The organism is Enterobacter sp. PI-10 (assembly GCF_027947695.1).
GTDB lineage: Bacteria > Pseudomonadota > Gammaproteobacteria > Enterobacterales > Enterobacteriaceae > Enterobacter > Enterobacter vonholyi.
Genome location: NZ_JAJNOG010000002.1, coordinates 224,715 through 281,372 on the forward strand (window position 1 = coordinate 224,715; position 56,658 = coordinate 281,372).

At 55.8% G+C, this 56,658-nt stretch carries 57 protein-coding genes (2 of these 57 running past the window's edge); 21 read left to right on the forward strand and 36 right to left on the reverse strand.

All coding sequences use genetic code 11. The annotated features are described in order from the left end of the window. Positions 1–583, forward strand: the final stretch of a protein-coding gene (locus LRM19_RS05600) for a bifunctional diguanylate cyclase/phosphodiesterase (RefSeq protein WP_271367770.1). The gene continues 1,580 nt to the left of window position 1, outside the view; 583 of the gene's 2,163 nt are visible here — the last part of the coding sequence; the start codon falls outside the window, past its left edge; it ends in the stop codon at positions 581–583. 1 nt (position 584) lies between these two features. Here the strand turns inward: LRM19_RS05600 and LRM19_RS05605 are convergent, their stop codons facing one another. The 8 genes from LRM19_RS05605 to puuD form a co-directional block, all read right to left on the reverse strand. Further along, the gene (locus LRM19_RS05605; protein WP_127730589.1) at positions 585–1,406 is read right to left on the reverse strand and encodes a trypsin-like serine peptidase; all 822 of its coding nucleotides are present in this window, start codon (positions 1,404–1,406) and stop codon (positions 585–587) included. 278 nt (positions 1,407–1,684) lie between these two features. Beyond that, positions 1,685–2,059 carry an acid resistance repetitive basic protein Asr gene (gene asr, locus LRM19_RS05610; RefSeq protein ID WP_032668244.1) on the reverse strand — a complete coding sequence of 125 codons (375 nt, stop codon included), beginning with the start codon at positions 2,057–2,059 and terminating at the stop codon, positions 1,685–1,687. Positions 2,060–2,289: 230 nt separating this feature from the next. Then, the gene (locus LRM19_RS05615; RefSeq protein WP_127730591.1) at positions 2,290–3,777 is read right to left on the reverse strand and encodes a carboxypeptidase M32; all 1,488 of its coding nucleotides are present in this window, start codon (positions 3,775–3,777) and stop codon (positions 2,290–2,292) included. A gap of 151 nt (positions 3,778–3,928) precedes the next feature. Beyond that, entirely contained in the window at positions 3,929–5,200 is a 1,272-nt protein-coding gene (gene puuE / locus LRM19_RS05620) for a 4-aminobutyrate transaminase (protein ID WP_271367771.1), read from the reverse strand. A 25-nt stretch (positions 5,201–5,225) separates the two neighbouring features. Then, positions 5,226–6,506, reverse strand: a complete 1,281-nt coding sequence (locus LRM19_RS05625; RefSeq protein ID WP_271367772.1) for an NAD(P)/FAD-dependent oxidoreductase — start codon at positions 6,504–6,506, stop codon at positions 5,226–5,228. After that, positions 6,503–7,996 carry an aldehyde dehydrogenase PuuC gene (puuC, locus tag LRM19_RS05630; RefSeq protein ID WP_271367773.1) on the reverse strand — a complete coding sequence of 498 codons (1,494 nt, stop codon included), beginning with the start codon at positions 7,994–7,996 and terminating at the stop codon, positions 6,503–6,505. The genes LRM19_RS05625 and puuC overlap by 4 nt, the downstream gene beginning before the upstream one ends. 157 nt (positions 7,997–8,153) lie before the next feature. Further along, the gene (puuR, locus tag LRM19_RS05635; protein ID WP_111965724.1) at positions 8,154–8,711 is read right to left on the reverse strand and encodes an HTH-type transcriptional regulator PuuR; all 558 of its coding nucleotides are present in this window, start codon (positions 8,709–8,711) and stop codon (positions 8,154–8,156) included. A gap of 25 nt (positions 8,712–8,736) precedes the next feature. Next, entirely contained in the window at positions 8,737–9,501 is a 765-nt protein-coding gene (puuD, locus tag LRM19_RS05640; protein WP_115876060.1) for a gamma-glutamyl-gamma-aminobutyrate hydrolase, read from the reverse strand. 214 nt (positions 9,502–9,715) lie between these two features. On the opposite strand from puuD, the gene LRM19_RS05645 reads away from it, so the two are divergent. The 3 genes from LRM19_RS05645 to LRM19_RS05650 all read left to right on the forward strand — a co-directional run bounded on the left by LRM19_RS05645 (position 9,716) and on the right by LRM19_RS05650 (position 12,882). Continuing rightward, the gene (locus tag LRM19_RS05645; RefSeq protein ID WP_008502452.1) at positions 9,716–11,134 is read left to right on the forward strand and encodes a glutamine synthetase family protein; all 1,419 of its coding nucleotides are present in this window, start codon (positions 9,716–9,718) and stop codon (positions 11,132–11,134) included. A 181-nt stretch (positions 11,135–11,315) separates the two neighbouring features. Then, the gene (locus tag LRM19_RS21185; RefSeq protein WP_418251760.1) at positions 11,316–11,501 is read left to right on the forward strand and encodes a YmjE family protein; all 186 of its coding nucleotides are present in this window, start codon (positions 11,316–11,318) and stop codon (positions 11,499–11,501) included. Beyond that, on the forward strand, positions 11,491–12,882 hold the full coding sequence (locus tag LRM19_RS05650; RefSeq protein WP_045284883.1) for an APC family permease: 1,392 nt from the start codon (positions 11,491–11,493) through the stop codon (positions 12,880–12,882). Before LRM19_RS21185 ends, LRM19_RS05650 begins: the two co-directional genes overlap by 11 nt. A 75-nt stretch (positions 12,883–12,957) precedes the next feature. Here LRM19_RS05650 and LRM19_RS05655 read toward each other — a convergent pair whose 3' ends face one another. Then, a complete protein-coding gene (locus LRM19_RS05655; protein WP_111965727.1) occupies positions 12,958–14,211 on the reverse strand; it encodes an MFS transporter in 1,254 nt (417 codons plus the stop codon). A gap of 121 nt (positions 14,212–14,332) precedes the next feature. Between LRM19_RS05655 and LRM19_RS05660 the strand changes: the two genes are divergently transcribed. The 3 genes from LRM19_RS05660 (at position 14,333) to bioD (ending at position 17,406) form a co-directional block, all read left to right on the forward strand. After that, positions 14,333–15,265 (forward strand): LysR family transcriptional regulator, encoded by a 933-nt coding sequence (locus LRM19_RS05660; protein ID WP_127730601.1) that lies wholly within the window; start codon positions 14,333–14,335, stop codon positions 15,263–15,265. Positions 15,266–15,359: 94 nt separating this feature from the next. After that, a complete protein-coding gene (mlc, locus tag LRM19_RS05665) occupies positions 15,360–16,580 on the forward strand; it encodes a sugar metabolism global transcriptional regulator Mlc (RefSeq protein ID WP_111965729.1) in 1,221 nt (406 codons plus the stop codon). Between the two features lie 130 nt (positions 16,581–16,710). Next, positions 16,711–17,406: a dethiobiotin synthase gene (bioD, locus tag LRM19_RS05670; protein WP_115874916.1), complete on the forward strand. Its 696-nt coding sequence runs from the start codon at positions 16,711–16,713 to the stop codon at positions 17,404–17,406. Here bioD and clcB read toward each other — a convergent pair. The 6 genes from clcB to LRM19_RS05700 form a co-directional block, all read right to left on the reverse strand. Continuing rightward, the gene (clcB, locus tag LRM19_RS05675; protein WP_271367774.1) at positions 17,341–18,651 is read right to left on the reverse strand and encodes a voltage-gated ClC-type chloride channel ClcB; all 1,311 of its coding nucleotides are present in this window, start codon (positions 18,649–18,651) and stop codon (positions 17,341–17,343) included. The two genes, bioD and clcB, sit on opposite strands and share 66 nt — an antisense overlap. 102 nt (positions 18,652–18,753) lie before the next feature. Beyond that, the gene (gene osmV / locus LRM19_RS05680) at positions 18,754–19,902 is read right to left on the reverse strand and encodes an osmoprotectant ABC transporter ATP-binding protein OsmV (protein ID WP_115874918.1); all 1,149 of its coding nucleotides are present in this window, start codon (positions 19,900–19,902) and stop codon (positions 18,754–18,756) included. After that, the gene (gene osmW / locus LRM19_RS05685) at positions 19,902–20,549 is read right to left on the reverse strand and encodes an osmoprotectant ABC transporter permease OsmW (RefSeq protein ID WP_014169860.1); all 648 of its coding nucleotides are present in this window, start codon (positions 20,547–20,549) and stop codon (positions 19,902–19,904) included. Before osmW ends, osmV begins: the two co-directional genes overlap by 1 nt. A gap of 8 nt (positions 20,550–20,557) precedes the next feature. After that, on the reverse strand, positions 20,558–21,457 hold the full coding sequence (gene osmX / locus LRM19_RS05690; RefSeq protein ID WP_442876244.1) for an osmoprotectant ABC transporter substrate-binding protein OsmX: 900 nt from the start codon (positions 21,455–21,457) through the stop codon (positions 20,558–20,560). An 18-nt stretch (positions 21,458–21,475) separates the two neighbouring features. After that, a complete protein-coding gene (gene osmY, locus LRM19_RS05695; protein WP_271367775.1) occupies positions 21,476–22,186 on the reverse strand; it encodes an osmoprotectant ABC transporter permease OsmY in 711 nt (236 codons plus the stop codon). A 276-nt stretch (positions 22,187–22,462) separates the two neighbouring features. Further along, positions 22,463–23,410: an NAD-dependent epimerase/dehydratase family protein gene (locus LRM19_RS05700; RefSeq protein WP_271367776.1), complete on the reverse strand. Its 948-nt coding sequence runs from the start codon at positions 23,408–23,410 to the stop codon at positions 22,463–22,465. Positions 23,411–23,501: 91 nt separating this feature from the next. On the opposite strand from LRM19_RS05700, the gene LRM19_RS05705 reads away from it, so the two are divergent. Beyond that, entirely contained in the window at positions 23,502–23,951 is a 450-nt protein-coding gene (locus LRM19_RS05705) for a MerR family transcriptional regulator (protein ID WP_045910390.1), read from the forward strand. Here the strand turns inward: LRM19_RS05705 and LRM19_RS05710 are convergent. The 3 genes from LRM19_RS05710 to LRM19_RS05720 all read right to left on the reverse strand — a co-directional run bounded on the left by LRM19_RS05710 (position 23,901) and on the right by LRM19_RS05720 (position 26,118). After that, positions 23,901–24,638: a YoaK family protein gene (locus tag LRM19_RS05710; protein WP_048222910.1), complete on the reverse strand. Its 738-nt coding sequence runs from the start codon at positions 24,636–24,638 to the stop codon at positions 23,901–23,903. The genes LRM19_RS05705 and LRM19_RS05710 overlap by 51 nt on opposite strands. A gap of 158 nt (positions 24,639–24,796) precedes the next feature. Continuing rightward, entirely contained in the window at positions 24,797–25,420 is a 624-nt protein-coding gene (locus LRM19_RS05715; protein ID WP_045910392.1) for a glutathione S-transferase family protein, read from the reverse strand. Between the two features lie 143 nt (positions 25,421–25,563). Further along, a complete protein-coding gene (locus LRM19_RS05720; protein WP_271367777.1) occupies positions 25,564–26,118 on the reverse strand; it encodes a VOC family protein in 555 nt (184 codons plus the stop codon). 9 nt (positions 26,119–26,127) lie between these two features. On the opposite strand from LRM19_RS05720, the gene LRM19_RS05725 reads away from it, so the two are divergent. After that, entirely contained in the window at positions 26,128–26,688 is a 561-nt protein-coding gene (locus LRM19_RS05725; RefSeq protein ID WP_136194774.1) for a TetR/AcrR family transcriptional regulator, read from the forward strand. 54 nt (positions 26,689–26,742) lie between these two features. On the opposite strand, the gene asd is transcribed toward LRM19_RS05725, so the two are convergent. The 3 genes from asd to LRM19_RS05740 form a co-directional block, all read right to left on the reverse strand. Further along, on the reverse strand, positions 26,743–27,861 hold the full coding sequence (gene asd / locus LRM19_RS05730; protein ID WP_127730623.1) for an aspartate-semialdehyde dehydrogenase: 1,119 nt from the start codon (positions 27,859–27,861) through the stop codon (positions 26,743–26,745). A 305-nt stretch (positions 27,862–28,166) separates the two neighbouring features. Beyond that, positions 28,167–28,484: a YebG family protein gene (locus tag LRM19_RS05735; protein ID WP_059365166.1), complete on the reverse strand. Its 318-nt coding sequence runs from the start codon at positions 28,482–28,484 to the stop codon at positions 28,167–28,169. Between the two features lie 70 nt (positions 28,485–28,554). Continuing rightward, positions 28,555–28,908 (reverse strand): helix-turn-helix domain-containing protein, encoded by a 354-nt coding sequence (locus tag LRM19_RS05740; protein ID WP_115874926.1) that lies wholly within the window; start codon positions 28,906–28,908, stop codon positions 28,555–28,557. A 337-nt stretch (positions 28,909–29,245) separates the two neighbouring features. Here LRM19_RS05740 and LRM19_RS05745 point away from each other — a divergent pair, with 337 nt between their 5' ends. Beyond that, a complete protein-coding gene (locus LRM19_RS05745) occupies positions 29,246–30,421 on the forward strand; it encodes an efflux RND transporter periplasmic adaptor subunit (protein WP_271367778.1) in 1,176 nt (391 codons plus the stop codon). Positions 30,422–30,445: 24 nt separating this feature from the next. After that, positions 30,446–33,601 carry a multidrug efflux RND transporter permease subunit OqxB gene (oqxB, locus tag LRM19_RS05750; protein ID WP_111965742.1) on the forward strand — a complete coding sequence of 1,052 codons (3,156 nt, stop codon included), beginning with the start codon at positions 30,446–30,448 and terminating at the stop codon, positions 33,599–33,601. Between the two features lie 68 nt (positions 33,602–33,669). Here the strand turns inward: oqxB and LRM19_RS05755 are convergent, their stop codons facing one another. The 3 genes from LRM19_RS05755 to LRM19_RS05765 all read right to left on the reverse strand — a co-directional run bounded on the left by LRM19_RS05755 (position 33,670) and on the right by LRM19_RS05765 (position 36,352). Beyond that, the gene (locus LRM19_RS05755) at positions 33,670–34,149 is read right to left on the reverse strand and encodes an RrF2 family transcriptional regulator (RefSeq protein ID WP_029739386.1); all 480 of its coding nucleotides are present in this window, start codon (positions 34,147–34,149) and stop codon (positions 33,670–33,672) included. Between the two features lie 137 nt (positions 34,150–34,286). Further along, positions 34,287–35,675 (reverse strand): sensor histidine kinase, encoded by a 1,389-nt coding sequence (locus LRM19_RS05760; protein WP_271367779.1) that lies wholly within the window; start codon positions 35,673–35,675, stop codon positions 34,287–34,289. Next, complete coding sequence (locus tag LRM19_RS05765; RefSeq protein ID WP_111965744.1) at positions 35,675–36,352, reverse strand: response regulator; 678 nt, start codon at positions 36,350–36,352, stop codon at positions 35,675–35,677. Before LRM19_RS05765 ends, LRM19_RS05760 begins: the two co-directional genes overlap by 1 nt. Positions 36,353–36,555: 203 nt before the next feature. Here LRM19_RS05765 and LRM19_RS05770 point away from each other — a divergent pair, with 203 nt between their 5' ends. Then, a complete protein-coding gene (locus tag LRM19_RS05770) occupies positions 36,556–37,392 on the forward strand; it encodes a MipA/OmpV family protein (RefSeq protein ID WP_271367780.1) in 837 nt (278 codons plus the stop codon). Positions 37,393–37,499: 107 nt separating this feature from the next. Here the strand turns inward: LRM19_RS05770 and LRM19_RS05775 are convergent, their stop codons facing one another. Further along, positions 37,500–38,048: a hypothetical protein gene (locus tag LRM19_RS05775; protein WP_271367781.1), complete on the reverse strand. Its 549-nt coding sequence runs from the start codon at positions 38,046–38,048 to the stop codon at positions 37,500–37,502. Between the two features lie 257 nt (positions 38,049–38,305). On the opposite strand from LRM19_RS05775, the gene LRM19_RS05780 reads away from it, so the two are divergent. Together LRM19_RS05780 and LRM19_RS05785 are read left to right on the forward strand one after the other, a co-directional pair. After that, positions 38,306–38,731 carry a VOC family protein gene (locus tag LRM19_RS05780; RefSeq protein WP_271367782.1) on the forward strand — a complete coding sequence of 142 codons (426 nt, stop codon included), beginning with the start codon at positions 38,306–38,308 and terminating at the stop codon, positions 38,729–38,731. Positions 38,732–39,210: 479 nt separating this feature from the next. Continuing rightward, positions 39,211–40,947 carry a SulP family inorganic anion transporter gene (locus LRM19_RS05785; protein ID WP_271367783.1) on the forward strand — a complete coding sequence of 579 codons (1,737 nt, stop codon included), beginning with the start codon at positions 39,211–39,213 and terminating at the stop codon, positions 40,945–40,947. A 126-nt stretch (positions 40,948–41,073) separates the two neighbouring features. Here the strand turns inward: LRM19_RS05785 and LRM19_RS05790 are convergent, their stop codons facing one another. The 6 genes from LRM19_RS05790 to LRM19_RS05815 all read right to left on the reverse strand — a co-directional run bounded on the left by LRM19_RS05790 (position 41,074) and on the right by LRM19_RS05815 (position 46,743). Beyond that, positions 41,074–41,298: a hypothetical protein gene (locus LRM19_RS05790; protein ID WP_111965748.1), complete on the reverse strand. Its 225-nt coding sequence runs from the start codon at positions 41,296–41,298 to the stop codon at positions 41,074–41,076. A 252-nt stretch (positions 41,299–41,550) separates the two neighbouring features. Continuing rightward, positions 41,551–42,120 carry a hypothetical protein gene (locus LRM19_RS05795; RefSeq protein WP_249577030.1) on the reverse strand — a complete coding sequence of 190 codons (570 nt, stop codon included), beginning with the start codon at positions 42,118–42,120 and terminating at the stop codon, positions 41,551–41,553. 155 nt (positions 42,121–42,275) lie between these two features. Beyond that, on the reverse strand, positions 42,276–42,890 hold the full coding sequence (gene dmsD / locus LRM19_RS05800) for a Tat proofreading chaperone DmsD (protein ID WP_271367784.1): 615 nt from the start codon (positions 42,888–42,890) through the stop codon (positions 42,276–42,278). 93 nt (positions 42,891–42,983) lie between these two features. Further along, positions 42,984–45,422, reverse strand: a complete 2,439-nt coding sequence (ynfE, locus tag LRM19_RS05805; protein ID WP_271367785.1) for a selenate/tellurate reductase subunit YnfE — start codon at positions 45,420–45,422, stop codon at positions 42,984–42,986. 131 nt (positions 45,423–45,553) lie between these two features. Further along, positions 45,554–45,823, reverse strand: a complete 270-nt coding sequence (locus LRM19_RS05810) for a DUF1161 domain-containing protein (protein WP_021241220.1) — start codon at positions 45,821–45,823, stop codon at positions 45,554–45,556. 131 nt (positions 45,824–45,954) lie between these two features. Continuing rightward, positions 45,955–46,743 carry a hypothetical protein gene (locus LRM19_RS05815; RefSeq protein ID WP_249577034.1) on the reverse strand — a complete coding sequence of 263 codons (789 nt, stop codon included), beginning with the start codon at positions 46,741–46,743 and terminating at the stop codon, positions 45,955–45,957. A gap of 63 nt (positions 46,744–46,806) precedes the next feature. Here LRM19_RS05815 and LRM19_RS05820 point away from each other — a divergent pair, with 63 nt between their 5' ends. Then, entirely contained in the window at positions 46,807–47,517 is a 711-nt protein-coding gene (locus tag LRM19_RS05820) for a YnfC family lipoprotein (RefSeq protein WP_271367786.1), read from the forward strand. Positions 47,518–47,534: 17 nt separating this feature from the next. Here the strand turns inward: LRM19_RS05820 and speG are convergent, their stop codons facing one another. Together speG and LRM19_RS05830 are read right to left on the reverse strand one after the other, a co-directional pair. Beyond that, a complete protein-coding gene (gene speG, locus LRM19_RS05825; RefSeq protein WP_048030664.1) occupies positions 47,535–48,095 on the reverse strand; it encodes a spermidine N1-acetyltransferase in 561 nt (186 codons plus the stop codon). Then, the gene (locus LRM19_RS05830; protein WP_008502414.1) at positions 48,095–48,433 is read right to left on the reverse strand and encodes a DUF1283 family protein; all 339 of its coding nucleotides are present in this window, start codon (positions 48,431–48,433) and stop codon (positions 48,095–48,097) included. The genes speG and LRM19_RS05830 overlap by 1 nt, the downstream gene beginning before the upstream one ends. A gap of 152 nt (positions 48,434–48,585) precedes the next feature. Here LRM19_RS05830 and LRM19_RS05835 point away from each other — a divergent pair, with 152 nt between their 5' ends. The 5 genes from LRM19_RS05835 (at position 48,586) to LRM19_RS05855 (ending at position 54,396) form a co-directional block, all read left to right on the forward strand. Continuing rightward, a complete protein-coding gene (locus tag LRM19_RS05835; RefSeq protein ID WP_111965753.1) occupies positions 48,586–48,912 on the forward strand; it encodes a YnfA family protein in 327 nt (108 codons plus the stop codon). A gap of 111 nt (positions 48,913–49,023) precedes the next feature. Continuing rightward, positions 49,024–50,238 (forward strand): D-mannonate dehydratase ManD, encoded by a 1,215-nt coding sequence (manD, locus tag LRM19_RS05840; RefSeq protein WP_271367787.1) that lies wholly within the window; start codon positions 49,024–49,026, stop codon positions 50,236–50,238. Positions 50,239–50,252: 14 nt separating this feature from the next. Beyond that, positions 50,253–51,272: a Zn-dependent oxidoreductase gene (locus LRM19_RS05845; RefSeq protein WP_271367788.1), complete on the forward strand. Its 1,020-nt coding sequence runs from the start codon at positions 50,253–50,255 to the stop codon at positions 51,270–51,272. A 72-nt stretch (positions 51,273–51,344) separates the two neighbouring features. Then, positions 51,345–52,712, forward strand: a complete 1,368-nt coding sequence (locus LRM19_RS05850) for an MFS transporter (RefSeq protein WP_271367789.1) — start codon at positions 51,345–51,347, stop codon at positions 52,710–52,712. Positions 52,713–52,932: 220 nt separating this feature from the next. Continuing rightward, positions 52,933–54,396 (forward strand): mannitol dehydrogenase family protein, encoded by a 1,464-nt coding sequence (locus LRM19_RS05855; protein WP_271367790.1) that lies wholly within the window; start codon positions 52,933–52,935, stop codon positions 54,394–54,396. A gap of 43 nt (positions 54,397–54,439) precedes the next feature. Here LRM19_RS05855 and ydfZ read toward each other — a convergent pair whose 3' ends face one another. After that, entirely contained in the window at positions 54,440–54,643 is a 204-nt protein-coding gene (ydfZ, locus tag LRM19_RS05860) for a putative selenium delivery protein YdfZ (RefSeq protein WP_014883679.1), read from the reverse strand. 287 nt (positions 54,644–54,930) lie between these two features. Here ydfZ and LRM19_RS05865 point away from each other — a divergent pair, with 287 nt between their 5' ends. After that, entirely contained in the window at positions 54,931–55,362 is a 432-nt protein-coding gene (locus LRM19_RS05865; protein WP_111965759.1) for a universal stress protein, read from the forward strand. 33 nt (positions 55,363–55,395) lie between these two features. Here LRM19_RS05865 and LRM19_RS05870 read toward each other — a convergent pair whose 3' ends face one another. Together LRM19_RS05870 and ydfG are read right to left on the reverse strand one after the other, a co-directional pair. Continuing rightward, positions 55,396–56,082, reverse strand: a complete 687-nt coding sequence (locus tag LRM19_RS05870; RefSeq protein WP_014883681.1) for a GntR family transcriptional regulator — start codon at positions 56,080–56,082, stop codon at positions 55,396–55,398. Between the two features lie 91 nt (positions 56,083–56,173). Then, positions 56,174–56,658 carry the 3' portion of a bifunctional NADP-dependent 3-hydroxy acid dehydrogenase/3-hydroxypropionate dehydrogenase YdfG gene (gene ydfG, locus LRM19_RS05875; protein ID WP_023292548.1) on the reverse strand. Its footprint extends 262 nt past the window's final position, so only the last 485 of its 747 coding nucleotides appear in the window; its start codon lies beyond the right edge, outside the window — the gene reads right to left on this strand; it ends in the stop codon at positions 56,174–56,176.

Consider the following 56,658-nt stretch of genomic DNA (forward strand, 5'->3'; position numbering starts at 1 on the left):
GGAGACCAGCGGTCTGATTTACAAACTGGGCCAGTTTGTGTTGCAGCGCGCCTGTCAGGAACTCCAGCCATACGGTGACTTAAAGCTTTCCGTTAATATCTCTCCCGCGCAATTTCGCGATCCCGCCTTCGAAGACAAAGTGGCCAGCGTGCTGGAGAGTACCCGTTTCCCGGCCCACCGGCTGCAGCTTGAGGTAACGGAGAGCTATGTGCTGGAAAATCCGGATCGTGCCCGCATGGCAATAGCCAATCTTAAAGCGCTGGGTACCGCGGTGGCGCTGGATGACTTTGGCACCGGCTATTCCAGCATTGGCTATTTGCGGCGTTTTAACTTCGACACCATCAAGATCGATAAATCCCTGGCCGGGCTGGTGGACAACGATGAACAGGCAGCCGCGCTGGTGAGCGGCACGGTGCGGATCGCCAACGCGCTGGGGATGGCGGTGGTCGCCGAAGGGGTGGAAACCGAGAAGCAAATGAAACTGCTGCGGCTGGCTGGCTGCGATCAACTGCAGGGTTTTTGGTTCAGCCAGCCGATGCCGATTGAGTCAATCAGGGCACTGCATCAGGTCAGACGATGCTGATTTATTGCTGTGCCAGCGCTTCCAGCTTGTCGCGAAAACCGGTCACGGACAAGGCCCGGTTATCTGCGCGCCAGCGATCTTTCGCCGCCGGTGCAGAGCTCTGCACGCCAATCAACTGCCAGCCGTTATCTGTTTTCAGCATTAGCGGTGAGCCACTGTCACCCGGCAACGTATCGCACTGGTGCGAAAGTACGCTGTTTTGCGCCCAGCCCGTCACAATACAGTCGGTGTGGGTGTAAAGCGTATCCAGATGGTCGACAGGATAGCCGGACTGCGTCACCTTTCGGTCAGCGGCTTTCAGGGCGGCGGTGAGTGCGTCTTTGTCGCCGTCAAATAACGGCAGCGGCGTAATGCCGGAAGGGGGGTAGCGCAAAACGATCAGGCCAAAGTCCCATGAGGCGGCCGCCGGTGGCACGATCCAGCCGTCACCATCCGGCTTCAGGCGTTTGCCGAGAGACGGATCGACACGGCCTTCAATACCGTGGATTTCATAGCGCCAGGTCCCTTTTTGCGACACAAACCGCAAGGCCACCGCTTTATCCGGCTTGCCGTTTGGCGGCGTTAACAGACAGTGGCCTGCCGTCAGGGCAAGCTGAGGGGTGATCAACGTCGCAGTACATAAGTTACCGCTGGCGGTTTCCAGTTGACCTATAGCATCCCAGGGCGCCTGGGTGGGATCGGTGACGCGCGTGCGGTCGTCATGATTGAAAAAAAGCGTCTTGAGCTCTTTCGCGCTAATGGTGTCATCACCGCCATCATCCGCATGTGAGAATCCAGAAAAAAGACCAAACGTTCCCAGTAACAACACAACAGATTTACGCATATCTCACTCTGGTGGGGGTAATTATGATTATTAAAAGTGAACCCTATGAAAATACTATAGACGGGACAGCGCTAAAGTGGGAGTAAAATCAGCGTGCTACAATCAGGAAAGATAAAAATGGCTGGCAATGAGCGCGCATAAAATAAGCAGGATCAGAATCAGCTCAAACCGATAGCGTCGCAGCATACGCCCTCCGGATAAAAAAAACGGCGCGGAACCTGTCCGGTTCAGCGCCGGTTTACCAACGTGCCCCGAAGGACACGGTTAAGCTTGTACTCTTACGCAGCTGGCTGTGCAGCTGGTTTAGCAGCTTCGTGTTTTACTGCTTTTTTGTGATGCTTTTTAGCAGCCTGAGCTTTCTGTTCTACAGCCGGTTTGGTCGCTTTTTTGTGATGCTTTTTAGCAGCCTGAGCTTTCTGTTCTACAGCCGGTTTGGTCGCTTTTTTGTGGTGCTTTTTAGCAGCCTGAGCTTTCTGCTCTACAGCCGGTTTAGCGGCTTTATGATGTTTCTTGTGATGGACAGTTTTTGCTGGCGCCGCGGTGGTCGTTGCAGCAGGTGCCGCAGCAGCCGGTGCAGCAGTGGTTTCAGCAGCGAACGCAGCAGAAGACAGACCCATAGCAGCGGCAACAACCAGAGCTAATACTTTTTTCATGTTCATACCCTCGAATTTGGTTTTTCATTTAACCCCACTGCGGGGCCGTTGAAATAACTATATCCCTGTAAATTCGGGGTTTCCGTGAGTGATTGGTATCGGCGTGTAACCATATGTACATTGCCGGGGTCCTGCACAGACGGCTCCCTCTCCCATGAGGGGGTACGGGCTGGGGTGAGGGGGAACATACGGCTCTTTTACCTGAGGTCCCTCACCCCCGGCCAAACAGATTACAAATAACGGGAGGTCAGATGCTCGCGGAAGTAACGGATATTCAGATCTTCACCCGTCGCCTGGGTGATTAATTGCGACGTGCTGAAGCGGCTACCGTGCTGCCAGATGTTCTGGCGCAGCCACTCAAAGAGTGCGGAAAAATCGCCCTCAGCGATGGAGGCCTGCAGACCCGGAAGCGCCGTTTTCGCGGCGTGGAACAGCTGTGCGGCATACATGGCCCCCAGCGTGTACGACGGGAAGTAACCAAAACCGCCGTCGGTCCAGTGGATATCCTGCATGCAGCCGTTGCGGTAGTTGTCTTTGGTGGACAGCCCGAGCCAGGCCTGCATTTTCTCGTCCCACAGGGCGGGAATATCGTCCACTTCAATCTCGCCGTTGATCAGCGCCCGCTCAATCTCATAGCGCAGCACCACGTGTGCCGGGTAGCTCACTTCGTCCGCATCGACGCGGATATAGCCCGGCTTCACGCGCTGGTTCCAGGCAATAAAGTTCTCTTCGCTGAACGCCGCCTGGCTGCCAAAACGGGCGTGCACCGCAGGGAGAAGATGTTTGAGGAAGGCTTCACTCCGTCCCAGCTGCATCTCAAAGAACAGGCTCTGCGATTCATGGATCGCGGTTGAGCGGGCCAGCGCAATCGGCTGTCCTGCCCACGCGCGCGGCAGGTTTTGTTCGTAGCGCGCGTGTCCGGTTTCGTGGATTACGCCAAACAGCGCGCTGAGCAGTTCATCCTCGTCGTAGCGCGTGGTGATGCGCACGTCTTCCGGTACGCCGCCGCAGAACGGGTGCGCACTCACGTCGAGGCGACCGCCGTTAAAATCGAAGCCGAGCATCTTCATGGCTTCCAGGCCCAGTTCACGCTGGGTTGCCGTCGGAAAGGGACCCTGCGGGGGAATGAACGACCGCTGAGCCTGTTTTTCCACCACGCTTGCCAGCAGGTCCGGCAGCCAGGACTTCATGTCGCCGAACAGAACGTCCAGACGCGCGCTGGTCATGTCGGGTTCAAAAATGTCCAGCAGCGCGTCGTATGGCGTACAGCCTTTTGCTTCAGCCCGCAGGCGAGCCTCTTCGCGGCTGAGTTTAACCACCTCTTTCAGGTTGGCGGAAAAGCCCTGCCAGTCGTTGGCGGGGCGCTGAGTACGCCAGGCGTGTTCACACCTGCTGCCCGCCAGGGATTTGGCTTCCACCAGCGATTCCGGCAGCAGGGTCGCCTGCTGGTAGTGGCGCGTCATTTCGCGCAGGTTGGCCTGTTCGACGTCATTCAGATCTTCCCCTGCCGCCGCGGCTAACAGCTCGCCGACTTTTTTATCGGTCAGGATCTGGTGCTGCAGGACGCTCATCTCTGCCAGCGCCTCGCCGCGCGCGGCGCTGCCGCCGGGCGGCATCATGGTGAACATATCCCAGCTGGCGATGGAGGAGAGGTGCGAAAAGCGGGAGAGACGCTGAAAGGTTTTCACAAGTGACTGATAGGCTGATGTTTTTTGCAATTCTTAATTCCTCATGCCGGGGATGTGTTTCAGGGAGCATACAATGAAACCGAGCAAATTCCCCAACATTTCCCACACGGAGGAAATCTGTGCCGATCTCCTCCGTAGAAAACCGTCCCCGGCATTCCGGGAGACGGTTTTCGGTGGGCACTCAGGACTTATCGCGCATAACCTGTTGCAGGATCGCCAGCGCCTGGTTGAACTGGGCATCCGGAATGGTCAGCGGATAAAGGAAGCGGATCACGTCACCGTACTGGCCGCAGATCAACAGCAGCAGGCCCTGGGCGAGCGCCTTTTGCTGGATCGCCTGCGCGATGGCGGCCGACGGTTCACGGCTCTCGGGATCAAAAAACTCCGCCGCGATCATCGATCCTCTTCCCCTTATCGCCACGAGCGCAGGGAAGGTGCCCTGAATCTCCTCCAGCGTGGCTTTCAGCCGATCGCCCAGCTGACGGGCGCGCGCGCACAGCGACTCGTTGTCGATAATCTTCAGCACCGCGTGCGCGGCGGCCACCGCAAGCGGGTTGCCTGCATAGGTCCCCCCCAGACCGCCGGGAGCCGGCGCGTCCATGATTTCGGCGCGGCCCACCACGCCGGACAGCGGCATTCCGCCTGCCAGGCTTTTAGCCATCGTCATCAGGTCGGGTTTGTCCGCGTAGTGTTCCATCGCAAACAGCTTACCCGTTCGGGCGAAGCCGCTCTGCACTTCGTCGGCAATCATCACGATCCCGTGCTCATCACAGATACGACGGATGGCGGCCACCAGCTCTGGCGGGGCGACGTTGAATCCGCCTTCACCCTGAATGGGTTCAAAAATGATCGCCGCCACCTGTTTCGCCTCAATATCCGCTTTGAACAGGCGTTCTATCGCCGTGATGGCATCCTGCGTCGTGATGCCGTGCAGCTCGGAGGGATACGGCACGTGATAAACCGAGCCCGGGAAGGGGCCAAATCCCAGCTTGTAAGGCGCGACCTTGCCGGTTAAGGCCATGGTCATATAGGTGCGGCCGTGAAAGCCTCCCCCGAAGGCAATCACGCCCGGTCTGCCGGTGTGGGCCCGGGCGATTTTAACGGCGTTTTCCACCGCTTCCGCGCCCGTTGTGAAGAACGCCGTTTTGGCCGGGCTCTGCACCGGGGCCAGCTCGTTAAGTTTTTCAGCTAATGAAACGTAGCTTTCATACGGCACAATCTGGTAGGCCGTGTGGGTGAACTGGTGAAGCTGTTTTTCCACTGCGGCCACCAGTTCAGGATGGCGATGGCCGGTGTTCAGTACCGCGATCCCGGCGGCGAAATCAATATAGTCGTTGCCTTCCACGTCGGTAAGCGTGGCATTCTCCGCCGTGCGGGCAAAGAAATCACACATTACGCCTACGCCGCGCGGGGTGGCAGAAAGTCTGCGCTGATGAAATTCCTGGTTACTCATGTCAGATACCCTTTTGTCGAAACGATCATACGCCAAGACGATCGCGCAGGCTGTAGTACGCCGCGCCCATCGCCGTAAATGGAATCCGCAGGCTGCGGCCGCCCGGGAAGGGGTAGTGCGGGAGGTTGGCAAACGCATCAAAGCGCTCTGCGTCACCGCGCAACAGTTCCGAAATCAGCCGTCCGGCCAGGTGGGTGCAGGTCACGCCGTGGCCGCTGTAGCCCTGCATGTAATAGATGTTTTTATCCAGACGACCAAACTGCGGCATACGGGACAGGGTCAGCAGGAAGTTGCCCGTCCAGCGGTAGTCGATTTTGACGCCCGCCAGCTGAGGGAAGGTTTTCAGCAGCTTTGGCATCACCAGGCGCTCGACATCGTCCGGATCGCGCGCGCCATAGACGACGCCACCGCCGTACAGCAGGCGGTTGTCGGCGGTGAGACGGTAGTAATCCAGCAGGTAGTTACAATCTTCCACGCAGTAGTTATTGGGGATCAGCGTGCGGGCGACCTCTTCCGGCAGCGGGGCGGTGGTCACCACCTGGGTGCCGCAGGGCATGCTGCGTTTTGCCAGTTCCGGTTCGATCTTATCGCCCAGATAGGCATTCCCGGCGACGATCACGTAGCGGGCCGTCACCTGGCCATGCTGCGTGCTCACCACGGCCGGGCTGGTGTGCTGAATGGCGGTCACCGGGGACTGCTCATATACCCGCCCGCCGTTCAGGCGAATGGCGTCCGCTTCGCCGATCGCCAGGTTCAGCGGATGAATATGCCCCCCGCTGCGGTCCAGCAGCGCGCCGGTATAGCGTTCGCTGTCGACTTCCCGGCGGATGGCGCTGGCGTCCAGCAACTCCAGCTGGGTGTTGCCGTAGCGTTCCCAGTTGGACTTTTGCTCCTCCAGCGTCTCCAGCTGCTTATGGTTTAGCGCCACAAACAGCCCGCCGGGACGATAGTCGCACTGGATCTGATAGCGCTGGATGCGTTCCCGGATAATTTCCCCGCCTTCAAACATCATGCTCCCGAGCACTTTGGCGGCATCGGGCCCGTAGTTTTTCTCGATCACGTCGATATCGCGGCTGTAGGAGTTAACCAGCTGGCCGCCGTTGCGTCCGCTGGCGCCGAAGCCGATGCGCGCCCCTTCAAGGAGCACCACGTCGTAGCCCATTTCGGCGAGATGCAGCGCGGAGGAGAGGCCGGTATAGCCGCCGCCCACCACGCACACGTCACAGCTGATCGACTCGTTAAGCGTCGGGAAGGGTTCGTAAGCGTTCGCGCTGGCCGCGTAGTAGCTGGTGGTATGTTCGGTCATGATTGAGGCTCCAGGGCAATCCAGATGGTTTTCAGTTCGGTAAATTTTTCCAGCGCGTGCAGGGACTTATCGCGACCGTTGCCGCTCTGCTTATAGCCGCCAAAGGGAACGGTCATATCACCGTCGTTATAGTTATTGACGAAGACCGAGCCGGCCTTCAGGCGGCGGCTCATGCGGTGCGCGCGGGAAAGATCGCGGGTCCATACCGCCGCGCCAAGCCCGTATTCACTGTCGTTGGCCAGCGTTAAGGCTTCCTCTTCGGATTTAAAACGGGTGACGACCAGCACCGGTCCGAAAATTTCTTCCCGGCACAGCGGGGAGGCGGGGTCGATGTCGACAAAAATGGTTGGACCGACTGCGCAAGGCCATGATTGTTCCCGCCCGTCCAGCAGCAGCGTGCCTTTCCGGGTTCCCTCGCGAATGAACGTGTGGACGGTATCGGCGTGCGCAGCGTCGATGAGCATGCCCATCGTGCTGTCCGGGTCGAGCGGATCGCTAGGCTGCCAGTGACGAGCCTGCGCTTTTAGCCTGGCCAGGAACTCATCGGCGATGCTGTCTTCGAGCAGCAGACGGGTACCGGCGATACAGACTTGCCCCTGGTTATAAAAAATCCCGGCGGCGGTCGCGCTCACGGCCTTGTCCAGGTCCGGACAGTCGGCAAAGATAATGTTGGCGCTCTTGCCGCCTGCCTCCAGCCAGACGCGCTTCATGTTACTTTCGCCTGCGTCCTTCAACAGCTGCTTGCCGGTACGGGTAGAGCCGGTAAACGTCAGCACCTCGACCTCCGGATGCAATGCCAGCGCCTGGCCCGCTTCGTGGCCGTAACCGCTTATCACGTTCAGCACGCCGTCAGGCAGGCCCGCCTCTTTCGCCAGTCCGGCCAGCCGCAGGGCGGTGAGGGGCGATTTCTCCGACGGTTTCAGTATCACGCTGTTGCCCGCGATCAGCGCCGGGCCCAGCTTCCAGCAGGCCAGCAGCAGCGGGAAGTTCCAGGGGACGATGGCCGCGACAACCCCGATGGGTTCGCGCACGATCATCGCCAGCTCGCCCGGACCCGTAGGCGCCACTTCGCCGTAGACTTTATCCGCTGCTTCGGCGTACCAGCGAATGGCGCGCGCCGCGCCGGGAATATCGTCGCGCAGGCTGTGGCGGATGGGTTTACCTGTGTCCAGCGTTTCCAGTAATGCCAGCTCTTCGCCGTGGCGTTCCATTAAATCGGCGAGCGTATTTAGCACGGACTTGCGCTGCGCCGGAGACGCCTGCGACCAGTCACCGCGCTCAAATACCTCACGCGCGGCCTGAACCGCGCGGTCCACGTCCGCCTGCTTGCCCCGGGCGACGTTCGCCAGCGTCTGCTGGGTCGCGGGATTGACGGTTGCAAACGTGGTGTTATCGGCGGCGTCACAATAGGCACCGTTAATAAATAACCGGGTCTCAATGGCGCTGTTTTTTGCTTTATCCTGCCAGTAAGTCAGGTGCTGAAAATGCATATTCACTCCTTTCTTTCGCAATCAGATAAATAAAGGCATGGCCGTTTCAGGCAATACGAAGCCGTGGGGCATCCCGGGAATTAACTCGTTAAATGCCGACAGCGATCGTTTTTATATTTCCCGGCGTAAGCGCGCTTACGCCGGGACTGAGTGGTAATTAGAACGTGGTGGGGGTGTGGGCACTGATAATGCGGCAGACGCCTGCCGAGGTGTTGCTGAAGCTGTGCGGTATGCCGGTATTGATGGCATAGCTTTGCCCCGCAACCAGGTGATATTGCTGGCCATTAATGGTCAACAATATTTCACCTTCCAGTATCGTACCGATCTCCTCACCCTGATGTTTGATCCTCTCTCCGGTCGTGGTTCCAGGCTGGTAAGTTTCAAAAATCATCGCCAGCGTACGGTTCGGATTTCCGTTATGAACCAGCTTCATCGAAACTCCCTGACTGCCTATTTCGATAAGGTCTTCCTGATTAATAACCACCTGCGGTTCATCAGGTTTTTCCGGTTCCGAAAAGAATTCCGAGAGCGACAGCCCATAGACTTTCAGCAGCTTTTGCAGCGTACTGATAGCAGGACTGACTTTGTCCTGCTCAATGGTGCTGATGGCACTGTGTGTTAACCCAGACAGTTCGGCGGCACGCCGCTGCGAGAGACCCAGCTGCTGGCGGATCTCAGACAGACGTTTCCCTGGCGCCAGTCCGTCATCGCTCATAGTTGCATTTCCTTTACGGTAGTGGTCAAAGCCGTTGCTTCTCGGCAATGTGGCTTTGACAGGCGGTGATAAAACCTTCAAACAACATACGGGACAGGGCGTACTCGCTGCTGTTCCATTCGGGGTGCCATTGCACGCCGAGGGCAAAAGGGTGGTCATGAACGCTGACCGCCTCGACCAGCCCATCCGTCGAGCGGGCCTCCACGCGAAGCCGTGCTCCTAACGTTCGTGCACCTTGCCCGTGTAACGAGTTTACCCAAAATGTGTTACAGCCTGGTATTAATTGAGACAGCAGTCCTCCCTCCTGAACCTGAACTTCATGAGACGGAGCGTATTGTAGCTCAACCGGCAGTTCAGGATCTTCCCGGTGCTCGAGCAGGTCGTTCTGCTCGAACAGGCGGCGATACAGCGTCCCCCCCGTCGCAACAACCAGCTCCTGCAGCCCCCGGCAGATGGCGAAAATGGGGATGCGCCTTTCGAGCGCGGCGGCAATCAGCGCCATACTCAGAAGATCTCGCCCGGGATCGGCGTTAGGCTCATCGCCGTTTTCACCATAAAGGTGCGGCTGCACGTTACTTGGGCTGCCCGGCAGGTAAATCCCGTCCAGGGTGGGCAGCAGAGCGGTGAGCAGCTCTGGCTCAGCCAGCGCATGCGGTAAGGCAATCGGTAAACCCCCCGCGTTAATAATGGCATTCAGGTACTTTTCTTGCAGTGTCTGGGTCTCATGACCCTTAAGCCTGTTTCTACACATCACCACGCCAATAACTGGCTTGTTCATTATATTTTCCATGATCGCCCTCACAAAGTGGACTAAATTTAGGCCATTTTCGCCTGCAAAACGGCCTTTTCGTTCAATATTTTCTCAATCTAGCAACGAGATCTGCCTTTTGCAAACTTAATTTAACATTTGACAAACAATTTATTTGCATACAGATTCGATAGGGTGGACATTATATTTGACAGTCCAGAGCAGCGAACGCAAATCCCAAAAACGGTGGTAAATCATGGAAACCAATATCGTAGAAGTTGAGAACTTTGTTCAGCACACGGATGAGAGGCGGGGCAGCGCCTTTACGCAGGAAGTGAAGCGCTATTTAGAAAAGTATCCTGACACCCAGTTTATTGATGTCCTCCTGACCGACCTGAACGGCTGTTTTCGCGGCAAGCGCATCCCGGTTGCCGGACTGAGCAAACTTGAAAAAGGCTGCTATTTCCCGGCATCGGTTTTCGCCATGGACATTTTGGGTAACGTCGTGGAAGAGGCGGGCCTGGGACAGGAGCTCGGCGAGCCGGACTGTATCTGCGTGCCGGTACCGGGCACCCTGACGCCGTCCGCCGCCGACCCGGAATACATTGGTCAGGTGCAGCTCACCATGGTCGATGAAGATGGCGCTCCCTTTGACGTTGAGCCGCGGAACGTACTCAACCGACTCTGGCAGCAGCTGCGCCAGCGCGGCCTGTTCCCCGTGGTAGCGGTAGAGCTGGAGTTCTATTTACTTGACCGTAAACGCGATGCCGACGGCTATCTGCAGCCACCCTGCGCGCCGGGCACCGACGTGCGCAACACGCAGAGTCAGGTCTACTCGGTTGATAATCTGAACCACTTTGCTGACGTGCTGAACGACATTGACGAACTGGCGCAGCTGCAGCTGATCCCCGCTGACGGGGCAGTGGCTGAGGCCTCTCCGGGCCAGTTTGAGATAAACCTGCACCATACGGAAAACGTGCTCGATGCCTGCGATGATGCGCTGGCGCTAAAACGTCTCGTCAGGCAGATGGCGGAAAAACATAAGATGCACGCCACGTTTATGGCAAAGCCGTATGAAGAACATGCGGGCAGCGGGATGCACATCCATATCAGCATGCAAAACAACCGAGGCGAAAACGTGCTCGCAGACGCCAACGGCGAGGATTCCGCGCTGCTGAAACGCGCGCTGGCCGGGATGATCGACCTGATGCCTGCGTCCATGGCGCTGCTGGCACCGAACGTCAACTCCTACCGCCGTTTCCAGCCGGGAATGTACGTGCCGACGCAGGCGTCATGGGGACACAATAATCGCACCGTTGCCCTGCGTATCCCCTGCGGCGATCGCCATAACCATCGGGTCGAGTACCGGGTAGCGGGCGCTGACGCGAATCCGTATCTGGTGATGGCGGCGATTTTTGCCGGCATTTTACATGGCCTGGATAACGATTTACCGCTGCAGGAAGAAGTGGAAGGCAATGGTCTGGAGCAGGACGGACTGCCGTTCCCGATCCGTCAGAGCGATGCGCTGTGGGAATTTATGCAAAACGATAGCCTGCGCGAGCGGCTGGGCGAACGCTTCTGCCACGTCTATCACGCCTGCAAAAACGATGAATTACTGCAGTTTGAACGCCTGATTACCGAAACGGAAATTGAGTGGATGCTGAAAAACGCCTGATGACGTGCCCCGGTAAGGGGCCGCTTTGTTTCATCTCATACGTAACACCAAACGGCCTGCGCGGAGCCTGGCCTAACTGTTTGCTGGCACGCCAGCTATCTCCCGGGAGTCGCGTTATGGAGCGCAGGCGGCACAGGGATTTTCTTAACGACACTGTGTGACGAGGTAGGAAATGATGCAGATGTTCAACTATCCGCAGGGCGAAGGGGGCCAGTCAGGCGCCTGCTGTGAGTGCGAGCCAGAGACGGTGCGCTGGTACGATCGCGTGTGTTCTTTACAACTTCCCCCTTTGCTAAGCAGGTTTGCGTTAAGGACAGCGCGATTGCAAACCACGGTAAGCATGGGGGGGACGGTTTATGGCGACTAACACCTCTCTTGACTCGCCGGGCATGGCCGGAAGAACCCGGCTGCGCAGTTCCCTCAAGCTCTGGCAGGTGGTCATGATGGGGCTGGCTTATCTCACCCCCATGACCGTGTTTGATACCTTCGGCATTGTGTCCGGTATCAGCAACGGCCACGTGCCCGCCTCGTATCTCCTGGCGCTGGCTGGCGTCATGTTTACCGCCATCAGCTACGGTAAACTGGTACGACAGTTCCCGGAAGCAGGCTCTGCGTATACCTACACGCAGAAATCGATCGGACCCCACTTAGGCTTTATGGTCGGCTGGTCATCGCTGCTGGATTATCTCTTCCTGCCGATGATCAACGTGCTGCTGGCGAAGATCTACCTTTCCGCGTTGTTCCCTGAAGTCCCGCCGTGGGTTTGGGTGGTGGGGTTTGTAACGATCCTGACGCTGGCGAACCTCAAGAGTGTGAATCTGGTCGCCAACTTTAACACCCTGTTTGTGCTGGTGCAGATCGCCATCATGGTGGTGTTTGTCATACTCGTGGTGCACGGTCTGCACAAGGGGGAGGGCGTCGGCACCGTCTGGTCGCTCCAGCCGTTTATCAGCGAGAACGCACATCTGATCCCGATTATTACCGGCGCGACTATCGTCTGCTTCTCTTTCCTCGGCTTTGACGCGGTCACCACGCTGTCGGAAGAGACGCCAAACGCGGCGCGGGTGATCCCTAAAGCGATTTTCCTCACCGCTCTGTATGGCGGGCTGATATTCATTGTTGCCTCGTTTTTCATGCAACTCTTTTTCCCGACGATCGCGCGCTTCAAGAACCCGGACGCCGCGCTGCCGGAAATAGCGCTGTACGTGGGCGGCAAGCTCTTCCAGTCGGTGTTTCTGTGTACCACGTTTGTGAATACGCTCGCTTCAGGCCTGGCCTCGCACGCCAGCGTCTCGCGCTTACTGTATGTGATGGGGCGTGACAACGTGTTTCCGGAGCGGGTGTTTGGCTACGTGCATCCGAAATGGCGTACGCCGGCCCTGAACGTCATTATGGTTGGGATAGTGGCGCTGTCGGCCCTGTACTTCGATCTCGTGACCGCGACGGCGCTGATCAATTTTGGCGCGCTGGTGGCGTTTACGTTTGTTAATCTCTCGGTGTACAACCATTTCTGGCGGCGTAAGGGGCTGAACAAAACGTGGAAAGATCGTTTCCACTATCTCCTGCTGCCGCTCATCGGTGCCGTCACGGTCGGCGTGCTGTGGATAAACCTCGAAGCGACGTCCCTGACGCTTGGCCTCATCTGGGCGGCACTGGGGATCCTTTACCTGACGTGGCTCACGCGCCGTTTCCGCAAACCGCCTCCGCAGTTTGAAGCCGGTAAGATAGAGCAGGCATGGGATTCCTGAACGTGAAACGGCACCAGTACGCTGGTGCCGTTTTTGTGGATGGCGCGTCTTAACGGACATCAGCCCGCAGGCGTATTATCTCAGACGTTTATGAAGACTTGCGCCAACCAGCAGCGCGGCGCACAGCATCAGCGCGATAAACCCGCCCACGCCGTTCCAGCCGTAGTTATGCCAGAAGACACCGCCGAGCGTCCCGGCGATGCTGGATCCCAGGTAATAGCTAAACAGATACAGCGACGATGCCTGACCTTTGGCGCGACGGGCGCGCGGTCCAATCCAGCTGCTGGCGACCGAATGCGCGGCGAAGAACCCTGCGGAGAAGAGCAGCATGCCGGCAAAAATCAGCCACAGGGAGGAGAAGAGCGTCAGCAACAGGCCGACCAGCATCATCGCCGTGAAGAACAGCATGACCGGGCCGCGGCCATAGCGTGCGGTCATCGCCCCGGCCTTCGGCGAGCTCCAGGTGCCGGTAAGGTACGCCACGGAAAGCAGGCCGACCACCGCCTGGCTCAGATGCCACGGCGAGAGCATCAGGCGGTAGCCAATATAGTTAAACAGCGTGACGAACGAGCCCATCAGCAGGAAGCCGGTCAGGAACAGGCGCGGCAGCCCCTTGTCGCGCCAGTGCAGACGGAAATTGATAAACAGCGTTTTCGGGCGCAGCGAGGTCGGGCGGAAATGACGCGATTCCGGCAGAATTTTCCAGAACATCAGGGCAGATGCCAGCGCAAAACACCCGATGACTGCCAGCGCAATACGCCAGTTAAAGAAGTCCGTGAATACCCCGCTCAGCAGACGTCCGCTCATTCCGCCAATCGAGTTCCCGCTGATGTAAAGCCCCATAGAGAAGGCAACAAAGCTCGGGTGGATCTCCTCGCTGAGATAGGTCATCCCGACCGCCGCCACGCCGCTAAGCGAGAGCCCAATCAGCGCGCGCATCACCAGAATACCGTGCCAGCTGGTCATCATGGTCGAGAGTAACGTACAGACCGAGGCCAGCATCAGCGCGGTTACCATCACCGGTTTACGGCCAATGGCGTCGGACAGCGGCCCGGTAAAGAGCAGGCCAATCGCCAGCATGCCGGTAGAAATAGAGAGTGAAACGCTGCTGCTGGCAGGCGATACGCCAAACTCATGGGAGAGAACGGGCAGGATCGGCTGTACGCAATAGAGCAGGGCGAAGGTTGCCAGACCGGCGGAAAAGAGCGCCAGCGTGACGCGCATAAATTGGGGAGTACCACGTTTAATGAACTGAACCGGCTGCGATGCTGCGGGTAAATCATTGATATCTCTGGCCGGATCGATATCAATAGTAGTTGTACGACTCACACAGTTTCCTTGCTTAAACATCCCCGTGATTTCTGGTGACGGGTATGACCACCTGTTAAGGGTAGGAAAATGTAAATATTCTGTCTAATATATTAATAATCTTAAATGATACTTTATAAATATGAATATCGAGCTGCGTCATCTCCGCTACTTTGTCGCCGTCGCCGAAGAGCTGCATTTTGGCCGCGCGGCGGCACGGCTAAACATCTCTCAGCCACCGTTAAGCCAGCAGATTCAGATCCTGGAGCAGCAGGTCGGGGCGCGCCTGCTGGCCCGCACCAACCGCAGCGTGAGCCTGACGGCGGCGGGTAAGCAGTTTCTGAACGACAGCCGACAAATTCTGAGCATGGTCGATGACGCCGCCGCCCGGGCAGAACGGCTCTATCTCGGGGAAGCCGGAGAGTTGCGCATCGGGTTTACCTCGTCCGCGCCGTTTATCAGCGCCGTCTCGGAAACCCTGTCGTCATTCCGCCGCCATTTCCCGGATGTTCACATTCAAACGCGCGAGATCAATACCCGCGAGCAGATTGCGCCGCTAAATGAAGGTTCGCTGGATTTGGGGCTGATGCGTAATACCCAGCTGCCGGACTCGCTGGCATGGGAGGTGATCCTGCGTGAGCCGCTGATGGCCATGATCCCGCACGATCACCCGCTGTCGTCGCGTCCGGCGGTTTCGCTGGCAGAGCTGGCAAAAGAGCCGTTTGTCTTTTTTGACCCGCAGGTCGGAACGGGTCTGTATGACGATATCCTGGGGCTGATGCGCCGCTACGATCTTGCCCCGGTGATCACCCAGGAAGTCGGGGAAGCGATGACGATTATCGGCCTGGTCGCCGCCGGGCTGGGCGTCTCTATTCTTCCAGCCTCCTTTAAACGGGTACAACTGCGCGAAATGCGCTGGGTAACCATTGCCGAAGAGGATGCCGTTTCAGAGATGTGGCTGGTCTGGTCAAAACATCGAGAACAGAGCCACGCCGCGCAGCGTTTCAAACAGCAGTTGATGAACGCCTCCGCCGGGCAGCATTTTCAGGCAAAAGTGGGCAAAAATGTGCGGTAAATCACATGGCTAAGTAAATATTTGACGGCAGCCATACAAGTGCTTCACCATAGCCAACAGTTTATTTCGAAGCTCGAAAATAAGGGAGTACGAGGTGGTCGCGGATAGTCAGCCAGGGCATATTGATCAGATTAAGCAGACCAACGCTGGCGCGGTGTATCGCCTGATTGATCAGCTTGGTCCGGTTTCGCGTATCGATCTTTCGCGCCTGGCACAGCTGGCACCTGCCAGTATCACCAAGATAGTCCGCGAGATGCTGGAAGCACACCTGGTTCAGGAGACGGAAATTCAGGAGCCGGGTAGCCGTGGCCGTCCGGCCGTTGGGCTGGTGGTGGAGACGGAGGCCTGGCACTATCTGTCGCTGCGCATCAGCCGGGGGGAGATCTTCCTTGCGCTGCGCGACCTGAGCAGCAAGCTGGTGGTGGAAGACCGTCTTGAACTGCCGCTCAACGCCGAGGAGTCGCTCCTTGAGGCGATTGTCTCGCACATCGATCGCTTCTTTATCCGCCATCAGCAGCGCCTTGAACGCTTAACGGCGATCGCCATCACCATGCCGGGTATTATTGATACCGAAAATGGTATTGTTCACCGCATGCCGTTCTACGACGATGTGAAAGAGATGCCGCTGGGAGAGGTGCTGAAAAACCATACCGGCGTGCCGGTCTATATTCAGCATGACATCAGCGCCTGGACGATGGCGGAAGCGCTGTTCGGCGCGTCCCGCGGCGCGCGGGATGTGATTCAGGTGGTTATCGACCATAACGTCGGCGCGGGGGTGATTACCGACGGACGGCTTCTCCACGCCGGAAGCAGCAGCCTGGTGGAAATCGGACATACCCAGGTCGACCCTTACGGCAAGCGCTGCTACTGCGGGAACCACGGCTGTCTCGAGACCATTGCCAGCGTGGAAAGCGTGCTGGAACTGGCGCAGGTCAGGCTCAGCCAGTCCATGAGCTCCTCGCTGCACGGACAGCCCTTAACGGTGGATTCCCTCTGCGCCGCCGCGCGCCAGGGCGATCTGCTGGCGAAGGACATTATTACTGGAGTAGGGAATAACGTTGGCCGCATTCTGGCCATTATGGTGAACCTCTTCAACCCGCAAAAAATCCTCATTGGCTCACCGCTGAGCCAGGCGGCGGAAATCCTCTTCCCGGCGATCTCGGCCTGTATCCATCAGCAGTCGCTTCCCGCCTACAGCAAAAATATTGCGGTAGAAAGCACCCAGTTTTCCAACCAGGGCACGATGGCAGGCGCGGCGCTGGTCAAAGATGCCATGTATAACGGCTCGCTGTTGATCCGCCTGCTACAGGGTTAACTCTTTTCCGCTGATGTAAGAAAAATTGCGCTATCTCAAGCCGGGTAGCGCATGCATCCCGTAGACTTCCTCCACTGAATTATTTACCTGGTTTATATTTTCGAAGCATACCCAAGAGGTGGAGTGAGTCATGCTTAAGCGTTTCTTTGTTACTGGTACAGATACCTCTGTCGGCAAGACCGTCGTATCCCGCGCATTGCTGCAGGCGCTGGCAGCAAGCGGTAAACGCGTGGCAGGGTACAAACCGGTCGCAAAAGGCAGTAAAGAGACGCCAGAAGGATTGCGTAATAAAGACGCCCTGGTGCTGCAAAGCGTCTCGTCACTGGAACTGCCTTATCACGCGGTCAATCCCATTGCGTTAAGCGAAGAGGAGAGCAGCGTAGCGCACAGCGGCCTGATTAATTATCCCCTGTTGTCCGACGGACTGGCGAACCTGAGCGAGAAGGTTGACCACGTAGTGGTTGAAGGGACGGGCGGCTGGCGCAGCCTGATGAATGATTTGCGCCCGCTGTCTGAATGGGTTGTGCAGGAGCAGCTTCCGGTGGTAATGGTGGTAGGGATCCAGGAAGGGTGCATCAACCACGCGCTGCTGACGGCGCAGGCGATTGCCAATGACGGCCTGCCGCTGATTGGCTGGGTGGCAAACCGCATCAACCCGGGCCTGGCGCACTACGCCGAGATTATTGACGTGCTGAGCACCAAACTGCCTGGCCCATTAGTCGGCGAGCTGCCTTATTTGCCACGCGCCGAGCAGCGCGAGCTAGCGCACTACATCGATCTCTCTGCCCTCGGTGGCGTGCTGACCGTAGACAGAGTCGTGGCGTAACGTCCGCGACAATACGGACGCCACCACGCAGGCGACCAGCAGGCCGGGCAGTAAAAAATACTGTCCGGTCATTTCACAGACCATCAGTGCCGACATAATAGGCGCATGCGTGGTCGCGGCGAGTAGCGTTGCCATCCCTGCCAGCCCCAGCAAAATAGCCGTTTCAGAACCCGGCAGCCACAGCGCGAAAAGCTGTGCAAACAGCATGCCCGTCGCCATGCCGACAAACAGCGTCGGCGTGAACACCCCGCCCGGCGCGCCCGACCCGCTGCTCGCCAGCACTGCCAGCAATTTACAGATGAACACCCCGGCAATCACCGACAGCAGCGGCGGAGCGAGCAGAAAAGCCTGAACCACGCTGTAGCCGTTCCCCCACACCTTCGGCGTCAGAAGAGACAGCAGCCCAACGATCGTACCGCCCAGCGCTAATTGCCACGGCGGCGAAAGTTTGAGGCGCAGGAAAAGAGCGTGGCTGAATGCCATCAACCCCATCAGCAGCGGTCCGCAAAGCCCTGCCAGCAGCCCCATGGAGACCAGCAGGGCATAATCGGCTGCGGTGAGTGTGCCGCTCAAATGGACCGCGTAGAGCGTGCCGGTACCCGGCGCCAGGAGCTGCGTGGTGAGCAGCGCCACCACCGCCGCGATAATGACGGGGCCGAGCGAGGCCAGCATCAGGGTGCCAAACAGAATCTCCGCAATAAACAGGCTTCCGGCTAACGGAGCATGGTAGGCGCTGGCCATCCCGGCCGCGGCGCCGCAGGCGATCCATAACTTCCATTCAGATTTGGGCGTAAAGCGCCGGGCAAAAAAGGAGGCGGCGAGGGCGGCAAGCAGGATCATCGCCCCTTCACGCCCGATGGCGCTTCCGCTGGCGACGACCAGCAGTGAGGCAAGGGATTTCACCAGGCTGGCGCCGTAATCAAACTGGCCGTCGCCGGTCTCCAGCGCTTCCATATAATCGGTAGGGGCATGAGGCCGCTGGGCGGTCAGCCGTTGCCATCCCCATAGCAACAGTCCGGCAGCCAGCCCGCCCAGCGCGGGCGTCAGCGCGAGCCGCCAGGGTGAGAGCGAGGCGGCGGCATTCACCAGGCTGCCGCTGTCGTTGCTGAGAAGCAGCCACTCCAGCAGGTACATGCTGTGGCGGAATACTGCAACGGCCAGCGCGGCCAGCACGCCGGTGACGGTGGCAATCAGCAGTCGGCGAAACATCGCGCGGATGTCGGGGTACGTATGAAGACGTTGCATGAGTCGCGAGTAAACGGGGACGATACAATATTGTGGCGGCAAATCGCGGGGTTAGCAAAAGGTATGCGTGCGAAAAAGCCGGGCGATGCCCGGCCAGAAAGGTTAGCTCTCGCTATGAATATTGAGCGCCCGGCGCGTACGCCCTGAACTGAGATACTCGGCAATATAGTCCTGAGAAATCTCGCCGTTGTAGCGACCGTCCTCATCCACGATCGGCATCCAGCTGGTGTTGCTTTCATACAGGCGTGAAAGCACCACGCGCAGGTTGTCTTCCGCCTTGCCGGTCATGCGGAACGGATGCAGGATGTCGGCGCAGGTTCCGCTGGCGTTACGCGCTTCGCGACGCTTCACAAAGCCCAGCGGCTTGCCGTGCTCGTCAACCACGGTAATCGCGCGAATATCGTTATCATCCATGGTCGCAAAGGCTTCAGGGAGCGGAGTAGAGCCCCGCACCGTAATGGTCGGCTGCTGGTCGGTGACGTCGCCCGCCGAGACCAGCAGCAGGCGCTTCAGGGTGCGGTCCTGACCGACAAACGAGCCGACAAACTCGTTCGCCGGTTTCGCCAGCAGTTCATCCGGGCTGGCGCACTGCACGATTTTCCCCTGACGGAACACCGCAATACGGTCGCCAAGCTTCAGAGCCTCATCGATATCGTGGCTCACCAGCATGACGGTTTTTTTCAGCTTGCGCTGCATCTCCAGAAATTGATTCTGGATCACCTCGCGGTTAATCGGGTCCACCGCGCCGAAGGGTTCATCCATCAGCAGTACCGGAGGATCCGCCGCCAGGGCGCGGATCACGCCGATGCGCTGTTGCTGGCCGCCGGACATCTCACGCGGATAACGATTCAGGAACTTATGCGGATCCAGCGCCACCATATCCATCAGCTCTTCGGCGCGGGTTTTACAGCGCGCTTTATCCCAGCCCAGCATGCGCGGCACAACGGTAATGTTCTCTTCGATGGTCATGTTCGGGAACAGGCCAATCTGCTGGATCACGTAGCCTATGTTGCGGCGCAGGGTGACGGTGTCCATCCCGCTGGTGTCTTCGCCGTTGATCAGGATCGTCCCGCTGCTTGGGGTAATGAGGCGGTTAATCATCTTCAGTGTGGTGGTCTTCCCGCAGCCGGACGGGCCCAGCAGCACACACATTTCCCCTTCAGGCACGTTCAGGTTAACGTTGTCGACGGCCTTAAAGGTCTGGCCGTGCTTCTGTGAAAATTGTTTGGTGAGGTTTTCCAGTTTTATCATTATCGAATCCCCTTCGGAGTCAGAACCACCTGCAGACGGTGCAGCAGCCAGTCGAGCACAATCGCTAAAAGACAAATCATCAGCGCGCCCGCAATCAGCATGCGAATATCGCTTCCGCCGATGCCGTTGAGCAGCAGCAGGCCCAGACCGCCCGCGCCGATCACCGCGGCAATCGCCATCACGCCGATGTTCATCACCACGGCGGTGCGGATCCCGCCGAAAATCACCGGCAGCGCCATCGGGATTTCGACCCAGCGCAGGCGCTGCCAGAAGGTCATGCCGATACCGCGTCCGGCTTCACGCAGGCCGGGCGGCAGGCTGTCGAGCGCCGTATGGGTGTTACGCACAATCGGCAGCAGCGAGTAGAGAAATACCGCCGTGATCGCGGGCAGGGCGCCAATTCCCTGACCGATCAGCGAAAACAGCGGGATCATCAGGCCAAACAGCGCAATGGACGGAATGGTCAGCACGATGGTGGCAATCCCCAGCACCGGCGTTGCCAGCCACTTGTGGCGAACAATCAGAATGCCCAGCGGGACGCCGATGAGAATGGCTAAGCCCACGGCCAGCGCCACCAGCCACAGATGCTGCAGCGTCAGGGTTAACAGGTAGTCCCAGTTGTCCAGAATGTAGTGAATCGTCTCCATAGCGCCTCCTACAGCAGCTGTTTGCTACGCAGGAAATCACGGGCGACCTGCTGCGGTGACTGATGGTCGATATCCACCTTTTTGTTCAGCTCGGTGATAACGTCGTTGTTGAGCTGGGCCGAGAGGGTGTTGAGCGCCTCTTCCAGGCCGGGGTTGGCCTCCAGCGTGTCTTTACGCACCACCGGTGTCACCGCGTAGCTCGGGAAGAAGCCTTTATCATCTTCCAGCACCTTGAGGTCGAAGCCCTTCACGCGGCCGTCGGTGGTATAAATCAGCCCGGCGTCGACGAAGCCGTCGCGCACCGCGTTATAGACCAGTCCGGGGTCCATCTGACGGATTTGCGGGCGCTCCAGATCCATCTTATAGGCGGCTTGAAGCGGCTTCATGCCGTCGCTGCGCCCGGCAAATTCCAGGTCTAAACCCAGCAGCCAGTTTTTGTCCGGGTTGGTTTTACGGATCTGCTCAATCTTGGCCACCATCTCCGACATGGTGTTGATATGTTCCGCCTCGGCGCGCTTGCGCTGCATGGCGAACGCATAGGTGTTGTTCATGTCGGCGGGCTTGAGCCAGACCAGACCGTGCTTCGCGTCCAGACGTTTCACCGTCTCGTAAGACTCCTCTGGCGACATGCGCTTGTTGATGTGGTTAAAGATGATTAATGACGTGCCGGTGTACTCCCAGGTCATGTCAATCTGCTTGTTGATCATCGCGTTACGGGAAATCACCGTGGCGATATTGGTTTGCGGCTGAACCTGGAATCCTTTCTTTTGCAGGTACTGCACGGTCATCGCCGAGAGAATATGCTGCTCGGTAAAGCTCTTGGTTGCCAGAATCAGCGGGGCCGCCATCGCCTGGCCGGTGAACAGCGCCGCGGCACACATCGCCGTCAGGCCGGATATAAGTCTCATAAAAGCTCCTTGTTATTGTTATCGAGCGAGATGGGGACTCATCACGCGACCCAGCGCCGCCAGCAGGGTATCGAGGATCAGGGCGAACAGGGCGGTGGCCGCCGCGCCGAGGATCAGGGTCGGGAAATCGTTCAAATAAATGCCGGGGAAAATTAGCTCGCCGTAGCTGCTGGCGCCAATCAGGAACGCCAGCGGCGCGGTACCAACGTTAATGGCGGTCGCAATGCGAATGCCGGAGAGCATCACCGGCCAGGCGGCTGGCAGCTCAATCTGGCGCAGACGCTGCCATTTGGTCATCCCGATGCCGTTTGCCGCTTCCAGCAGCGACGGCGGGACCGAGCACAGCCCGGCATAGGTATTACGCACGATCGGCAGCAGCGAGGCGAGGAACAGGGCGATAATGGCGGGCGTATCGCCAATGCCGATCACCACCATCGCCAGTGCCAGCACGGCCAGCGGCGGCAGCGTGTTGCCTACGTTGAAGATTTGCATCACATATTCGGCGATACCCCGCGCGGCCGGGCGGCTCAGCAGAATACCCGCCGGAATACCCACCAGCAGGGCAAAGAACATTGATGAGAAAACCAGAATCATATGCTGTTGCCCGAGATAGATCAGGTCAACCCGACGCGCTTTGATGGTCTCCAGCCCGATCCCCCAGACGAGGAGGGAGAGAACCACGATAATCGCGCCGACAAACAGCAGCGAACGTTTGAGTAATGGGTGCATTGCGGTGTGTCTCCCTGTGCGCATGCGTTATAGCAACCACCGGTTGCCTGTTGTTATGCCATGTTTCGGCAGGGGTATTTCACCTATAGCAAGCGTTTGGGAAGGGTTCCAGCGAAGGGGTAAAATCAGTAACCCTATGAAAACAGTGACAACCTTAAGCCAGGCCTTACGGCGTAAGGCCTGATTGTGTGACGGGCAGAATAGTCCTAAAGAAGAGATTTTAATGTGACGTTGTCACGAATAATACACCGCATTCCCGGTGACGCGGCGCCGTAATTACGCTGCACCGGGCTCTTTTGATTTCCACTCTTGCCAGATGTTCTCGAGTCCCTTCCGGTATGACGTAACGGTGAACGCAGGGAAATGCTCTTTAAACTTCGTCGAATCAAACAGGTTGTCAGCCTCGTACCGGGGCAACAGCTCGCGCATTTCGCGCGCGCCTTGCGAAAACAGCGCCGTCGCGGCGAAGGCCAACTTGACGAGGACGGAGTAGTCCGCTGGCTGTCCAAAGACCTCACAGGCGAGAGTGACGAACTGCTGGTACGTCAGCCTTTCATCGCAGCAGGGCAAGTGCCACGTCTGCCCGTAGGCCTCAGGGGTATTGCCCAGCAGAGCGAGCGCGCGACTGGCATCCGGCGTCCAGATGAGGGTGCGAAGCGTGTCGTCACGCACCGGAACGCGCGGACGCTTATGCTGCTTAAGCCTGTCGATAATGAGCGTATTGGTGAAGCTCTGCGTTTTCTCAGGCCCGTAAAACTCCGGCGCCCGACCGATGAGGACGGGAATGTCGCCCCGTTGCATTTCGTCAAGCACCCGGTTTGCCATCAGGGCGCGCACGTGGCCTTTCCGCCCCCGGGGCGCAAAGTGCGTCTCTTCGGTTTGCGGCACGTTACTCTGGGGGTACATATAGGTGTTGTCGAAATAGACGAATTTTGCCCCCGCCTTACGCGTGGCCTCCAGGGCATTGTCCAGCATGGTCGGAAAATGACGCTCCCACAGCGCGGAATCAGGCGGCAGACCGGCGGTAAAATAGACCGTATCGCTACCGTTAATCGCTACCTGCGTCTGCTGCGCATCCAGGAGATCGGCTGCAACCGTGCTATCGCTGGCGTTGACTTTCTGCGGATGGCGGCTGACCAGCCTGATCTCGTCGGTATATTCGCGTTTAAGCTCGCGGGCAAGTTCACGGGCAATTTGCCCGCTGGCGCCCAGAATAGTGTGCATTTTAGCTCCTGATGAGATGACGATCCGGTTGACCGCATAAAAAGTTTAAGCTTAAAGTTAACTTTAAGGTCAATATGCCAGAGCGGACGAAATGAAAATTGGCGAGCTGTCGAAAATGACGGGAATTACCCCGTCGCGCATTCGGTTTTATGAGGCGGAAGGCTTACTGCCGCGACCCGTCAGGCAGGGGAACGGGTACCGTACCTATTCCGCTGATGCGGTTGCGCTGCTGAACATTATCGACAATGCACAACGGACCGGGTTCACCCTTGAGCAAATACGGCGCTTCTTGCCGCAGCCGCAACAGCGCTGGGATCATGAGGGACTGATCCAGTCCCTGAAGACACGCATTGCTGAAATAGAGGCGATGCAGAAGCAGCTGGAGGAAAACCGAAGAGAGCTGCTGGACCTGGTCACTAGTATCACCCACAGGCCGGAGGGCATCACCTGTGATGACAACATGCAGCGCCTGCTGGGGCAGTTGCAACCCTCAGACGCCAGCGCGAACCCGTCGAACCCGCGACGAGACGGTGATAATTGAGACGGTGGCGACAACCGCGAGCATCAACCCCAGCGCCAGCATGGCGTTGAAGCCAATCCATCTGAACAGCAGCAGCCCCGCAATACCGCCCGTAATGAATGAAAATAGGGTGGTTAAGTGGGTTTTTAGCTGGCTTTTTTGCGCCGCCGTATCTTTGGAGTAATCCCTGCGCAGCATCGCCACCATGACGGAGGCCAGGGAAATCCCCGCGTCCGTTAGCGTGCCGGTAATGTGCGTCGATCTTACCCGTCCGCCGGAAAGTTGCGTGGAGGTGGAATTATGAATGCCCATCAGAAAGCAGAGAAAAAGAATAATCTCGCGATTGCTGGTGAGCGCATGGAAATACATTTCGTAAAAGGAAACGCCGGTCAGTAATATCCCCTCGACAAAAAGGATTTGGCAAAAAACCAGCCTGACGTTATGGATAATACCCCATATGACGATCGTGCGCGCAATAATGGCGCCAGCCACAAAAGAGAGAATTATCGAGCCGAAGAAAATAATATCGCTCAGATCGGTAGAAGAAACTTCGCTGGATAATTGTGAGGTGTTGCCGGTCATGTGTGAGGGGAAAAAGCCAAATGCCCCGAGGGCGATGGCGTTCAGCAAACCTGCTGAGGTCGCCAGCCAGAGAGCAAGCCGGCGATCCTCCTGATGCGTTCGTTCTTTTTTGAGTTTAATCAGCAAGAATACCTCCGGGTTGAGCTTTGCCTGACTATTCAGGCTAGCAAAGCGGTGCAACGGGCTGTCCAGGATATGGCTTAATTATTATTCCCTCTGGCGACAATCAGGGTTTCGTAATTAAAAAAACAGCCTCGTTGCGGTATTCATTCAGGCATTAAGTTTTACACCATGCCGTTATTGCCGTGACGCAAAAATGCCGGACGCTGGTTAAGGCGCTCGAACCAGGCCTCAATGGCGGGCACGTCTGGCTTATCAAACGGCGTCATTTTCCAGCGATTCACCGACAGCCCAAGCACCACGTCAGCGAGGGTAAACGTCTCGCCCGCCGCAAAGGCCCCGGTGCGCTGCAGCTGTTGTTCCAGAATGGTGATGCAGTGGTTCCACTCCTTGATTCCTGCCGCAATACGCTCGGGGTCGTTAAAGGCCGGGTTTTTACGCCCCAGGGCCGGGAAGACATAGCGCCAGGCGTTGTTAAATTCAGTGGCCTGCCAGTCCATCCAGCGCTCTACGTTGGCACAGGCCTGCGGTTCTGCGGGCAGCAGATCGTGACGTTCGGCCTTGCGCGCCAGATAACGGCAGATGGAATTGGACTCCCACAACACGAAATCACCATCAATCAACACCGGCACCATGGCGTTGGGGTTCAGGGCGCGGAAGGCATCCGTTTCCGTCGAGGCGAAACCGCTGCCGTAATCTTCCTGTTGATACGCGATGCCCGCTTCTTCGCAGGTCCAGAGCACTTTACGAACGTTGATGGAGGTGGTTTTGCCGAGAATGGTGATCATTGCGCAGGTGTCCTTTAGAGGAATGAATTGTTTTGAAACAATACACCCGTTGTGCGTCAGAGGCTGGGGCAAAATTTGGTGGGGGCAGCTGAAGGTAGTAGTGCGAAGCACTTTCGGAGAGCACTTCGCAGTCTAAAACTGATTTAAACAGGCTGTTGGCTACAGTGGCTGGTATAGAAACTTATACCGTTTCCATCCGGATCCTGTAGGGAAAAATAATGATGCCCAAATAGCGTTTCCTGCGCAATTTCCTGAGCTGAATATCCCTTTGCGATGAGGCCAGTTCGATACGTTTCAAGTTCCGATCTGGAATGGCCCGCGATCATGAGATCAATTTTTTCTGCAGCAAAATCTGGCCGCTGACCAACGCGGCTGATATGCAGACTCTGCGTTTCAGGCACATCCTTTTCGGTCAACAATAAATGGGTGCCGCCGCGTAACTCAATAATCGCCATGCCCGGAAATTTGTCGAGCGCACGCAGGCCTAGCCCCTGGTAAAATGCATAGCTGGCATCAACATCATTCACTTTCATCACAAAATGTGCGAGTGCTGCAGAGGGTAATAATTCATTCATTTTCTTGTCTTTCATAGGTTTATCAGGGAATGAGCGCATTGCAATCTTGTTGGGCAAGGCTTGCAGTGCTAATGTGACTGGCCAGTCGAAAACATTATCCGACTGATCAGTCGAATTAAGCAAGGGGAAATCGTGACGCGCAAAAAAGAAATCGATCGGGAGCTGGTTTTAGATGCTGCTGAAAGCATCATCCTTGAGTCTGGAGGGCGCGTATTTACGCTGGATGCCGTCGCGGAACGTGCTGGCATCAGTAAAGGCGGCCTTGTGTATACCTTTTCATCAAAGGATGGCCTGATTTACGCCGTGCTTGAGCGCGAAGTGACGCGTTTCCAGCAGGCAGTCAGTCAGCGTCTTACAGCTACCGCCGCAGGGCCACGAGAATTAATTCTTGCGCACATCGAGGAAGCGCTGGAGGAAGAGGATGCTGTAACACAGATGGCGGCGTTTCTTATTACGGCTCTCGTGCATGCGCCAGGTATGCTGGCGCCCGCTCGCAACCTGTATCGCACACTCCTCGAACCGCTACGCGAGGCTGGAGAGGAGATGGCCGATGTCAGGCACGCGTTTCTCGCTGTAGAAGGCATATTCCTGCTACGCGGACTGGGGCTCGCTGATATCCCGGCAGGCGAAATAAAATCGGTATTGCGTCACGCGCGTGAAATGATTTTGGCGGCGTTGGCACGAACCTGCTGAGACAATACAATAAAAGCACCTGTTCAATAGATGCTTTTATTCAGAAAATATGTCTTAGATTTTGCCCAGCAGAATATTCAACATGCGGCGCAAGGGCTCCGCCGCTCCCCACAATAGCTGATCGCCAACCGTCAGAACCGAATATATTGGATCGTTGTTGAGTGACATTTTCTTGTAACGGCCAATACCAACCTGAAGCGAACCGCTGATATAAGCCGGGGTCAATTTACTGACGCTTTCAACCTTGTTATTGGGCACATAGTTAACCCAGGGATGAGAATGCGTCACTAACGCTGCAAATTCTTCTTCGCTGACGTCACGCCTGAGCTTCAGGGTGATTGCGGCGCTGTGGCAGCGTATCACGCCAACACGAATACACAATCCATTTACCGGGATCGCACCAGGAGACAAACCAAGAATTTTGTTTGTTTCGGCTTCACCTTTCCACTCTTCACGGCTATTACCATCCCCTAAATCGCTGTCAATCCACGGTATAATGCTGCCCATTAAAGGCGCGCCGAAATTCTGTATCGGCATGTCAGCGCTGTTAATTAACGCACTGACTTTATTGACTAAAGGCAGCACTGAACCTGATGATGCCAGTTCATCAGAGGACAAATGCTCACTGATCCAGGCACTTTGAACAATTAATTCCCTGACATATTGCGCCCCCGCACCTGATGCAGACTGATAGGTCATAACGCTCATCCATTCGATCAGGTCAGCCTTAATCAACCCTGCCAGCCCCATAAGACTCAGCGTGATGGAACAGTTGCCACCGACAAAAAGTTTAATTCCCTCTTTAACGGCACGATCAATCGTGGGGCGATTGACGGGGTCGAGAATAATGCAGGCTTTCTCATCCATCCGTAGCGCTGAGGCCGCGTCAATCCAGTAGCCTTGCCAGCCACAATTAATCAAAGCAGGATAGATTGCTTTTGTGTAATCACCGCCCTGACAGGTAATGATGATATCCATTTCGGCCAGGTCACTGATGGAATTAGCATCTTTGAGTGTGTAGCTGACGCCGCCAATGACTGGACCGGCGGCCCCGGCGCTTGAAGTACTGTAAAAATGCGCTGAGATATCGTCGAAGTCGTTCTCTTCGACCATTCTCTGTAATAAAACAGAACCAACCATTCCTCGCCAACCAACAATACCAACCTGCTTCATTTGTTTAGCCTTATCAACGTTACAAGAATGTTAATTTCCGCAGCAGGTTATATCTCATCCAAACATGAAGATCACTACGAACTGCAGCTAATTCCTTCATTATTAAAATGTTTCATAAGACATCAGCAATATTTATACCTGATGAAGCCATCAGTTAAAAAACGATCGCAGGCATGACGTGCAATGACTGTCAATTAAGAATGAAAGAGCAATTATTAAGAAGCGAATCTCTGGCAAAGGGGGAGCCCGGAATTGGCTGCCGGGCCTGGTGAATAGTTCAAAATTGGTGATGATTGTTCAGACAATCAGGCCGCTTTCACAGCCCTGATTTTTTTCGTGTCAGCCGCATCGGATTCTGTTTTATCCGCTACCGCTGGAGCAGTGAGATCGGGAAGCTTGCTGGTACGCAGAATATGCTGCACGGTCTCTTTCTGCTCGGCGAGATACAGGCCAAGATTTTCAGCCTGCGTTTCATCCATCTGCATTCCGCTTTGCAACAGCCAGTCGGTGAACGCGTCGGCCATATCAAGCAGCTTGTCGTGAGCGTCAGCCTCTTTCTTACTGGCAAATGTCATTTTCTCTTCACCTTTTCTTACGACAACAAATTTTGTTTCAACAGCCATCGTGCACCTCGCTATACTGTGTTTATATACAGTATATCAGCAACAGATCGATGTTGCAGCAAAATATGCATTACTGGCGAAGCTGCTGCGTTTCGGGGCCACCTATACTGCGCCGCCATGCCCCAGGCGCCTGACCATACTGACGCTTAAAGCTGCGGTTGAAGGACTGCTGGGAGTCAAAGCCCAGCGCGATCGCCACGTTCAGAATCGGTTCGTCGCTGTGGGATAACCGCTCAACCGATTTTTGCAGCTTTTGCGCACGAATATACCCGGCGAGGGGATAGCCCGTATGCTCTTTGAACAGGCGCTGGAGGTGCCATTTCGAGTAGCCGGAACGCCTGGCGACGGTCTCAATGTCCAGGCGACTGTCCAGGTTGTTGTCGATCCAGTCGAGTAAATCATGCATAAATGCGCCAGTGTTCATCTGGTTACCCCCACGTAGCGGATGAAAAAGTATCTTTGTCTGTTGCATTTAAAGGTGGCGCGTTTTTTCAGTAATTGCAAGTTTTATTGTTGCATTTAAATCCCTGACCGAAACGGGTCTTTTCACATCCGCTCAAATAGCACATAAAGTGCAACAATTATTCTTGCACTTAGTTAAGCGCCTTCCTACAATCGCCGCGAATAGTGTATTCGCAACTGTTACAGTTTTGTGGCGATGAACGACACAAATGGCCTTAAGACAGCCCCCGGACAAAGGAAGTGGCGCGGTGCCTCCTGCTGCGTCTTGCCCGGTGGCGACAATTATCGGAATAAAAATAATGAGCCTGCAAAAAACCTGGGGTAATTCTCATCTGAGCGCGCTGGGGGCAATATTGCTCTCCGTGCTGCTCGTCGGATGCGATAACAGCGTCGCGCAAAATGCCGCGCCACCTGCGCCTGCCGTGAGTGCCGCTGACGTGGTGGTGAAATCGATTAGCCAGTGGGATAGCTTTAACGGCCGGATTGAAGCGGTGGAGAGCGTTCAGCTGCGCCCGCGCGTTTCCGGCTACATTGATAAGGTGAATTACACCGACGGCCAGGAAGTGAAGAAGGGCGAGGTGCTGTTCACTATTGATGACCGTACCTATCGCGCCGCGCTGGAACAGGCGCAGGCGAACCTGGCGAGGGCCAAAACGCAGGCCAGCCTCGCGCAAAGTGAGGCTAACCGTACCGATAAGCTGATCAATACCCATCTGGTCTCACGGGAAGAGTGGGAGCAGCGACGTTCGGCTGCCGTTCAGGCGCAGGCCGACATTCGCGCCGCGCAGGCGGCGGTTGACGCAGCCCAGCTCAACCTGGACTTCACCAAAGTGACCGCGCCTATCGACGGTCGCGCCAGCCGGGCGCTGATCACCAGCGGGAACCTGGTGACTGCGGGCGATACCGCCAGCGTCCTCACCACGCTGGTCTCGCAGAAGACGGTGTACGTCTACTTTGACGTGGACGAGTCAACCTATCTTCACTATCAAAATCTGGCCCGCAGCGGGCAGGGGGCGTCCAGCAATCACAGGGCGCTGCCGGTTGAGATTGGCCTGACGGGCGAGGAGGGCTATCCCCACCAGGGCAAAGTGGATTTCCTGGATAACCAGCTCACGCCGAGCACCGGGACAATCCGCATGCGCGCGCTGCTGGATAACTCACAGCGTCAGTTCACGCCGGGACTGTTTGCCCGCGTACGCCTGCCGGGCAGCGCGGAATTCAAAGCCACGCTGATTGACGACAAGGCGGTGCTGACCGATCAGGATCGTAAATACGTTTATATCGTCGATAAAGAGGGGAAAGCGCAGCGTCGCGACATTACGCCGGGTCGTCTGGTAGACGGTTTACGCATCGTGCGGCAGGGGCTGAATCCTGGCGACAAAGTCATCGTCGAGGGTTTACAGAAAGTGTTTATGTCGGGTATGCCGGTTAACGCCAAAACCGTTGCCATGACCGCCACCAGCGCCCTCAACTGATCCCTTGACCTGAGAATCCAACCCATGGACTTTTCCCGCTTTTTCATCGACAGGCCGATCTTTGCTGCCGTCCTGTCGATTCTGATTTTTATCACAGGGTTAATCGCCATCCCGCTGCTGCCGGTGAGCGAATATCCTGACGTCGTGCCGCCAAGCGTGCAGGTGCGCGCGGAGTACCCGGGCGCTAACCCGAAAGTGATTGCCGAGACCGTGGCGACGCCGCTGGAAGAGGCGATCAACGGCGTTGAGAACATGATGTACATGAAATCCGTCGCGGGCTCGGACGGCGTGCTGGTGACCACCGTCACCTTCCGTCCGGGGACTGACCCCGATCAGGCGCAGGTTCAGGTGCAAAACCGCGTCGCGCAGGCCGAGGCGCGTCTGCCGGAAGACGTGCGGCGTCTGGGCATTACCACCCAGAAGCAGTCGCCCACGCTGACGCTGGTGGTGCATCTGTTTTCGCCAAACGGTAAGTACGATTCGCTGTATATGCGCAACTACGCCACGCTGAAGGTGAAGGACGAGCTGGCGCGTCTGCCCGGCGTCGGCCAGATCCAGATTTTCGGCTCAGGCGAATACGCGATGCGCGTGTGGCTGGACCCAAATAAGGTGGCGGCGCGCGGGCTGACCGCTTCGGACGTGGTCACGGCGATGCAGGAGCAAAACGTACAGGTCTCCGCCGGTCAGCTTGGCGCCGAGCCGCTGCCGAAAGAGAGTGATTTCCTGATCTCCATTAACGCCCAGGGGCGTCTGCACACCGAAGAAGAGTTTGGCAATATTGTCCTGAAAACGACGCAGGACGGTACTGTCGTCCGCCTGCGCGACGTGGCGCGGATTGAAATGGGCTCCGGGAGCTATGCTCTGCGTTCCCAGCTGAACAATAAAGATGCGGTCGGGATTGGTATCTTCCAGTCACCGGGGGCGAACGCCATCGATCTGTCTAACGCGGTGCGCGCGAAAATGGACGAACTGTCGACGCGCTTCCCGGCGGACATGAAGTGGGCGGCACCTTACGATCCGACGGTCTTTGTGCGCGATTCGATCCGTGCGGTGGTGCAAACGCTGCTGGAAGCCGTGGTGCTGGTCGTGCTGGTGGTCATTCTGTTCCTGCAAACCTGGCGCGCGTCGATCATTCCGCTGATCGCGGTGCCGGTGTCGGTGGTGGGTACCTTCAGCATTCTTTACCTGCTCGGCTTCTCGCTGAATACCCTCAGCCTGTTCGGGCTGGTGCTCGCCATCGGTATCGTGGTGGACGACGCCATCGTGGTGGTGGAAAACGTCGAGCGAAACATAGAAGAGGGGCTTGCGCCGCTTGCGGCCGCGCACCAGGCGATGCGTGAAGTGTCCGGGCCGATTATCGCGATTGCGCTGGTGCTGTGCGCGGTATTTGTGCCGATGGCGTTTCTCTCGGGCGTTACCGGTCAGTTCTACAAGCAGTTTGCGGTGACGATCGCGATATCGACGGTGATCTCCGCTATTAACTCGCTGACGCTCTCTCCGGCGCTGGCGGCACTGCTGTTAAAGCCGCACGGCGCGCCGAAGGATTTCCCGACCCGGCTTATCGATCGTCTGTTCGGCTGGATTTTCCGTCCGTTTAACCGCTTTTTCCTCCGCAGCTCAAACGGCTATCAGGGACTGGTGGGTAAAACGCTGGGACGACGCGGCGCGGTATTCGTGGTTTATCTGCTGCTGCTCTGTGCCGCAGGCGTCATGTTTAAAGCGGTGCCCGGCGGGTTTATTCCGACGCAGGATAAGCTTTACCTGATTGGCGGTGTGAAGATGCCGGAAGGCTCTTCGCTGGCGCGTACCGACGCGGTGATCCGCAAAATGAGCGAAATCGGGATGAATACCGAAGGCGTGGACTATGCGGTCGCGTTTCCGGGGCTGAACGCGCTGCAGTTCACCAATACGCCGAATACCGGTACGGTGTTCTTTGGCCTGAAGCCGTTCGATCAGCGTAAACATTCCGCTGCGGAAATTAATGCGGAAATTAATGCGAAAATCGCGCAAATCCAGGAAGGCTTTGGCTTCTCCATTCTGCCGCCGCCGATTTTAGGGCTGGGTCAGGGGTCGGGCTATTCCCTGTACATCCAGGATCGCGGCGGTCTGGGCTATGGCGCGCTGCAGAACGCGGTGAACACCATGTCCGGTGCGATTATGCAGACCCCGGGAATGCATTTCCCGATCTCAACCTACCAGGCTAACGTTCCGCAGCTGGACGTCCAGGTTGACCGCGATAAGGCGAAAGCGCAGGGCGTGTCGCTGACCGATCTTTTCGGGACGCTGCAAACCTATCTGGGGTCGTCGTACGTCAATGACTTCAACCAGTTCGGACGAACCTGGCGCGTGATGGCGCAGGCCGACGGGCAGTTCCGCGACAGCGTGGAAGATATTGCGAATCTGCGCACCCGCAACAGCCAGGGCGAAATGGTGCCGATTGGCAGTATGGTGAAAATCACGACCACCTACGGGCCGGATCCGGTGATCCGCTACAACGGTTACCCGGCGGCGGACCTGATTGGCGATGCCGACCCGCGCGTGCTCTCATCTGCGCAGGCGATGACGCAGCTGGACGCGATGTCTAAGCAGATCCTGCCAAACGGGATGAACATTGAATGGACGGATCTGAGCTTCCAGCAGGCCACTCAGGGCAATACGGCGCTGATCGTCTTCCCGGTGGCGGTGCTGCTGGCATTCCTGGTGCTGGCGGCGCTGTATGAAAGCTGGACGCTGCCGCTGGCGGTGATCCTCATCGTGCCGATGACCATGCTCTCCGCACTGTTTGGCGTCTGGCTCACCGGGGGCGATAACAACGTCTTCGTGCAGGTGGGGTTGGTGGTACTGATGGGGCTGGCCTGTAAAAACGCCATTCTTATCGTGGAGTTTGCCCGCGAGCTTGAAATTCAGGGCAAAGGCATCATGGAGGCCGCGCTGGAGGCTTGCCGCCTGCGTTTACGCCCGATTGTGATGACCTCCATCGCCTTTATCGCCGGGACCATTCCGCTGATCCTCGGTCACGGCGCTGGCGCAGAAGTGCGCGGCGTCACGGGGATCACGGTATTCTCCGGCATGCTTGGGGTGACGCTGTTTGGTCTGTTCCTGACGCCGGTGTTCTACGTGACGCTGCGTAAGTTCGTGACGCGCGGGAAAAAAGAGGAAAGGGACGTTCTGCCCGCGTAGGGACGTTGCCGATAATAAAAAACCGCCTTCATAGTGAAGGCGGTTTTTTTTTCGCATCAGGTAAAACGTTATGACGTTTTTTGATACTGGGCAATAAGGTCGGGGAGTGGATCCCATCCGCTGCTGTCGGCGTTTTTCACCGCTTCCAGGGCGCTTGCTACGGTATGGCGGGCCAGTACTGCTAACGAAGCCTCTTCGGCTTCTTCAGAAATTGATTTGAAGTACCAGCAGGCGTTGGCGCTGACCACGCAGCGGGCCGGCACGTCAGGGCGGGAGGCCCACAGCTTTTTATCTTCGATGACCGAAAGGTAGATGTCGCGCAGGGTGATCTCTTCCGGCGGGCGACCAAGATGAATGGAGCCGTTACGGCCAAGCGTTGAGACGATAATGCCGTCTCGCGTCAGCGGAACCATCAATTTGCGGATGAAGCTCGGGTTCGCTTCCAGGCCGTAGGCCAGAATCGCACTCGTCGAACGTTCACCCAATTGCTCCGCCATCGCTACGCTGAGAACCATCTGCAAAGCTGTCGGGAAGCGGTAATCTAACATTTCTCTGTCCTGGGTTGCGGTGAATCTTGTTCTTTTTGGCACCGCAGAGGTGAATAAGCAATAAACAACAATATAACAAACACGGTAATTTTTTTGAAGCAATCTGCGGCATTTGCGATCAAACCCCCTGTTCTGCTTTAGCTAAACGTGCGGTTCGGGAAGTCTACCGTCACCAGGAGGCCACCTTCTGCAGAGGTTGTCAGGTTTACGCTGCTGTTGTGTTGCTGCGCCACCGCTTTAACGATGGCAAGCCCCAGCCCGCTGCCGCTCTGCACCTGATTGGGATCGCGGAAAAAGCGGTCGAACACGCGCTCCTGCAGCTCGACCGGAATACCCGGGCCCGCATCGGAGACGCGCAGCTGGACGCCGCGATCGCCCGCCCGCACGTCGACCTGAATCCGCCCGCCCTCGGGGCTGTACTTCACGGCATTCTCAATGAGATTATCAATCAACGACACCAGGCGTTCCCTGGCGCCAGGGATCCAGACTTCATCCTCGGCAAAGAATTCCAGCTCGATCCTGCGCGCAGACGCTAAGGGCTCCAGCTCGGCCATGCGCTCCTGGACGAGCGTCGTCAGCGGCACGGGCTCCATGACCGTATCAATACTCGCTTCACTGTGCATCATCAGCAGAAGCTGATTGACGAGACGCGCGGCGCGGCTGTTGCTGCGGATCACGCCGGCAAGCAGCTCCTGCTGGCTTTCGCTGATGACCCAGGACTGCAGCGCCTCCACGTTGATGCGCATCGCCGCGAGGGGCGTACGCAGCTCGTGCGCGGCATCCGCGATGAAAACCCGCTCTCTTTCCGCGCTTTCACGCACCCGGGCAAGGAAGTCATTGATCGCGTCCACCATCTGGCGAAGCTCTCTGTGCTTCGGTACGGCTTTTAAAGGAGAGAGATCGTCCGGCGTGCGTAACGTAATTTCATTGACCACCTTATTCCACGGACGCATCGCAATGCGGATGGAGAACCATGCGGGAAACAGCAGAAAAGGGAAACAAACCAGCAGCGGCAGAATGTAGTATCCGCGCGAGTTCAGGTAGATAAAGAAGTTCCAGCCGCTGGCAGGGGTGAAAAGGGTTACCTCCACGTCGGAGTGGGGCGATTTCAGGGTTCGGCTGGTCCAGATGCGACCCTCACTTTGAACGTGCTCCATTTCACCTTGTCGGGTATTTGTTACCCCTGCGGGTGCTCCGTCGGATGAAAAAATAACGGTATTATTTTTGCGAACGATGAGGTTAATCGACAGCAGGGGATCTTCCCCTCCGCCGTAACCTTCACGCAGCGCCTTGCTGAAGGCCTCCAGCACGGCGGTACGGTCCTGCGGGCGTCCGTCCATACGCTCAGCCAGGGTAAAAACGGTTTCGTACGTTTTGCTGCCCGTGATGATAGGAGGGCTACGCAGGTCCTCCCACAGAATGAAGGTTAAAAAAAGACACCACAGCAGGGTAAGCAGCAGCATCTGGGCGATGATAATTCGCCGTACCAGCGTCGGTCGCCTCAGGTGATACCAGACGTTTTGCATCAACCGGTCACCTTCTGTATTGAGACGGTATCAATAACGTACCCGACGCCCCGGACCGTTCGCACATAGCCGTCGCCGATTTTTCGCCGTAAATTTCCCATATGCACGTCGAGCGCGTTGCTGAGGTTCTCTTTGTTGCCGAATATCCTTTCTTCCAGAAACCGCCGGGTCAGCACGCGGTCCGCGCGCAGCATCAACGTTTCCAGCAGCGCGTATTCACTGGCCGTTAAATCGATATGGCGCGCGCTCACCGTCACGCGACGCGTCGGTATATGAAGAGAGAGCCCGCGAATTTCTATCGCCTCATTCTCAAAACCGTAGCTGCGCCGTGCAAGAGCCCTCACTCGCGCCAGCAGCTCGGCGAGAATAAAAGGTTTGACGAGATAGTCGTCCGCGCCGGCATCCAACCCCCGCAGGCGATCCTGCAATGTTCCTCGCGCCGTCAGGATGATGACCGGGATCCCCTTGAGCTGCTGACGCAAACGCGTCATCAGGCTCATGCCATCTCCGTCGGGCAGGCCGAGGTCGAGCAAAATAAGTTCCGGCACGCAGACGTCAAGCTGATGCAGCGCATCCTCTTTACGGCGAACCCATATGACGTCAAACCCTTGATCTGAGAGAGCGATACGTACGCCATTGCCGAGATCCAGGTCGTCTTCGATTAGTAGAATTTTCACATTGGTAACGGTATCAACCGTGAATGAAGAACATCTTAAGAAAAAAACGGTATCAGGAAATCAGCCTGGTATACAGCACCTGCTTGCGCTTCAGCGTTTCTTCATTTTCGGCTCATAAGAACCTTAGGGTGAGTATTCAAAATGGGCGTTCTGGCGGTTAACCGCATGCATCGTCATCATTTGAATCCATAAGGACTTCCTTAATGAGAAACATCGAACTGCGTCATACGTTCCCTCATTTACTTTCGGGCCGCTGCCTGAAAACCATCGTCCCGGGCGTCGTTCTGGCGTTACTGGCTACGCCTGTACTGGCGGGAGAACAGCGGCAGGGTAACGTCTTAACCCTGGGGGGCGGCGTGGACGTAGGGCCACGCTATTCGGGTTCAGATAAAACCCGCGTCTCAGCGGCTCAGGTAGTGGATTATTCCATGGAAAATGGATTCTTCATCGGTACCACGCGAGGGATCGGTTACGGTAACAACATCGGCAACCTGGATTACAGCGCAGCGCTGAGCTATCGAACGGGCCGTAAAGATAAAGACGTGAGCAGCGATTCGATCGGCTCCGGCAGCGACGAGCTGCGAGGAATGGGGGAGATTAAAGGCTCGGCTATCGTGGTGCCCGGGCTTGAGTACAAGGTGACCGACTGGCTTCACCTGCAGCTGCAGGCTGAGGTACCGGTTTCTGAAAGAGACAACGGTGAAGCGGTACATTTTGGCATTTCCAGCCCGTTCTACACCTCACCAAAAAATGAGGTGGCGCTGGCGCTGACCGGCAGTTGGGGATCGGACAAGTATATGCAGACGTACTACGGGGTAAACGCCGCCCAATCGGCCGCATCGGGTTTTGCCCGACATGACGCCGGGGCCGGGATTTATGCCTGGTCGATGAACCTTGACTGGACCCACAAACTCACCTCGCGCTGGAGCGTACTTGCCTCAGCGGGTGTGACGCAGCTGACGGGGGATGCAGCGGACAGCCCGATCGTGCAACGCAAAACGTCACCCACGGGGAGTTTGAAGGTGACGTATAGTTTTTAGCTTGTGGTTTTGAGCGTGCACCAGCGGTAATTTAAGCCCCTCCGGTTGAGACGGTGGGGCGGTTTCCCTTACAGACAGTTACAGCACTGCACACATGGTTGACGGATTTATCTAAAGCTCCATTGGGCCGTGATGACAAAAACGGAGGGGATGATAATACCCACATCCATACCAAAATAAGACGTAAAATTATACTGAAATCCATGATATATGTAGGGAGAAAAACCTATCCCTGTTACTTTTTTAAAATCATGGTATGAACCATGGTCGCCACAATCATCGAAAGTATCAAAGAAAAATTCGCCTACATATCCATAGATTCCCTTAAAAACCCAACCGTTATTCCATCCAGCCCAGTCTCTTCTTACACCGGCGGCCAGACATCTGTCATTAAAGCTGTTTTTCATTGTGCCTAGCACAACACTATATTTCGACGTATCCGAGAATTTCCGCTCCACGGATATAAACTTGTTTTCAAAGTTCTCCGTGTATTGTCCGTGATTATTTGTCAGATGATAAACGTATAAGCCAGTGTTAATTGAATACAGATTTATTTCATCTGCAGAGCAATTCAATGTCGCCAGATAAAAACTTCCGCACCAAAGCCATGCGGGGTATCTTTTCAGGACTATCTGCTTATGTGGAATATTATCCATATTCGCTCGCTTTGGCTAACGTACTGAAATTTTAAAGGGTGATTTTCGATCTGCAGTTGCAAAAATTTTAGCATATATACGGAAACTTGAGATACTCACGTAATGGGGCGGGGGATGAGATCGCCTTACAGAACATGTTCAGCAAACCATTTCGCCCACACGCTTACAATGCTCAAAATCCGCTTTTTTATGGCCCCTTAATTCATAGCCCCAGGTATAATGTCTGCTCAGTTAAACGGCAAAGAGGATGTGACAAGATGCTGACATATATCACCATAGGTACAAATGACCTTCAGCGCTCCGTGGCGTTTTATGACGCTGTTTTTAACGTGCTTGGCTATTCACGTTTGCCTGCCTGGACAGAGAGCTGGGCAATGTGGGGAGATGAAAATCATCCGGATGAGGGATTCAGCTTCTGTATTTGCCCTCCTTTTGACGGGCATCCCGCAACGGCGGGAAACGGGACAATGTTCGCATTCCGAGCAGATAACGCGGACCTTGTCAGACGTTTCCATACAGCAGGACTTCTTGCGGGAGGGAAAAATGAAGGCGCGCCAGGGACACGAACCGCGTACGGCCCCGATTTTTATGTTGCCTATCTTCGCGATCCTGACGGGAATAAGCTGGCATGTGTTTTTCAGCACTATTCGCCGGAAGCAGATGAAAATTTAAAGGAACAATAGTTACTCCATGGATGAAATTTTAGGATGTTTAGCGGTGACGAAATCAGCCGTGCAATAAAGCTATATCAATAAAGGTGTCTACCGCAAATTGTGAAAATAACGCTGTTGTTCCATAGTTGCTGAAGCAGTTTTGAGCGAGGAGTGGACGCTGGCCTTTTATACTCGCCGATCTGTCTGACGTATGTATCATAGATTCATAGGCTCATGACTATAGTTTTCTCGACTCTATGACATCGCTATTCCAGACGATATGAGAGAAGGTGAGATTGCCAGCGTGCAGCACTGCAGCGTCCGGCCAGGCCAACTCCGGCTAAGGGGTAGTTTATGAACTATGTTTAATACCAGTCAGAAAAGTACGATGGCTGTAGTTTTATCAGGAACTGAGAGGCGGCGGCCTCATTCCGGAGCATTTGAAAGCCAGAACCTCACTGAGAAGTGTGCCAGCATGACGTGGCAAATATCCCTGTCCGGAGAAGAATGTGTTCGGAAAACTATTGTTAAACTACATGCCAGGTTTACAAAATTTGTTAGCCTACGATAAAAGCTGGCTAAAACATGATGTTAAAGCCGGGTTATCCGTTGCGGCTGTAGCGCTACCCGTTGCAATTGCTTACGCTGAGCTGGCGGGTGTTGGGGCAATTGTAGGGCTTTATTCCTGCGTTTTACCAATGATAGCTTACGCACTGTTTGGCTCTTCACGCCAGCTTATTGTGGGCCCAGATGCAACGACATGCGCGGTGATTGCGGCCGTCGTGTTTCCGCTTTCTGCGGGGAATCCCGAACTGCACTGGCAGCTGACAATCATCATGACATTGATGATGGGCGGGTGGTGCCTGCTTGCCAGTAAATTCCGCCTGGGCGCACTTGCCGATCTGCTTTCTCATCCCATTCTTACCGGCCTGCTTAACGGCGTAGCGGTGACGATTATTGTCGGGCAACCAGGCAAGGTGTTGGGGATTAAGCTTGATGAGGCGCAGGTTATTGAAAAAATAATCGCCTTGCCAGGCCGACTTTCAGATAGCCATTTATTAACCGTAGGGATATCCCTTTTTACGTTAATTATTTTAATGGCGATTAAAACGTATCGCAGCCAGTGGCCAGCACCTTTAATTGCTATTGTGATAACAACGGCGCTGGTATGGGTGACCTCTGCGCAACAGTATGGAATTGCCACGATTGGGGGAGAAGGCTTCCAGCCCGGTTTACCCGTCGTTAACTGGGGGGCGTTCCAGCCCGGTCCGATGCGTGATTTAGTGATCCCGGCGCTGAACCTGGCGTTGGTCAGTTTTGTGAGCCTGATGCTGACCGCCCGAAGTTTCGCCGCGAAAAATGGCTATGAAATTAATGCTGATGCAGAGTTCCGCGCGCTGGGTATTGCGAATATTATGTCGGGATTATCTCAGGGGTTTGCAATCAGTGGAGCCGATTCCCGGACCGCGGTTAATGATTCAGTTGGGGGGAAAAGCCAGCTGGTTTCGGTGGTCGCAGCTTTGATCATTGGTATTGTCGTGGTGTTTTTCACTCAGCCATTACAATACATTCCGGTATCTGCGTTAGGTATAGTTCTAATGTATGCCTCGTGGTCATTAATTGATTTACGTGGACTATGGAACCTGAGGCGCAGAAATAAGCAGGCATTTCGTCTGGCCTTTTTCACGTTTGGCTGCGTTTTAATTATCGGCGTTATCCAGGGGATCGGCCTTGCGGTGTTGCTCGGGTTATTACAATTCCTTCGTACAGTGTTTCGTCCCTCTGAGCACCTGCTGGGCACTGACGACGATGGAATGATTCACTCATTAGGAAATACTAACGATATTAAAATGGTCCCGGGCGTGCTGATGTATCGATTTAACTCGCCGTTGACCTATTTTAACGTGGCTTATTTTAAACGTCGGGTTTTGAACCTGGTTGATGGGGCAGCCTTACAGCCTAAATGGGTGGTCATTGATGCCGTTGCCTGCTTCACCTATTCAGACATCAGCGTTCTGGCAACCATTAATGAGTTAAAGCGCGATCTGAAAGGTCGACAGATTAAATTAATCCTCGCGGGCAGGAAAACGGAGTTAACCCGCTGGTTTAAAGAGAGTCGGCCAACAATGAATGATGATGACATGATTCTGGCGCCAGACCTCTACCTGGCACTTCGGTTCATTCAAAGTAAAGAGAGTGCGAGTGAGGGGGAATCAGTCGGTGATACACAACCAAATACTGGTTAAAGGCTTGTAACGCATGCTACTCGCAGGCAGGGAGCAGGGAACGCTCACAATTTCTACCACCGAGGCTCAACTACTGTTGGCCTGGACAGTGAGATGTTCCTTGCCCGTTTTACCTTCTTCTTCCATCTATCTCAGTAAAAACTGAATCAGCTGAACAAAGATATACCCTGCCGCCGCCACTCGTATTGCCTGCCAACCCCATCTGAGATAGCGCCATTCATAGCGTTCTCTGGCATTAGCCTCTGCTATAGCGGAGTCATAACGCTTTTTTTTCTTTCTCCTGACTACGTCTATTACCCACAGGACGAGAATAAAGATAATGATGGTTTTCAGAAATATGGGATTATCCATTAAAAATGACTCCGGCTTGCTCGCTGAAAAAGCAGAATAGATGAACAGTCGTCACGTATCTACCACTAAATTTGTGGGTATACGGGAGGTTTTATCCTGATTCGATTTTGAGATGGTCCTGCCCATAGCCGGTTTCTCCGCTGTGAATGCGCAATCTGTGGTGCGAAGTATCTGGCTGGCGGCTACAAGCAAGGAGCGGACCTCGAGCGCCACCATTCATTTTCACCGGGACAAAAATAGATAGGGTCGTGCCTACAAATAAATAAACTCATAATTCACAATGTAACTTCCAATATTATTAACGCGGGCCGTTACCCACACTCCAGTCATTCCCTGCTTACGGTGGCTGTGCAGATACTCTTTGTTTGTACAGAGCTGAACCCATCTGTTGGTGTTCTGATCTTTTAACCAGAGACCCGCTTCACAATGGCTATACTTACCTCTCGAAGGACCCGGAAAGACAACCTCATATTCAGATTCATAGCCAATTATTTTGTCCGGGAAGAGATAGACATAAATATCATAACAATTTAAGCTCAATACAAACCCAAGGCAAAAGCCGCTAAAAAAAGCATTGGCAAAATATTCAAATGTTTTGTTGAAAGTGCGCAGATAAAAAGCGCGCATAACAAAAATTATTCCAGTCAAAACGCCAAAAGAAATATATGTTATCCATTCAGGAACGGATTTTTTTAATATTGTATTATGGGAGATGCCAGATGCCCATGACATATACCAGAGCCACCCACCTAAAACGATCAATATCACGGCTGTAACAAGTAATTTCTTACGCTTGTCTTCGAAGGAATAATTTTTATTCATGGTTTTGTTTTTATGTATCAAACGAAAGTGTTGACCTTACCAGGAAAAGCTATTTTATATTATTAAATTCAATATGCCTCCTGTTTCGAGTTAAATTTTTTAAGTCTCCTCTTTTGACCGTAGCTTGCCCGCCATCCTCGAGCAAGCCACACTCCTTATCGATACAGCGTCTTTTCCGCAACCGGAATAAGCAGCCTCGATCGCCAGTCCGCGAGCGTCAACTGCGCAAGCCTGCCCAGCGCGGTATAAAACGGATGCCCGGCGTTGTCGACAAGCACGGACAGGAAGCGGGTGCTCCACGGCAGCAGGTGCCACGCCAGAAGCCGATCGCACTCAGCATCGCGACCATTCTCGGCAAGCCACGCTGCCAGCAGCAGCAATGTCCCAAAGTGGTCTTCCGGTTCGTTCTGCTGCATCTCAAACGCGATATTATTCTCCCGCATCCACTGACGCAGGGCGAGGGTCGAGTCGCCGAACAGCACGGATTCGCGGTCGAGCCAGACGGAGCCCCACGGCGGAGCGGGCAGGGCGTAAGGGCCAATAAACAGCCGTTGCCACGCGTCCGTCAGCGGCTCGTCGGCAGGCGAGGCAAAGGATTCGGCAATGGGCTGCAGCGTTTCCGGCGGCAGAGGCCAGTCCTGAACCCAGTCGCCCGCGGTTAGGGCCTGGACCAGCGGAGCAGCCTGCTCGCTGTCGGGTGCAAAATAAAACAGCGCGCCCAGTACGCGGGCGCTAAACGCGAACGATTCACGCTGTGAGACGTCTTTCATTACATCTTCCTTGCTCGCGCGGATTTCGCCCGCGCGACTGTGTTAAACCAATTTATAGACCATAGAATAAATAACGGTCATGCGCTTCACTTTCTAGACCTTCTCGATCTGCACCAGATTGGTGTGCTGCGGGTTGCCTTTTGCCAGCGGCGACGGGCGGTGCGTGGTCAGCGTGTTGATGCATGAGCCGTGGTCGATACGATCGCCGTTCATGTTGGCGTCGTGCCAGGCACCCTGGCCCATGGCGCTCACGCCGGGCATGATGCGCGGCGTGACTTTCGCTTCAATTCTCACCTCACCGCGATCGTTAAAGACGCGCACCGTATCCCCGTTCTTAATACCGCGTTTTTCGGCATCAACAGTATTAAGCCAGACCTCCTGGCGGCAGGCTGCTTTAAGCACGTCGACGTTACCGTAGCTTGAGTGGGTACGGGCTTTGAAGTGGAAGCCAAACAGCTGCAGCGGGAACCGCGCGCGCTCGGGCGCATCCCAGCCGTCAAAGGTCGAGGCATAGACGGGCAGAGGGCTGATGGTCTCATCTTTTTCAAGCTCCCAGGTGGCCGCAATCTCCGCCAGCTTGCTGGAGTAAATCTCAATCTTGCCCGAAGGCGTTTTCAGCGGATTGGCATCCGGGTTTTCGCGGAACTTTTTATAGGCCACAAAATGTCCGTTCGGATCTTTACGCTTGTAAATGCCCATTTTTTTCAGCTCGTCATAGGACGGCAGCTGAGGGTCTTTTTCGAGCATTTTGGCATACAGATACTGCAGCCACTGCTCCTGCGTGCGTCCTTCGGTAAATTTCTGATGGATATCCGGCCCGAGGCGTTTCGCCACTTCGCTCATGATCCAGTAGATGGGCTTGCGCTCAAACTTCGGCGCAGTCACGGGCTGGAGGAAAATCAGGTAGCCCATATTGCCCGCATAATCGTTAGGAATGATGTCTTCCTGCTCGACGGTCATCAGGTCCGGCAAGATGATATCGGCGTATTTAGCTGACGACGTCATGAAGTTATCGATGACCACAATCATTTCGCACTTGCTTTCATCCTGCAGGATATCGTGGGTTTTATTGATATCGGAGTGCTGGTTGATGATGGTATTGCCCGCGTAGTTCCAGATGAACTTAATCGGCACGTCCAGCTTATCCTTTCCGCGTACGCCGTCGCGCAGGGCGGTCATTTCCGGCCCGCGGGCGATGGCGTCCGTCCAGCTGAAGCAGGAGATTTGCGTTTTGACCGGGTTATCCGGCAGCGGCATACGTTCGATGGTGATGGTGTAAGTGGACTCACGCGCGCCGCTGTTCCCGCCGTTGATCCCCACGTTTCCGGTGAGGATCGGCAGCATGGCGATGGCGCGGGAGGTCAGCTCGCCGTTTGCCTGGCGCTGTGGTCCCCAGCCCTGACAGATGTAGGCCGGTTTCACGGAGCCGATTTCGCGGGCAAGCTTAACGATGCGATCGGCGGGAATACCGGTGATGCGGGAGGCCCACTCCGGCGTCTTCGCCGTGTGGTCATCGCCCTGGCCGAGAATATACGCTTTGTAGTGACCGTTAGCGGGCGCGCCTTCCGGCAGCGTTTTTTCGTCATAGCCGACGCAGTATTTGTCGAGGAACGGCTGGTCGACCAGGTTTTCGTCGATTAACACCCAGGCAATACCCGCCACCAGCGCGGCATCGGTACCCGGACGGATCGGGATCCACTCATCTTCACGTCCGGCTGCCGTGTCGGTATAGCGCGGGTCGATAACAATCATGCGCGCGTTGGACCGCTCGCGAGCCTGTTCCAGATAGTACGTAATCCCGCCGCCGCTCATGCGCGTTTCTGCCGGGTTATTGCCGAACATGACCACCAGTTTGGTGTTTTCGATGTCCGAGGTGCTGTTGCCGTCGTTACTGCCGTAGGTGTAGGGCATCGCGCAGGCAATTTGCGCCGTGCTATAGGTGCCGTAGTGGCTCAGGAAACCGCCGTAGCAGTTCATCAGGCGCGCCACCAGCGAAGCGTAAGGGGAAGAGCGGGTGATATTGCCGCCGACAATTCCGGAAGAGTAGTTGATATACACCGCTTCGTTGCCGTATTTGGCCACCACGTCTTTCAGGCTGGCGGTGATAGTGTCGAGCGCTTCATCCCACGTGATGCGTTCAAACCTGCCTTCGCCGCGTTTGCCCACGCGCTTCATCGGGTAGTTCAGACGGTCAGGGTGATTGATGCGGCGGCGGATTGAACGTCCGCGCAGGCAGGCACGCACCTGGTGATCGCCATATACATCCTCGCCGGTGTTGTCCGTTTCGACCCAGTACACTTCGTTGTCGCGCACGTGCAGACGCAGCGCACAGCGGCTGCCGCAGTTGACAGAGCAGGCGCCCCACACGACGGTATCTTCAGGGGGCTGGACGGCGCCCTTCACCGCGGCTGCAGCGCTTTTAAGACCAAATGGAAGCGAGATCCCACCAGCGGCAAGCGCCAGAGAACCTATCGCCGTAGATTTCACGAGAGTTCGACGGCTAATTCCGCCGTGATGTTCAGCATCGGACATGGCTCACCCCATCATTATAATTGCGTATTATTTTTCCCGAAATGATATCCGGGCTAATGATGGGGTGAGTGTCACTAATTTGGGGAGACTAAATATTAATCCTTATCAAATCAAAGTGGATTGAAGCTCAATTACTGAGGTTCAGCTGCCGCACCGCTGCCTGTGCGGGTGTACAAAATCTTAAACGTGTCGTTAGCGCAGTGGCCTACGACCTGCGTGCCCGGCTGGTCGGCCTGGTCGTTCGGCACGATGTTCAGCGTAAAACCTGACTCAGGCACGCCGTTGTTGACGATCTTCTGCTGAATGTCGCTTTTCACGCGCTCGCAGGAATCCGGTGCCGCCAGCGCGGCCGTCGAGGCACTCATTAACAGCAGGGCGGTAATCCAGGGTAACCGTTTCATCTGTAGCTCCTTTTCTCTGTGTGTTGAGTTAGTGTAGCAGGGGAGGCGTAAGTCTATGTTTTTATCTGTAATTTTCTGATTAATCTTAATGCTGTTACGCGTAGCTGGCTCCCCCGCGCGGCGAGCCGCTATCATTTAATCGAACGAGAATGCTCTGGTGAGACATTCTCAAATATTTCATCAAAAAAACGATGAAACGCATTAAAGCACTCAGCAATCATCTGGCTGGCTTTATTTCTTTCCTCTTCCGTTAAATTCAGGGTATCTACAATCTCATCCTCGCTCCCCATTGAATGTCCAGTCTCATGACTCAAATGTAAATGACCGCAGTATTCCAGCTGTTTATCCGTGCCCTTTGTTATGGAGGCCAACGTATCAAATGTCGCATTGCCGGTTGCCTCCATGACTTCAATTACGATTAAACGCATTTTGGCGCTTTGATTGTGAAGGGCCTGAATTAAATGGTAAGTCAGCTTTCGGCTGTTAATCAGGTTATCAGCCCACAGAAAGCTCAGGTGTTCTGTGAGGCTAGCGGCGGAATTTTGCCCGCTGGTCTGCAGATCGTTTAGAAACCAGGGCCAGTGTTCGGCATCCTCCCTGGCATGGGTATTCACTGCCCGTTCCAGCGCATTGGCGGGCGTCGCAAACGGCAAAATATATTTATTAATATCGGCAAAGCTCATGACAAAATGTGAAATATAGGGTAAAAACCTCAGTCGCTCATCAAGCGATAATGCATCGTCATTGAGATAATTAAATAACGGATGATTCAGGAAGTTCGTTTTGTGATATTCAATCTCTTTTGAAATGCCCGTCATAATATATCCTTTAGCGTTGACCGTTCCCCATAAAATATAGCCTGGTTTCCCGTCTGCGTGGGCGAGACCGGTTTTCTCCGCGTTCAGATGATTCGTTTTCACTATCGCGTAAGCCGCTGTATTTGCTAATATGATTGGGAATAATCTACCTGTACGGAAATGAATGTGAAGATATACGCAGCGATAACGCTACTGGCAGCAACACTGGTGGGGTGCGACAACAGCTCCGCGCCGCTGTCGTTTACGCCCGAGATGGCGAGTTTTTCAAACGAGTTTGATTTTGACCCGCTGCGCGGCCCGGTCAAAGACTTTACCCAGACGCTGTTCAACGAGAAGGGCGAAGTGTCCAAACGGGTCACCGGCACCGTCTCGTCGGAAGGGTGTTTCGATACGCTGGAGCTGCACGACCTGGAGGCCAACACCGGCGTGGCGTTGGTGCTGGATGCCAATTACTATCTTGATGCTGAAACCCAGCAGCGCAAAGTGAAGCTGCAGGGTAAATGCCAGCTGGCCGAACTGCCGTCAGCCGGGATAACGTGGGATACCGACGACAACGGTTTTGTGGTGGCGGCGCACGGCAAAGAGATGGAAGTGAAGTATCGCTACGACGCGGATGGCTACCCGCTGGGCAAAACCACCGTCTCCGGGGATCAGCACCTGTCCGTACAGTCGACGCCGTCTAAAGACGTTCGCAAAAGAATGGATTACTCGGCAGTGAGCATGTTGAACGACAAGCCGCTGGGCAACGTGAAGCAGAGCTGCGATTACGACCGCCACAATAACCCGGTGAGCTGCGATCTGACGATCACGGACGACAGCGTCAAACCCGCCGTTGAGCGCAAGTACACCATCAAAAATACGATTGAATACTACTGAGAATAAAACCGCGCAGGTTACTGCGCGGTCGGTTTCAGCAGGCTGGCGCCAGACGGTTTATGTCCGGCCAGGTGCTGATGCTGGAAAATGCACATGCGAATGGTATTGCGGTATTCACCGTTAATAAAGAATTCGTGAATCAGCTCGCCTTCCACCATAAAGCCCAGCTTGCGATAGATATGGATCGCTTTCTCGTTCTCTTTATCCACAATCAGGTAAAGCTTGTAGAGATTCAGAACGTTGAATCCGTAATCCATTGCCAGCTTAGCCGCCCGTGACGCAAGGCCTTTTCCCTGATGCTCAGGGGAAATGATGATCTGGAACTCCGCCCGACGGTGAACGTGGTTGATCTCAACCAGCTCCACCAGCCCGGCTTTTTCACCTTCACACTCCACTACAAAACGACGTTCACTCTGATCGTGAATGTGTTTATCGTAGAGATCGGACAGCTCGACAAACGCCTCGTAAGGCTCTTCGAACCAGTAGCGCATCACGCTGGCATTGTTGTCGAGCTGGTGCACAAAGCGCAGGTCTTCACGCTCCAGCGGACGGAGTTTGACGTCGCAGGACACCGACATTACGGGGCTACCGTGCGGCCAGTGCGGCGATCCAGGCAGCGCAGGGTGTTTGGCTCCCAGTATGCATTGACGTTTGCACTTTGCTGACACTTATCGCGTGCGTCAAAAGCAACATCTTCTTTGTCCCACTCTTTTTCGGCACGTTTGTTGACCTTCTGGCGAAGGCTACGGGTGTCATTCCATTGTTCTTTGTCCATAGCGGCGTTCTGGCGGCTTTGCGCGCTGTCACCAGACTCAATAATGAGCTTGCTGGTTTCCGCTGTCGCAGAGGCGGCAAAGGCGAACGATGACAGCGCCAGCAGGGCTGTCAGACAAAGGCGTTTGCTTAATGTGGTCATAGCGTTTCCTTTTAAATGGGTGCAGGTAATCAGGTTACCCCGTACAGATTCTACACTAATGCGAAATGACGGCATACCCGCGGGGCAAGTATGGAAAAGTAAAGGGCATCATCAGGTATGATGGTTAAATAAATCCTCACCTGACGTGAAATATGCTTAAAACGACGCTGCTTTTTTTTGCCACCGCGCTATGCGAAATCATCGGCTGCTTCCTGCCCTGGCTCTGGCTGAAAAAGGGGGGAAGCGCACTGCTGCTGATCCCGGCGGGCGTCGCGCTTGCCCTGTTTGTCTGGCTGTTAACGCTGCATCCGGCGGCCAGTGGTCGCGTTTACGCGGCTTACGGTGGTGTTTATGTGTGTACAGCGCTGCTGTGGTTGCGCGTCGTGGACGGCGTCAAACTCAGCGCATACGACTGGGCCGGGGCGCTGATTGCCCTGTGCGGTATGCTGATTATTGTGGTGGGATGGGGGCGCGCCTGAGCCCCCGGTTTTTGTGACCGTTAGCTGATTTTATGATCTTTATACTTGTATGGTAGTAGTGTGGTTGCGTAAATTTCCCGCATCACAACGAGCGATGTAAGGAAAAGAATTATGAAGATTGTCGCGGCTGACGTGTTTGTTACCTGCCCGGGGCGGAACTTTGTCACCCTTAAAATCACCACCGATGAGGGGATTGTCGGTCTCGGTGACGCTACGCTAAACGGGCGCGAGCTCTCCGTGGCCTCATACCTGAAGGATCACCTTTGCCCGCAGCTGATTGGCCGCGATGCGCACCGCATCGAAGACCTCTGGCAGTTTTTCTATAAAGGCGCCTACTGGCGTCGCGGTCCGGTTACCATGTCGGCCATCTCCGCCGTGGATATGGCGCTGTGGGATATCAAAGCCAAAGCGGCCAACATGCCGCTATACCAGCTGCTGGGCGGCGCCTCCCGGGAAGGGGTGATGGTCTATTGCCATACCACCGGCCACACCATTGACGACGTGCTGGAAGATTACGCCCGCCATAAAGAGATTGGCTTTAAGGCGATCCGCGTGCAGTGCGGCGTGCCGGGCATGAAAACCACCTACGGCATGGCCAAAGGGAAGGGGCTGGCCTATGAGCCTGCGACCAAAGGCGACTGGCCGGAAGAGCAGCTCTGGTCCACCGAAAAATACCTCGATTTCACGCCGAAGCTGTTCGACGCGGTGCGCAGTAAATTCGGCTTCAATGAGCATCTTCTGCATGACATGCACCACCGCCTGACGCCCATCGAAGCGGCGCGCTTCGGCAAGAGCATCGAGGAATTCCGCATGTTCTGGATGGAAGACCCAACGCCTGCGGAAAACCAGGCCTGCTTCCGCCTGATCCGCCAGCATACCGTCACGCCGATTGCCGTGGGGGAAGTGTTTAACAGCATCTGGGACTGCAAGCAGCTCATCGAAGAGCAGCTCATCGACTACATCCGCACCACCATTACCCACGCGGGCGGGATCACCGGGATGCGTCGCATCGCGGACTTCGCCTCGCTCTACCAGGTGCGCACTGGCTCGCACGGCCCGTCGGATCTCTCGCCTGTATGCCACGCCGCCGCGCTGCATTTCGACCTGTGGGTGCCGAACTTTGGCGTGCAGGAATATATGGGCTACTCCGAACAGATGCTGGAAGTCTTCCCGCACAGCTGGCGCTTTGATAACGGCTATATGCATCCGGGCGATAAGCCGGGGCTGGGCATTGAGTTTGATGAAAAGCTGGCGGCGAAATACCCCTACGATCCGGCCTATCTGCCGGTGGCCCGCCTTGAAGACGGCACGCTGTGGAACTGGTAAGCGAGGAGCAAACGATGAAAAGCGTAGTGATTCAGCAGCCAAACCAACTGGTGATTGAAGAGCGGCCGCGCCCGGAACCAGGCGCAGGCGAAGTCCGCGTGAAAATCACGCTGGCAGGTATCTGCGGGTCGGACAGTCACATCTATCGCGGCCATAATCCTTTTGCGAAATACCCACGCACGATCGGCCACGAGTTCTTTGGCGTGATTGACGCCACAGGCGAAGGGGTTGACGCTGCCCGCCTGGGCCAGCGCGTCTCGGTTGACCCGGTGATCAGCTGCGGGCACTGCTACCCGTGCTCGGTGGGAAAACCGAACGTCTGTACCTCGCTGGTGGTGCTGGGCGTTCACCGTGACGGCGGCTTCAGCGAATATGCGGCAGTACCTGCACAAAATGCCTGGCCCATTCCGGATGACATTCCTGATAAACACGCCGTTATGGTGGAGCCCTTCACCATCGCCGCCAACGTGACGGGGCAGGCCAGTCCCACCGGGCAGGACGTCGCGCTGATTTACGGCGCAGGCCCGATGGGGCTGGTCACCGTGCAGGCGCTGAAAGGCGTCTATCAGGTGAAGCAGGTTATCGTGGTTGACCGCATAGACGAGCGCCTGGCGATGGCCCGGCGTAGCGGCGCGGATTGGGTCTTTAATAACGGCGAGCAGTCGCTGCAGGCCGCGCTGGAGGAAAAAGGCATCAAACCGACGTTAATCATTGATGCTGCCTGCCATCCATCTATTTTGCAGGAAGCGATAACCCTGGCCTCGCCAGCGGCGCGCATCGTGCTGATGGGCTTTTCCAGCGAGCCGAGCCAGATTGTTCAGCAGGGCATCACCGGCAAAGAGCTGGCGATCTTCTCCTCACGCCTCAATGCCAATAAATTCCCGGTCGTCATCGACTGGCTGAAGAAGGGGCTGATCGACCCGGAAAAACTGATCACCCATACCTTTGACTATCACCATGTAACAGACGCCATCGAACTGTTTGAAAAAGACCAGTGGCAGTGCTGCAAGGTCTTACTGACGTTCGGTCAATAATCAAATACGCGGTTAAGAGCCTGCGCAGACAGGCTCTGGTGGTACGCATCTTACCTTTCAGAGATAGCCATTATGACGCAAGCACAACCTCAAAGAACCACCTCCGATCTGGTGAAAGCCGCCGTTTCCGGCTGGCTGGGCACCGCTCTGGAGTTTATGGACTTTCAGCTTTACTCGCTGGGGGCCGCCCTGGTCTTTCATGAGATCTTCTTCCCCGAACAGTCCGCCGCGATGGCGCTGATCCTGGCGATGGGGACCTACGGCGCAGGCTATATCGCACGCATTGTCGGCGCCTTTATCTTCGGCAGAATGGGCGACAGCATTGGCCGTAAGAAGGTGCTGTTCATCACCATCACCATGATGGGGATCTGCACCACGCTGATTGGCGTCCTGCCGACCTACGCGCAGATCGGGATTTTTGCCCCGGTTCTGCTGGTGACGCTGCGCATTATTCAGGGTCTGGGCGCCGGGGCTGAGATCTCCGGGGCCGGAACCATGCTGGCAGAGTACGCGCCGAAAGGAAAACGCGGCATCATCTCCTCGCTGGTGGCGATGGGCACGAACTGCGGGACGCTGAGCGCAACGGCGATCTGGGCGGTGATGTTCTTTGCTCTCGATCGTGAAGAGCTGCTCGCCTGGGGCTGGCGCGTGCCGTTCCTCGCCAGCGTCGTGGTAATGATCTTCGCCATCTGGCTGCGTATGAATCTCAAGGAGAGCCCGGTCTTTGAGAAAGTAAACGATGCACAAAGCGTGCAGCCGGATACCTCGCTGGGTTCGATGGTGAAAAGCAAATCCTTCTGGCTGGCGACCGGCCTGCGGTTTGGTCAGGCGGGTAATTCGGGTCTGATCCAGACGTTCCTTGCCGGGTATCTGGTCCAGACGCTGCTGTTCGATAAGGCCATCCCGACCGATGCGCTGATGGCAAGCTCCATTCTCGGGTTTATCTCCATCCCGCTGCTGGGCTGGCTTTCCGATAAAGTGGGGCGCCGTCTGCCGTATATTATCCTCAACATCTCCGCCATTCTGCTCGCCTACCCGATGCTGTCGATCATCGTCGATAAGAGCTATGCGCCGGGGACGATCATGCTCTCTATCATCGTTATCCATAACTTCGCCGTGCTGGGGCTGTTTGCTCTGGAAAATATCACTATGGCGGAGATGTTTGGCTCGCGAAATCGCTTTACGCGTATGGCCATCTCCAAAGAGGCGGGCGGTCTGGTGGCGGTGGGCTTTGGTCCGGTGCTGGCAGGGATCTTCTGCAATATGACAGGCTCCTGGTGGCCCATTGTTGCCATGCTGGTGGCCTATTCCGCGATTGGACTGGTCTCGGCGATCCTGATGCCGGAAGTGCGCGACCGTGATTTGAGCGCGGCGCATGACGCAGCCGAGTCTGCGCCAGAAGAGAGTGTGGGTTACGGCGCTGTCTCTTCGCGACGCTAGTGGTTTACAGCCTGCGCGACCTGTCACACAACTTTATTTTTATGTCACACCAGATGAGCAAAAGTTAATATATATCAAAAAATCAAACGGCAGTATCGGTATGGTTGATGGCAGTTCTCTTTTTACTCCACCTGCCATTCTAGTTGGTGTAGTCAGCAGGCGCTGCCGCTTCAGAAAGAGCGGCAGCGATCCACAGCTTTCTAATTAACGAGTCTTAATCATGGAAAACACGTTATTACAGGCCAACGCGACGCTGCCTCAGTACGATCGCGACAGCCTCAAACCACGCATTGTACATTTAGGCTTCGGCGCATTTCACCGGGCGCACCAGGCGGTGTACGCCGACATCCTTGCCGCTGAACACGGCAGCGACTGGGGCTATTGTGAAGTTAACCTGATTGGCGGCGAGCAGCAGATTGCCGATCTGAAGGCCCAGGATAATCTCTATACCGTGGCGGAGATGTCTGCCGATGCGTGGACCTCCCGCGTAGTTGGCGTAGTCAAAAAGGCGCTGCATGCACAGGTTGACGGGCTCGAGACGGTGCTGGCCGCGATGTGCGAACCGCAGGTGGCGATTGTGTCGCTGACCATCACCGAGAAAGGGTACTGCCATTCCCCGGCGACCGGGCAACTGATGCTCGATCATCCGTTTATCTTCGCAGACCTGCAAAACCCGCACCAGCCAAAATCCGCGCCGGGTGTCGTCGTGGAAGCGCTCGCGCGCCGTAAGGCGGCGGGTCTGCCGGCGTTTAGCGTGATGTCCTGCGACAACATGCCGGAGAACGGTCACGTGATGCGCAATGTCACCTGCGCGTACGCCCGAGCGGTAAACGGTGAACTGGCGGACTGGATTGAATCCCACGTCACCTTCCCGTCAACTATGGTGGATCGCATCGTGCCCGCGGTCACTCCCGATACGCTGGATAAAATCGAACGGCTGACCGGCGTGCGCGATCCGGCGGCGGTGGCCTGTGAACCGTTCCGCCAGTGGGTGATCGAAGATAACTTTGTGGCGGGTCGGCCTGCGTGGGAAAAAGCCGGAGCCGAGCTGGTGTCGGACGTGATCCCGTTTGAAGAGATGAAGCTGCGCATGCTCAACGGCAGCCACTCGTTCCTGGCGTACCTGGGCTATCTGGCGGGCTATCAGCATATCAACGACTGCATGGAAGATAAGAACTACCGCCGCGCCGCGCACGCGCTGATGCTCAACGAGCAGGCGCCCACGCTGAAGGTCAAAGGCGTCGATTTAGGACGTTATGCCGATCTCCTGATTGCCCGCTACAGCAACCCGGCCCTGCGCCATCGGACCTGGCAAATTGCGATGGACGGCAGCCAGAAGCTTCCGCAGCGCATGCTGGATTCCGTGCGCTGGCACCTGGTGCATCAGAAGCCTTTCCCGCTGCTTGCACTGGGCGTGGCAGGCTGGATGCGCTATGTCGGCGGCGTGGACGAGCAGGGCAACGTGATTGACGTAAGCGACCCGCAGCTGGCTGTGATTCAGGCGACGGTGAAGGGCAGTGCGGAAGGGGAAAGCCGGGTCAGGGCGCTGCTCGGCCTTGAAGCCATCTTTGGCAAGGAGTTACCGCGTGAAGCCGTCTTTGTTGACGCGGTGATGAAGGCCTACCTGACGCTGCTGCAAAAGGGAGCGAAAGCGACCGTGGAGCAGTACGTGTCTCAACGGTAATTCAGCACATGCCGCCGTGCGCGGCGGCATGTCCGCGCACCGTTTAGTGCATACCCAGGCGAATCAGCTCAATCGGTTCGAACTTACCTTCGCATCCTTCCACTTCAACCGTTTTGCTGCGGCGCACCTGCGCGGCATCCAGCCCGTCGCTGTGGATCGCTTTAATCACGCCAGTTTTGCCCGTGCCGCTAATCATGACGCGGCTGCCGGTGGTGATTGCATTGCGGTTACGGTCGTATGTCATCATGGTATTTTCTCCTCTCTAACCTGTTCGTTACGGCGTTATTTCAGGGTTGCCGTTCACGGAGCATATAAATACGCCTGTCTGCATCACATGTTTTTGTTTTTGATCAAACTCACACTTTTTTCTTTATTGTGCCGGGCGCTGACGGTTCACTACAGCAATTTACAAAGCAGACCGTTATTTTCATTAAATGATAGTTTCAGCAGGGAAGCGTTGAGGGTTGGTTTATATTCCTGATGCCATTCTGGGTACAGGAAATAACCCTTTCATCGGAATAAGGAGTCAGGCTTATGTATAAGAAGATTTTGATGCCTGTTGATGTGTTTGAAATGGATTTGAGCGACAAAGCGGTTCGCCACGCGGCAAACCTTGCGAAGGCGGAGGGCGCCTCGATTACCCTGGTCAATATTCTGCCGGCCAGCAGCCGATCCCTGCTGCGTGGATTTAACGCCGATATTAAAAAGTTCGAAGAGTATATGACGGAGGAATCCGGTAAAAAGATGAACGCGTTAAAAAGACTTTTCGATATTTCGCCGGAGAAAATTGACAGCCTGGTTCGCTTTGGCAACGTCCGCGATGAAATCATCAGGCTGAGCAAAGAAGGGGAATATGACGCGATCGTCATCGGGTCGAAAAATCCGGGCATCAGCACCCATCTGCTGGGGTCAAATGCGGAATCTATCCTGCGCTACGCCACTATTCCGGTGTTAGTCGTTCGCTAAACCCATCGCCGCGTCCGAAAGGGGCGGCGAATATTACTCTTCGCTAAACCACTCGCTATTTTCCTGACGAATCAGCTGCACGGATTCGCTAATTTCCTGCAGATGCAGCGTCATCGCTTTTTCCACGCCGTCCGGGTCGCGTTTTTCCAGCGCGCTGAAAATATCATGATGCTGTCGGAGCAGCATTTCCGGCGGGGAGACGTGATCGAGGCTCATATAACGCACGCGGTCGATGGTGGCCTTGATGTTTTCGATGGTGTCCCAGGCAAGCTGGCAATCCGCAATCTGCGCCAGTTTCTGGTGGAATTCATCATCAAGCTGGAAGAAATCATTCAGCTGCTTACGGTCAATCGCAATTCGCTGCTGATGCAGGTTTTGCTCCAGCAGATAACACTGGTTGTCGTTGATGAGCGTTGCGGCACGGCGCGCCACCGCGCACTCAATGGCCTGGCGAACAAAACAGCCGTTGCGCACCTGAGAGAGTGAAATTTTGTTCACGTAGCTGCCGCGCTGCGGGCGGATCTGAATCAGACCGTTTTCAGCAAGCTTAATAAACGCTTCACGCACCGGCTGACGGGAAACGTCAAAACGCACGGACACCTCTTTTTCAGAAAGCGGCGTTCCCGGAGGGATCAGGCAATGGACTATATCACGTCGCAAAATGCGATAGATTTGCTGGTTTACGGGCTGGGTGGGGTTGAGTTGCGATTCAGCGGCCATGAGTTGTCATTTCTCAGAGAGTTAGCCTGAACATACTACCATTCTTTTATAGACCGAAACAGACCCGGCCCGCAGGCCGGGAAGGGCTGATTTAGCCGCGATGGACGCTCAGTCCGGCAAAACTCTGGCTGACCGGCATCATTTCTACTGTATTGATGTTGACGTGTTTTGGCAGCGTCGCCACCCACCAGACCGTTTCGGTGACATCTTCCGGCGTCAGGGCGTTAGCGTTTTCGTAGGTTTTGTCTGCTTTCGCGTCATCGCCCTTGAAGCGCACGTTGGAAAACTCGGTGCCGCCCACGAGGCCCGGCTCGATGTCGGTGACGCGAATGGCGGTGCCGTGCAGATCGGTCCGCAGGTTAAGGCTGAACTGGCGCACAAACGCTTTCGTCGCGCCGTAGACGTTGCCGCCCGCATAAGGCCAGCTTCCGGCGGTGGAGCCGATATTGATAATGTGGCCGCGATTACGTTCAACCATGCCCGGCAGCACCGCGCGGGTCATATAGACCAGCCCTTTATTGTTGGTGTCGATCATGTTTTCCCAGTCTTCCACGCTGGCTTTATGGGCGGGCTCCA

Bases quoted from the DNA above. Each gene is read 5' to 3' on its own strand.
- LRM19_RS05605 (WP_127730589.1), bottom strand. From the start codon at position 1,406: ATGCGTAAATCTGTTGTGTTGTTACTGGGAACGTTTGGTCTTTTTTCT.
- asr (WP_032668244.1), bottom strand. From the start codon at position 2,059: ATGAAAAAAGTATTAGCTCTGGTTGTTGCCGCTGCTATGGGTCTGTCT.
- puuE (WP_271367771.1), bottom strand. From the start codon at position 5,200: ATGAGTAACCAGGAATTTCATCAGCGCAGACTTTCTGCCACCCCGCGC.
- LRM19_RS05625 (WP_271367772.1), bottom strand. From the start codon at position 6,506: ATGACCGAACATACCACCAGCTACTACGCGGCCAGCGCGAACGCTTAC.
- puuC (WP_271367773.1), bottom strand. From the start codon at position 7,996: ATGCATTTTCAGCACCTGACTTACTGGCAGGATAAAGCAAAAAACAGC.
- puuR (WP_111965724.1), bottom strand. From the start codon at position 8,711: ATGAGCGATGACGGACTGGCGCCAGGGAAACGTCTGTCTGAGATCCGC.
- puuD (WP_115876060.1), bottom strand. From the start codon at position 9,501: ATGGAAAATATAATGAACAAGCCAGTTATTGGCGTGGTGATGTGTAGA.
- LRM19_RS05645 (WP_008502452.1), top strand. From the start codon at position 9,716: ATGGAAACCAATATCGTAGAAGTTGAGAACTTTGTTCAGCACACGGAT.
- LRM19_RS21185 (WP_418251760.1), top strand. From the start codon at position 11,316: ATGTTCAACTATCCGCAGGGCGAAGGGGGCCAGTCAGGCGCCTGCTGT.
- LRM19_RS05650 (WP_045284883.1), top strand. From the start codon at position 11,491: ATGGCGACTAACACCTCTCTTGACTCGCCGGGCATGGCCGGAAGAACC.
- LRM19_RS05660 (WP_127730601.1), top strand. From the start codon at position 14,333: ATGAATATCGAGCTGCGTCATCTCCGCTACTTTGTCGCCGTCGCCGAA.
- bioD (WP_115874916.1), top strand. From the start codon at position 16,711: ATGCTTAAGCGTTTCTTTGTTACTGGTACAGATACCTCTGTCGGCAAG.
- clcB (WP_271367774.1), bottom strand. From the start codon at position 18,651: ATGCAACGTCTTCATACGTACCCCGACATCCGCGCGATGTTTCGCCGA.
- osmV (WP_115874918.1), bottom strand. From the start codon at position 19,902: ATGATAAAACTGGAAAACCTCACCAAACAATTTTCACAGAAGCACGGC.
- osmW (WP_014169860.1), bottom strand. From the start codon at position 20,549: ATGGAGACGATTCACTACATTCTGGACAACTGGGACTACCTGTTAACC.
- osmX (WP_442876244.1), bottom strand. From the start codon at position 21,457: ATGAGACTTATATCCGGCCTGACGGCGATGTGTGCCGCGGCGCTGTTC.
- osmY (WP_271367775.1), bottom strand. From the start codon at position 22,186: ATGCACCCATTACTCAAACGTTCGCTGCTGTTTGTCGGCGCGATTATC.
- LRM19_RS05700 (WP_271367776.1), bottom strand. From the start codon at position 23,410: ATGCACACTATTCTGGGCGCCAGCGGGCAAATTGCCCGTGAACTTGCC.
- LRM19_RS05705 (WP_045910390.1), top strand. From the start codon at position 23,502: ATGAAAATTGGCGAGCTGTCGAAAATGACGGGAATTACCCCGTCGCGC.
- LRM19_RS05715 (WP_045910392.1), bottom strand. From the start codon at position 25,420: ATGATCACCATTCTCGGCAAAACCACCTCCATCAACGTTCGTAAAGTG.
- asd (WP_127730623.1), bottom strand. From the start codon at position 27,861: ATGAAGCAGGTTGGTATTGTTGGTTGGCGAGGAATGGTTGGTTCTGTT.
- LRM19_RS05735 (WP_059365166.1), bottom strand. From the start codon at position 28,484: ATGGCTGTTGAAACAAAATTTGTTGTCGTAAGAAAAGGTGAAGAGAAA.
- LRM19_RS05740 (WP_115874926.1), bottom strand. From the start codon at position 28,908: ATGAACACTGGCGCATTTATGCATGATTTACTCGACTGGATCGACAAC.
- LRM19_RS05745 (WP_271367778.1), top strand. From the start codon at position 29,246: ATGAGCCTGCAAAAAACCTGGGGTAATTCTCATCTGAGCGCGCTGGGG.
- oqxB (WP_111965742.1), top strand. From the start codon at position 30,446: ATGGACTTTTCCCGCTTTTTCATCGACAGGCCGATCTTTGCTGCCGTC.
- LRM19_RS05755 (WP_029739386.1), bottom strand. From the start codon at position 34,149: ATGTTAGATTACCGCTTCCCGACAGCTTTGCAGATGGTTCTCAGCGTA.
- LRM19_RS05760 (WP_271367779.1), bottom strand. From the start codon at position 35,675: ATGCAAAACGTCTGGTATCACCTGAGGCGACCGACGCTGGTACGGCGA.
- LRM19_RS05770 (WP_271367780.1), top strand. From the start codon at position 36,556: ATGAGAAACATCGAACTGCGTCATACGTTCCCTCATTTACTTTCGGGC.
- LRM19_RS05775 (WP_271367781.1), bottom strand. From the start codon at position 38,048: ATGGATAATATTCCACATAAGCAGATAGTCCTGAAAAGATACCCCGCA.
- LRM19_RS05780 (WP_271367782.1), top strand. From the start codon at position 38,306: ATGCTGACATATATCACCATAGGTACAAATGACCTTCAGCGCTCCGTG.
- LRM19_RS05790 (WP_111965748.1), bottom strand. From the start codon at position 41,298: ATGGATAATCCCATATTTCTGAAAACCATCATTATCTTTATTCTCGTC.
- LRM19_RS05795 (WP_249577030.1), bottom strand. From the start codon at position 42,120: ATGAATAAAAATTATTCCTTCGAAGACAAGCGTAAGAAATTACTTGTT.
- dmsD (WP_271367784.1), bottom strand. From the start codon at position 42,890: ATGAAAGACGTCTCACAGCGTGAATCGTTCGCGTTTAGCGCCCGCGTA.
- ynfE (WP_271367785.1), bottom strand. From the start codon at position 45,422: ATGTCCGATGCTGAACATCACGGCGGAATTAGCCGTCGAACTCTCGTG.
- LRM19_RS05810 (WP_021241220.1), bottom strand. From the start codon at position 45,823: ATGAAACGGTTACCCTGGATTACCGCCCTGCTGTTAATGAGTGCCTCG.
- speG (WP_048030664.1), bottom strand. From the start codon at position 48,095: ATGTCGGTGTCCTGCGACGTCAAACTCCGTCCGCTGGAGCGTGAAGAC.
- LRM19_RS05830 (WP_008502414.1), bottom strand. From the start codon at position 48,433: ATGACCACATTAAGCAAACGCCTTTGTCTGACAGCCCTGCTGGCGCTG.
- LRM19_RS05835 (WP_111965753.1), top strand. From the start codon at position 48,586: ATGCTTAAAACGACGCTGCTTTTTTTTGCCACCGCGCTATGCGAAATC.
- manD (WP_271367787.1), top strand. From the start codon at position 49,024: ATGAAGATTGTCGCGGCTGACGTGTTTGTTACCTGCCCGGGGCGGAAC.
- LRM19_RS05845 (WP_271367788.1), top strand. From the start codon at position 50,253: ATGAAAAGCGTAGTGATTCAGCAGCCAAACCAACTGGTGATTGAAGAG.
- LRM19_RS05850 (WP_271367789.1), top strand. From the start codon at position 51,345: ATGACGCAAGCACAACCTCAAAGAACCACCTCCGATCTGGTGAAAGCC.
- LRM19_RS05855 (WP_271367790.1), top strand. From the start codon at position 52,933: ATGGAAAACACGTTATTACAGGCCAACGCGACGCTGCCTCAGTACGAT.
- ydfZ (WP_014883679.1), bottom strand. From the start codon at position 54,643: ATGATGACATACGACCGTAACCGCAATGCAATCACCACCGGCAGCCGC.
- LRM19_RS05865 (WP_111965759.1), top strand. From the start codon at position 54,931: ATGTATAAGAAGATTTTGATGCCTGTTGATGTGTTTGAAATGGATTTG.
- LRM19_RS05870 (WP_014883681.1), bottom strand. From the start codon at position 56,082: ATGGCCGCTGAATCGCAACTCAACCCCACCCAGCCCGTAAACCAGCAA.